This is a genomic window from Corynebacterium sp. HMSC08D02 (genome assembly GCF_001807505.1).
GTDB classification, from domain to species: domain Bacteria; phylum Actinomycetota; class Actinomycetes; order Mycobacteriales; family Mycobacteriaceae; genus Corynebacterium; species Corynebacterium pseudogenitalium.
In genome coordinates this window covers 1-57,671 of record NZ_KV789235.1, presented here as the reverse complement: position 1 = coordinate 57,671, position 57,671 = coordinate 1, and the positions used below count along the sequence as shown (strand labels likewise).

The 57,671-nt window shown below is 55.7% G+C and carries 57 protein-coding genes and 1 tRNA gene (1 of these 58 running past the window's edge); 6 read left to right on the top strand and 52 right to left on the bottom strand.

What is annotated here, in order from left to right; all coding sequences use genetic code 11:
• From fmt to pyrR, 14 genes are all read right to left on the bottom strand, one after another.
• Positions 1-569 carry the 5' portion of a methionyl-tRNA formyltransferase gene (fmt, locus tag HMPREF3170_RS00570; protein WP_070477064.1) on the bottom strand. Its footprint begins 364 nt before the window's first position, so 569 of the gene's 933 nt are visible here — the first part of the coding sequence; it begins with the start codon at positions 567-569; the stop codon falls past the left edge of the window.
• Positions 569-1,069 carry a peptide deformylase gene (gene def, locus HMPREF3170_RS00565; RefSeq protein ID WP_070477062.1) on the bottom strand — a complete coding sequence of 167 codons (501 nt, stop codon included), beginning with the start codon at positions 1,067-1,069 and terminating at the stop codon, positions 569-571. Before def ends, fmt begins: the two co-directional genes overlap by 1 nt.
• Positions 1,070-1,111: 42 nt before the next feature.
• Positions 1,112-3,121, bottom strand: a complete 2,010-nt coding sequence (locus HMPREF3170_RS00560; protein WP_070477060.1) for a primosomal protein N' — start codon at positions 3,119-3,121, stop codon at positions 1,112-1,114.
• An 11-nt stretch (positions 3,122-3,132) separates the two neighbouring features.
• Positions 3,133-4,359 (bottom strand): methionine adenosyltransferase, encoded by a 1,227-nt coding sequence (metK, locus tag HMPREF3170_RS00555; RefSeq protein ID WP_070477058.1) that lies wholly within the window; start codon positions 4,357-4,359, stop codon positions 3,133-3,135.
• 122 nt (positions 4,360-4,481) lie between these two features.
• Positions 4,482-5,699, bottom strand: coding sequence for a bifunctional phosphopantothenoylcysteine decarboxylase/phosphopantothenate--cysteine ligase CoaBC (gene coaBC / locus HMPREF3170_RS00550; RefSeq protein ID WP_083290776.1), 1,218 nt, complete (start codon positions 5,697-5,699; stop codon positions 4,482-4,484).
• A gap of 85 nt (positions 5,700-5,784) precedes the next feature.
• Positions 5,785-6,087 (bottom strand): DNA-directed RNA polymerase subunit omega, encoded by a 303-nt coding sequence (rpoZ, locus tag HMPREF3170_RS00545; RefSeq protein WP_240492815.1) that lies wholly within the window; start codon positions 6,085-6,087, stop codon positions 5,785-5,787.
• A 36-nt stretch (positions 6,088-6,123) separates the two neighbouring features.
• A complete protein-coding gene (gene gmk, locus HMPREF3170_RS00540) occupies positions 6,124-6,717 on the bottom strand; it encodes a guanylate kinase (protein ID WP_070362405.1) in 594 nt (197 codons plus the stop codon).
• A gap of 4 nt (positions 6,718-6,721) precedes the next feature.
• Positions 6,722-7,045, bottom strand: a complete 324-nt coding sequence (gene mihF / locus HMPREF3170_RS00535; protein ID WP_070363511.1) for an integration host factor, actinobacterial type — start codon at positions 7,043-7,045, stop codon at positions 6,722-6,724.
• Positions 7,046-7,262: 217 nt separating this feature from the next.
• Positions 7,263-8,063: an orotidine-5'-phosphate decarboxylase gene (gene pyrF, locus HMPREF3170_RS00530; RefSeq protein WP_070477054.1), complete on the bottom strand. Its 801-nt coding sequence runs from the start codon at positions 8,061-8,063 to the stop codon at positions 7,263-7,265.
• Positions 8,064-8,065: 2 nt separating this feature from the next.
• Complete coding sequence (gene carB, locus HMPREF3170_RS00525; RefSeq protein WP_070477053.1) at positions 8,066-11,416, bottom strand: carbamoyl-phosphate synthase large subunit; 3,351 nt, start codon at positions 11,414-11,416, stop codon at positions 8,066-8,068.
• Between the two features lie 24 nt (positions 11,417-11,440).
• The gene (carA, locus tag HMPREF3170_RS00520; protein ID WP_070477051.1) at positions 11,441-12,586 is read right to left on the bottom strand and encodes a glutamine-hydrolyzing carbamoyl-phosphate synthase small subunit; all 1,146 of its coding nucleotides are present in this window, start codon (positions 12,584-12,586) and stop codon (positions 11,441-11,443) included.
• Positions 12,587-12,600: 14 nt separating this feature from the next.
• Positions 12,601-13,881 (bottom strand): dihydroorotase, encoded by a 1,281-nt coding sequence (locus HMPREF3170_RS00515; protein WP_070362401.1) that lies wholly within the window; start codon positions 13,879-13,881, stop codon positions 12,601-12,603.
• A 2-nt stretch (positions 13,882-13,883) separates the two neighbouring features.
• The gene (locus tag HMPREF3170_RS00510; protein ID WP_070362400.1) at positions 13,884-14,804 is read right to left on the bottom strand and encodes an aspartate carbamoyltransferase catalytic subunit; all 921 of its coding nucleotides are present in this window, start codon (positions 14,802-14,804) and stop codon (positions 13,884-13,886) included.
• Positions 14,801-15,370 (bottom strand): bifunctional pyr operon transcriptional regulator/uracil phosphoribosyltransferase PyrR, encoded by a 570-nt coding sequence (pyrR, locus tag HMPREF3170_RS00505; RefSeq protein ID WP_070362399.1) that lies wholly within the window; start codon positions 15,368-15,370, stop codon positions 14,801-14,803. Before pyrR ends, HMPREF3170_RS00510 begins: the two co-directional genes overlap by 4 nt.
• 229 nt (positions 15,371-15,599) lie before the next feature.
• Between pyrR and HMPREF3170_RS00500 the strand changes: the two genes are divergently transcribed.
• Complete coding sequence (locus tag HMPREF3170_RS00500; protein WP_070362398.1) at positions 15,600-16,070, top strand: type III secretion system chaperone family protein; 471 nt, start codon at positions 15,600-15,602, stop codon at positions 16,068-16,070.
• Positions 16,060-16,509: a YbjN domain-containing protein gene (locus HMPREF3170_RS00495; RefSeq protein ID WP_070477049.1), complete on the top strand. Its 450-nt coding sequence runs from the start codon at positions 16,060-16,062 to the stop codon at positions 16,507-16,509. The genes HMPREF3170_RS00500 and HMPREF3170_RS00495 overlap by 11 nt, the downstream gene beginning before the upstream one ends.
• A 58-nt stretch (positions 16,510-16,567) precedes the next feature.
• Here HMPREF3170_RS00495 and nusB read toward each other — a convergent pair whose 3' ends face one another.
• From nusB to aspS, 14 genes are all read right to left on the bottom strand, one after another.
• The gene (gene nusB / locus HMPREF3170_RS00490) at positions 16,568-17,071 is read right to left on the bottom strand and encodes a transcription antitermination factor NusB (protein WP_070362396.1); all 504 of its coding nucleotides are present in this window, start codon (positions 17,069-17,071) and stop codon (positions 16,568-16,570) included.
• Positions 17,071-17,634 (bottom strand): elongation factor P, encoded by a 564-nt coding sequence (gene efp, locus HMPREF3170_RS00485; protein WP_070362395.1) that lies wholly within the window; start codon positions 17,632-17,634, stop codon positions 17,071-17,073. Before efp ends, nusB begins: the two co-directional genes overlap by 1 nt.
• Before the next feature lie 53 nt (positions 17,635-17,687).
• Positions 17,688-18,779 carry an aminopeptidase P family protein gene (locus tag HMPREF3170_RS00480; protein ID WP_070477047.1) on the bottom strand — a complete coding sequence of 364 codons (1,092 nt, stop codon included), beginning with the start codon at positions 18,777-18,779 and terminating at the stop codon, positions 17,688-17,690.
• Positions 18,770-19,222: a type II 3-dehydroquinate dehydratase gene (gene aroQ, locus HMPREF3170_RS00475; RefSeq protein WP_070477045.1), complete on the bottom strand. Its 453-nt coding sequence runs from the start codon at positions 19,220-19,222 to the stop codon at positions 18,770-18,772. The genes HMPREF3170_RS00480 and aroQ overlap by 10 nt, the downstream gene beginning before the upstream one ends.
• A gap of 4 nt (positions 19,223-19,226) precedes the next feature.
• Complete coding sequence (gene aroB / locus HMPREF3170_RS00470; protein ID WP_070477044.1) at positions 19,227-20,282, bottom strand: 3-dehydroquinate synthase; 1,056 nt, start codon at positions 20,280-20,282, stop codon at positions 19,227-19,229.
• A gap of 30 nt (positions 20,283-20,312) precedes the next feature.
• On the bottom strand, positions 20,313-20,816 hold the full coding sequence (locus HMPREF3170_RS00465; RefSeq protein WP_070363510.1) for a shikimate kinase: 504 nt from the start codon (positions 20,814-20,816) through the stop codon (positions 20,313-20,315).
• Between the two features lie 83 nt (positions 20,817-20,899).
• The gene (gene aroC, locus HMPREF3170_RS00460; protein WP_070477042.1) at positions 20,900-22,111 is read right to left on the bottom strand and encodes a chorismate synthase; all 1,212 of its coding nucleotides are present in this window, start codon (positions 22,109-22,111) and stop codon (positions 20,900-20,902) included.
• 22 nt (positions 22,112-22,133) lie between these two features.
• On the bottom strand, positions 22,134-22,556 hold the full coding sequence (locus HMPREF3170_RS11200) for a prepilin peptidase (RefSeq protein ID WP_083290772.1): 423 nt from the start codon (positions 22,554-22,556) through the stop codon (positions 22,134-22,136).
• Positions 22,557-22,559: 3 nt separating this feature from the next.
• A complete protein-coding gene (locus HMPREF3170_RS00455; protein ID WP_070477039.1) occupies positions 22,560-23,381 on the bottom strand; it encodes a shikimate dehydrogenase in 822 nt (273 codons plus the stop codon).
• Complete coding sequence (gene mltG / locus HMPREF3170_RS00450) at positions 23,381-24,547, bottom strand: endolytic transglycosylase MltG (protein WP_070477037.1); 1,167 nt, start codon at positions 24,545-24,547, stop codon at positions 23,381-23,383. Before mltG ends, HMPREF3170_RS00455 begins: the two co-directional genes overlap by 1 nt.
• Positions 24,544-25,038, bottom strand: coding sequence for a Holliday junction resolvase RuvX (gene ruvX / locus HMPREF3170_RS00445; RefSeq protein WP_070362388.1), 495 nt, complete (start codon positions 25,036-25,038; stop codon positions 24,544-24,546). The genes mltG and ruvX overlap by 4 nt, the downstream gene beginning before the upstream one ends.
• A 110-nt stretch (positions 25,039-25,148) precedes the next feature.
• On the bottom strand, positions 25,149-27,815 hold the full coding sequence (gene alaS / locus HMPREF3170_RS00440) for an alanine--tRNA ligase (RefSeq protein WP_070477035.1): 2,667 nt from the start codon (positions 27,813-27,815) through the stop codon (positions 25,149-25,151).
• 48 nt (positions 27,816-27,863) lie between these two features.
• Positions 27,864-29,234, bottom strand: a complete 1,371-nt coding sequence (locus HMPREF3170_RS00435; RefSeq protein ID WP_070477033.1) for a replication-associated recombination protein A — start codon at positions 29,232-29,234, stop codon at positions 27,864-27,866.
• Between the two features lie 145 nt (positions 29,235-29,379).
• On the bottom strand, positions 29,380-31,155 hold the full coding sequence (aspS, locus tag HMPREF3170_RS00430; protein ID WP_070477189.1) for an aspartate--tRNA ligase: 1,776 nt from the start codon (positions 31,153-31,155) through the stop codon (positions 29,380-29,382).
• A 114-nt stretch (positions 31,156-31,269) separates the two neighbouring features.
• Between aspS and HMPREF3170_RS00425 the strand changes: the two genes are divergently transcribed.
• A complete protein-coding gene (locus tag HMPREF3170_RS00425; protein ID WP_255365768.1) occupies positions 31,270-32,172 on the top strand; it encodes a KPN_02809 family neutral zinc metallopeptidase in 903 nt (300 codons plus the stop codon).
• A gap of 28 nt (positions 32,173-32,200) precedes the next feature.
• Positions 32,201-33,595: an L-serine ammonia-lyase gene (locus tag HMPREF3170_RS00420; RefSeq protein WP_070362384.1), complete on the top strand. Its 1,395-nt coding sequence runs from the start codon at positions 32,201-32,203 to the stop codon at positions 33,593-33,595.
• Between the two features lie 6 nt (positions 33,596-33,601).
• On the opposite strand, the gene hisS is transcribed toward HMPREF3170_RS00420, so the two are convergent.
• The 3 genes from hisS to tpx are packed head-to-tail and all read right to left on the bottom strand — an operon-like array spanning position 33,602 to position 36,104.
• On the bottom strand, positions 33,602-34,891 hold the full coding sequence (gene hisS, locus HMPREF3170_RS00415; RefSeq protein ID WP_070477031.1) for a histidine--tRNA ligase: 1,290 nt from the start codon (positions 34,889-34,891) through the stop codon (positions 33,602-33,604).
• Between the two features lie 43 nt (positions 34,892-34,934).
• Positions 34,935-35,573, bottom strand: a complete 639-nt coding sequence (locus tag HMPREF3170_RS00410) for an MBL fold metallo-hydrolase (RefSeq protein ID WP_070477029.1) — start codon at positions 35,571-35,573, stop codon at positions 34,935-34,937.
• Positions 35,574-35,606: 33 nt separating this feature from the next.
• The gene (gene tpx / locus HMPREF3170_RS00405; protein ID WP_070477027.1) at positions 35,607-36,104 is read right to left on the bottom strand and encodes a thiol peroxidase; all 498 of its coding nucleotides are present in this window, start codon (positions 36,102-36,104) and stop codon (positions 35,607-35,609) included.
• Positions 36,105-36,224: 120 nt separating this feature from the next.
• On the opposite strand from tpx, the gene HMPREF3170_RS00400 reads away from it, so the two are divergent.
• Entirely contained in the window at positions 36,225-37,157 is a 933-nt protein-coding gene (locus HMPREF3170_RS00400) for a peptidylprolyl isomerase (protein WP_070477025.1), read from the top strand.
• A 124-nt stretch (positions 37,158-37,281) separates the two neighbouring features.
• Positions 37,282-37,614: a hypothetical protein gene (locus tag HMPREF3170_RS00395; RefSeq protein WP_070477023.1), complete on the top strand. Its 333-nt coding sequence runs from the start codon at positions 37,282-37,284 to the stop codon at positions 37,612-37,614.
• An 81-nt stretch (positions 37,615-37,695) separates the two neighbouring features.
• Here the strand turns inward: HMPREF3170_RS00395 and HMPREF3170_RS00390 are convergent, their stop codons facing one another.
• From HMPREF3170_RS00390 to HMPREF3170_RS11810, 21 genes are all read right to left on the bottom strand, one after another.
• Complete coding sequence (locus HMPREF3170_RS00390; protein ID WP_083290771.1) at positions 37,696-39,975, bottom strand: RelA/SpoT family protein; 2,280 nt, start codon at positions 39,973-39,975, stop codon at positions 37,696-37,698.
• Positions 39,976-39,994: 19 nt separating this feature from the next.
• Positions 39,995-40,543, bottom strand: coding sequence for an adenine phosphoribosyltransferase (locus HMPREF3170_RS00385; protein WP_070477021.1), 549 nt, complete (start codon positions 40,541-40,543; stop codon positions 39,995-39,997).
• Between the two features lie 28 nt (positions 40,544-40,571).
• On the bottom strand, positions 40,572-41,930 hold the full coding sequence (locus tag HMPREF3170_RS00380; protein ID WP_246814879.1) for an ABC transporter substrate-binding protein: 1,359 nt from the start codon (positions 41,928-41,930) through the stop codon (positions 40,572-40,574).
• Between the two features lie 242 nt (positions 41,931-42,172).
• Positions 42,173-43,345: a protein translocase subunit SecF gene (secF, locus tag HMPREF3170_RS00375; protein ID WP_070477018.1), complete on the bottom strand. Its 1,173-nt coding sequence runs from the start codon at positions 43,343-43,345 to the stop codon at positions 42,173-42,175.
• A 2-nt stretch (positions 43,346-43,347) separates the two neighbouring features.
• Entirely contained in the window at positions 43,348-45,174 is a 1,827-nt protein-coding gene (gene secD / locus HMPREF3170_RS00370; RefSeq protein ID WP_083290770.1) for a protein translocase subunit SecD, read from the bottom strand.
• Between the two features lie 160 nt (positions 45,175-45,334).
• A complete protein-coding gene (gene yajC, locus HMPREF3170_RS00365) occupies positions 45,335-45,643 on the bottom strand; it encodes a preprotein translocase subunit YajC (RefSeq protein WP_070477017.1) in 309 nt (102 codons plus the stop codon).
• A gap of 24 nt (positions 45,644-45,667) precedes the next feature.
• Positions 45,668-46,747, bottom strand: coding sequence for a Holliday junction branch migration DNA helicase RuvB (gene ruvB, locus HMPREF3170_RS00360; RefSeq protein WP_070477188.1), 1,080 nt, complete (start codon positions 46,745-46,747; stop codon positions 45,668-45,670).
• Between the two features lie 9 nt (positions 46,748-46,756).
• Positions 46,757-47,368 (bottom strand): Holliday junction branch migration protein RuvA, encoded by a 612-nt coding sequence (gene ruvA / locus HMPREF3170_RS00355; RefSeq protein WP_070477015.1) that lies wholly within the window; start codon positions 47,366-47,368, stop codon positions 46,757-46,759.
• A 3-nt stretch (positions 47,369-47,371) separates the two neighbouring features.
• On the bottom strand, positions 47,372-47,902 hold the full coding sequence (gene ruvC / locus HMPREF3170_RS00350; protein ID WP_070362374.1) for a crossover junction endodeoxyribonuclease RuvC: 531 nt from the start codon (positions 47,900-47,902) through the stop codon (positions 47,372-47,374).
• 106 nt (positions 47,903-48,008) lie between these two features.
• Complete coding sequence (locus tag HMPREF3170_RS00345) at positions 48,009-48,761, bottom strand: YebC/PmpR family DNA-binding transcriptional regulator (RefSeq protein WP_070362373.1); 753 nt, start codon at positions 48,759-48,761, stop codon at positions 48,009-48,011.
• A 103-nt stretch (positions 48,762-48,864) separates the two neighbouring features.
• Positions 48,865-49,317: a hypothetical protein gene (locus HMPREF3170_RS00340; protein ID WP_070477014.1), complete on the bottom strand. Its 453-nt coding sequence runs from the start codon at positions 49,315-49,317 to the stop codon at positions 48,865-48,867.
• Positions 49,314-50,411, bottom strand: a complete 1,098-nt coding sequence (locus HMPREF3170_RS00335; protein ID WP_070477012.1) for a glycosyltransferase family 4 protein — start codon at positions 50,409-50,411, stop codon at positions 49,314-49,316. The genes HMPREF3170_RS00340 and HMPREF3170_RS00335 overlap by 4 nt, the downstream gene beginning before the upstream one ends.
• Entirely contained in the window at positions 50,408-51,310 is a 903-nt protein-coding gene (locus tag HMPREF3170_RS00330) for a phosphatidylinositol mannoside acyltransferase (protein ID WP_070477186.1), read from the bottom strand. The genes HMPREF3170_RS00335 and HMPREF3170_RS00330 overlap by 4 nt, the downstream gene beginning before the upstream one ends.
• Before the next feature lie 13 nt (positions 51,311-51,323).
• A complete protein-coding gene (gene pgsA / locus HMPREF3170_RS00325) occupies positions 51,324-51,977 on the bottom strand; it encodes a phosphatidylinositol phosphate synthase (protein WP_070362369.1) in 654 nt (217 codons plus the stop codon).
• 4 nt (positions 51,978-51,981) lie between these two features.
• Positions 51,982-52,533 (bottom strand): ATP adenylyltransferase, encoded by a 552-nt coding sequence (locus HMPREF3170_RS00320; RefSeq protein ID WP_070362368.1) that lies wholly within the window; start codon positions 52,531-52,533, stop codon positions 51,982-51,984.
• 20 nt (positions 52,534-52,553) lie between these two features.
• Positions 52,554-54,623 carry a threonine--tRNA ligase gene (gene thrS, locus HMPREF3170_RS00315; protein WP_070362367.1) on the bottom strand — a complete coding sequence of 690 codons (2,070 nt, stop codon included), beginning with the start codon at positions 54,621-54,623 and terminating at the stop codon, positions 52,554-52,556.
• A 128-nt stretch (positions 54,624-54,751) separates the two neighbouring features.
• Positions 54,752-55,966: a Dyp-type peroxidase gene (locus HMPREF3170_RS00310; RefSeq protein WP_070477010.1), complete on the bottom strand. Its 1,215-nt coding sequence runs from the start codon at positions 55,964-55,966 to the stop codon at positions 54,752-54,754.
• A 15-nt stretch (positions 55,967-55,981) separates the two neighbouring features.
• Positions 55,982-56,611 carry a copper chaperone PCu(A)C gene (locus HMPREF3170_RS00305; RefSeq protein ID WP_070477008.1) on the bottom strand — a complete coding sequence of 210 codons (630 nt, stop codon included), beginning with the start codon at positions 56,609-56,611 and terminating at the stop codon, positions 55,982-55,984.
• 42 nt (positions 56,612-56,653) lie between these two features.
• Entirely contained in the window at positions 56,654-57,226 is a 573-nt protein-coding gene (locus HMPREF3170_RS00300; RefSeq protein WP_070477006.1) for a copper resistance CopC family protein, read from the bottom strand.
• Between the two features lie 132 nt (positions 57,227-57,358).
• Positions 57,359-57,430: transfer RNA gene (locus HMPREF3170_RS00295), tRNA-Val, on the bottom strand.
• Positions 57,431-57,491: 61 nt separating this feature from the next.
• Positions 57,492-57,671: hypothetical protein (locus tag HMPREF3170_RS11810; protein ID WP_210385486.1), on the bottom strand; the 180-nt coding region annotated here is incomplete at its 5' end.

Sequence of the window (57,671 nt, the reverse complement as noted above, 5' to 3'; positions counted from 1 at the left end):
ACTATGCTGCCACTGGCGAGACCATCCATCGTGGCAACAAGCAAGTCAGCACCCTCGTACGCAAGCCTGGTCAAGAGATCGTCCGCGGTATCGGTAGGCAAAATCGCTTCCTCAAACGTAGCCAGAACTGGACCTGTATCGAGTCCCTCATCGATGCGGAATGTCGTGGCACCGGTCGTCGTCAATCCCGACAAGATTGCAGCCTGGACTGGAGCTGCTCCCCGGAGCTCAGGCAGAAGCGAGAAGTGGAGGTTCACCCACCCGTGCTGAGGCAAGTCGAGCAGCTCAGGTGGAACAAGGTTGCCGTACGCTACTACGGGAATCGCATCTGGAGCAATCGCACGTAGACGTTCGACGATTTCTGCATTACCACGCAATGTCTTCGGCTCAAGTACTTCAATGCCATGCTCAAGCGCAACTTTCTTAACGGGCGACGGGTGAAGCGTCCGCCCCCTCCCCTTCGGCGCGTCAGGGCGCGTGAGCACCGCAACTACTTCATGCTCTGAATGAAGCAACGCCTCCAGCGCCACGACTGCAGGTTCTGGCGTCCCAGCAAACACAATACGCATTACCGTTCCTTCCACCACGTTGATGTTCGAACTTGTGACATAGCTTGTTTCTTTTCTTCCGCAGACAGACGCTCCAAGAACACAACGCCGTCAAGGTGGTCAGTCTCGTGCTGAATGCACCGCGCGAGGAGTCCTGTTCCCAGGATCGACAACGGATGTCCCTCTGCGTCGACACCGTTGCAGACTACGGAGCGATATCGCTCCACATCGGCCCTAACACCGGGAATGGACAGACACCCTTCAGTACCCAGCTGACTATCCCCAGAAAGCGGCGACCACGACGGGTTCACAATGTGTCCCCGAAGCCCCTGGCAATCGAAGACGAACACCCTCTGGCTGTGGCCAATCTGATTTGCAGCCAAGCCAACACCACCTGCGTTATCCATTGTGTCGAACATGTCATTGACCAGCGTGCGAATCCGAGCGCCAAACTCAGTAACCTCTTGAGCTACTTCATTGAGCACAGGATCCCCGAGCAATCGAAGCCTGCGAACTGTCATGGATCGATAGTCTACCCACCTCTCGGCTCCACGGGCGCAACACTATCCAATATGCAGAGGGTCAACCTGCACCCGCAGCGGTAAATCCTGCTTGCGCGTCGCTCTACTGATCACTCCAGCCCGTAAAGCACGACCTAGCTCATTCCGTTCTTGCACTGCGCACCTCACCAGCATGCGCTGCGCAGGGCCGAACTGCTGCTCGTCCCAAGTGCCAGGTAATGAGACCCCGCTCGGTAAGTCGACAGGCCCCAATAACTCAGCAGCTAAAGGAAGCGTCGTATGTGCGAAAAAATCTTCCAAAGCGACACGTGGTGCGTCCACCACTGCTACGTGAGCAGCTGGCGGAAACGAAACCTCTCTTCGATGTCCAAGCTCAAGCGCCGCATAGCCGGACGGATCCCAGCGCAGGAAGAACTGCACAACCGCAATTCCCGGATCAGCGGTCACGACGACCTCCCCGCCGCGTTCATGGGGCTCAACCAGCGCTGCAGCCGCTATCCATCTCGAATATGTCTCTTCAGCTGCTCGCAAGTCTGGACGTTGCAGCAGCGCCCACGCATCCATCAGCACCGCTGCTCCGTACCCGCCTTCCACTACGGGTTCCGCGCCGGGCGTGGCTACAACAAGCTGTGCCTGAGGCTCAACCTCAGCGAGTACCTTCTCGCCCGAGGAGTTCCGCACACGAACATGAGGAAATGCTCGGCCAAGCTCCTCTGCCGTCCGGTCTGTGCCCAATACCACTGCGCGCAGCTTTCGCGAACCACATGCAACACAACGATAAGACGGATCTATGCGGCCACACCACCGGCAGGTTGGTGCGGAGGCATCCCCACTTTGTGGCAACTCGAGCGGTCCATTGCACGCACGACACCGCGACGGAGTGCGGCAATCACCGCAAGCCAGCGCACGAATGTATCCAGCACGAGGCACCTGAAACAGCACCGGGCGATTACGCTCAAGAGCCCGCTTTGCTGCTTGGAACGCCGCAGAAGGAAGCCTTGCTTGCCTTGCACGTGGGTCACGTTCTAGTGCGATGTCGGAATCCCCCGCTGCATAGATCCGCGGCATCCGCTCTCGAATCGTGCCTTTCGACGCCTCCAACCCATGCATCCAACCCGATTCGACCAGCATTTGGGTTTCTGCAGTTCTTGCGACACCACCGATGATTAAAGGGACGTGCTCAAGCGCGGAGCGCGTCGTCAAGACCTCGCGAGCATGCACATACGGCTCACGCGGGTCAACAAGATTGTCGTTGCCATCATCCATGAGCACAAGCAGTCGAAGATCCTGTACCGGCGCAAACGCGGCAGAGCGAGTCCCCACCACGATTCGGGCCTGCCCATGCAATGCCGAAAGATATCGTGAATACCTTGCCTGCGGACCCTGTGCAGAAGTGAGCGTGCTTATCTGCCGAGGCCCGACCACCTTCTTCAACTGTGCTTCGAGGCTATCTACATCTCGCTGGTCCGGTACGACGATGAGTGCTCCGCCACCGTCAAGCGCGACTTTTGCAGCCAAAGCAGCAACAGGACCTGCCCACGGAGCACCTGGTGCAACCTGCCACGCTGCTCGCACTAGCTTTCTGGCAAGCACAGCATCGACGAATGATTCACCGTATTGATATGTACTCCATCCCGAAAGATCTGGCTCGGTGGCCTCACCAAGCTCCGCCCAAGGTGTAGAAGTGTCTGTCTCTTCAGCTTTCTTATGCCGAGGAGGGATCGCTGAGCGATAGATATCAGACCTGACGCCGGCATAGCGCTCAGCGAGTGCGTCGACAAGCTGGCGTAACTGGATTGGAGCGACAACCTCCGATGAAATCACGCGCTCGAGGAACCGCAAGTTACCTACATGCTCAGGGGCCTCCGTCCGGCCAAGAATCAACCCATCAACAAGTCGACCAGCGAACCGCACCCGCACCCGCGTTCCCGGCTGCGCATCTTCTGACTGCTCTTCAGCTACGTAGTAGTCAAAGGTGCGGTCTAGATGTGCCAACCCAAGCTGCGGTAGCACCTTAGCGACAGGAAGGAAGGTTGCGGGCTGCTTCGACATTCAGCCGTGCCTTATACCCCTGCTGCAGCGCGCAGGTCATCTACCTTGTCCAAACGCTCCCACGGCAAGTCGACATCCGTGCGCCCAAAGTGACCGTACGCAGCCGTTTGGGCATAAATTGGGCGAAGCAAGTCAAGTTCTTTGATAATTGCGGCCGGACGAAGATCAAAGACCTTCTCCACAGCCTGCTGAATTGACTCGTTCGTCTGTCCTTCAGCTGCGGTGCCAAACGTCTCAACGTAGAGGCCAACCGGGGTTGCTCGCCCAATCGCGTACGCTACCTGCACCTCGACGCGGTCTGCTAAACCAGCTGCACAAATATTCTTGGCAACCCAACGAGTTGCGTACGCAGCAGAGCGGTCAACCTTTGATGGATCCTTGCCGGAAAACGCACCACCGCCGTGCCGGGCCATGCCACCATATGTGTCTACGATGATCTTTCGCCCAGTCAACCCGGCGTCTCCCATCGGGCCCCCAAGCACAAACGAACCCGAGGGATTAATCAGCAGCTTGGTGTCATCCGTGTAGAACTTCTCTAACCCAGCGTCAGCGATTACCCACTCGAGCACATGGGTACGGAGCGCGTTCTCGAGTTCCTCTCCGACGAAGTCCGGGTCGTGTTGCGTGGAAATAACCACGGTATCCAGTGCCACTGGGGTGTCGCCGTCGTAAGCGAACGTCACCTGAGTCTTACCGTCCGGGCGCAAGCCCACAACGGTGCCCATCTTTCTCACCTCGGTCAAGCGTCGCGCAAGTCGGTGCGCAAGCGCAATTGGTAGCGGCATGTACTCTTCGGTTTCATTCGTAGCGTAACCAAACATCAGCCCCTGATCACCAGCACCTGTTTGGTTGAGCGCTTCGATGGTGTCGTTCTCGCGCGACTCCTGAGAAAAACTAACGCCGTCCGAAATTTCAGCAGACTGATCGCCGATGGCGATGTTCACTCCACATGTACGGCCATCAAAGCCCACCTCCGACGAAGAAAACCCGATTCCGACCAACTTGTCGCGGACAATCTTGGCGATGTTTGAGTAAGCCTCGGTTTGTACCTCACCCACCACGTGCACCTGACCGGTCGTCACTAAGGTTTCTACAGCGACACGCGAGGACGGATCCTGCTTGAGCATGTCGTCCAAAATCGCGTCCGAAATTGCGTCGCAGATTTTGTCGGGGTGACCTTCAGTCACCGATTCACTGGTGAATAAACGGTAGTACGTACCAGTATCACGTGTAGACAAAGCGGTCTTCCTTTTGCTCTTTCGTTCCTACAGAGAATGGCCAGCGAAGACGTACCATCGCCAACCGTTGATGCAATGCACCTTAGAGTAGACCACTCGGTCTAATAATTCAAACGTCGTTTCTACATGTGGAGTGACTCAACCTTATCCAGCAGGTGCACTGCAACTTCCAGCTTTGTACCATGCGGAATCGCCTGTTCCCGACCCGAACTATCAAGGAACCACCCCTGATTGTGTGCCTGCCCGAAGACAGCTCCCTGCGCCACCGAATTCACCATCAGACCGTCCACTCCCTTGCGCTGCAGCTTGCGCCGGGCGTTCTCAAGTTCGTTATCGGTCTCCGCAGCGAACCCAATAATCGTCGCAGAGGTAAGCCCCTTTTTCCTCATCTCACCAAGTCCCTGCAAAATATCGGGGTTTGCAACCAGGTCCACCTGAGAAAGCTCTTGACTGTTGCCATCTTTCTTCAGTTTCTTCTGCGCCGCATGCCGTGGCCTCATATCAGCTACAGCAGCAGCCATAACGATGATGTCGGCTTGTGGAGCAAGGCTGCGCATCGCCTCATTCATCTGGAGAGCAGTAGTGACACGATGTATCTCAGCACCAGCGGGGATGCTCAAGTGGTCAATGGCACCGGCGACGATATCAACGTGGGCACCTCTTTGTGCCGCAATCTCTGCCAGAGCAAAACCTTGCTTGCCGGAGGAATGATTCCCCAAGAATCGGACAGGATCAAGTGGCTCCCGAGTGCCTCCGGCACTGATCAACACTCTTTTACCCTTGAGCGTTTGCTCAATTGGCCTGGTAGCAGCCACGGTCTCTGTCAGCTTGACAATCTGCGAGGGGTCGAGAAGCCGACCTGCCCCACTGTCCTTGCCCGTCAGCCGCCCATGCGCTGGCTCCAGTACGGTGTACCCCCGAGAGCGAAGGACCGACACGTTGTGTTGCGTAGCGCGATTGTTCCACATCTCAGTATGCATTGCCGGAGCGAGCACGACGGGACACGTTGCCATGAGCAGTGTGGAAGTTAAGAGATCATCAGCGCGCCCACCAGCCACGCGCGCCAGAAAGTCTGCAGTAGCTGGAGCCACCACAATGACGTCCGCATCCTGCCCGATTCGTACGTGCTGCACCTCATCAACGCGCGAAAAAACATCAGTGTCTACCGGAGCGCCAGACAGCGCCTCAAAAGTGGCCGCACCTACAAACTTCAAGGCGTTTTCTGTCGGAATAACCCGTACGTCAACCCCTTGCTCGCGAAATCCGCGAACAATCTGACAGGCTTTGTACGCTGCGATACCGCCCGAAACGCCAACGACTACCTTGCTCACTTCGTTCATAGCAAAAGAGTGTACGCAAAACCCCGCAGCCGCTTCCATTAGGGAGCCACTGCGGGGCAAGTGTGTGATATGAGGGTGCGGGGAGTTACATGCCCTCTTCGTGCTCGAGCAAACTCGAGTTGATCTCACGAAGCGCGATCGAAAGCGGCTTCTCACCCGGCTCTGGCGTCACCAATGGCCCGATGAACTCAAAAACGCCCTCGTCTGAGTTCTGGTAGTAGCTGTTGATTTGGCGGGCGCGCTTGGCCGCAAAGATTACCAAGGCGTACTTCGACGAAACCTTCGTCAGTAGCTCATCAATCGGGGGTGCGGTAATACCATCAGGGGTGTCGTATGCTTTTTCTTCCGCGTCGCCCGCAGAGCCATCTTGCAACAGATCGCTGTTGATCGTGCTCAATTCAACCTACTTCTCGTTGTACTTCAATTAATTGTCAGTGTCTCGGCCGTCAGACCCCACAAGAAGGTCCACTATAGCAGCGACAGCGTCATCGATGTTGTCATTGACCACGACGTTGTCGAATTCGTCCTGTGCCGCAATCTCGTTGCGGGCAGTTTCCAGACGACGCTCGATCACCTCTTGCGTCTCCGTGCCCCTGCCAGTGAGTCGCTCTACAAGAATCTCCCACGACGGCGGGGCCAAGAACACGGTGGCCGCCTCGGGCATCAAGCCTTTGATGTTTCGAGCTCCAACCAAGTCGACTTCGACGAGGACTGGCCGACCAGCCTCCAACGCCTCGCGCACTGGAGAAGCTGGAGTACCGGAGCGCTGGAGCCCTCCATGGATATCTGCCCACTCAAGCATCTCGCCCGAATCAATCTTCTGTTGGAACTCATCGGGCGTAACAAAGAAGTAATCCTTGCCGTCCTGTTCGCCCGGCCGAGGTGCGCGCGTTGTCATTGAGACAGAGAAGTACAGTTCAGGAACTTCTGTGCGCAAGCGCTGCACAACGGTTGACTTCCCTACCGCTGACGGGCCGGCCAGAACTACGAGATTACCGCGTGAAGTGGGAGTCGACACTGGATTAGTCCTCGGAGAAACCAAAGCGCTCAAGCAGGGCACGGCGCTGACGGTCACCCAGACCGCGCAGACGACGCGTCTGTGCAATCTCAAGCTCTTCCATGATCTCGCGAGCCTTCACCTTGCCAACCTTTGGCAGAGCCTCCAGGAGCGCAGAGACCTTGGTCTTACCGATGATTTCATCGGTAGCTGCCTTCTCCAAAACCTCAGCGAGGTTCGTGTCGCCGCGCTTCAGCGAAGCCTTCAGCTCTGCACGCTGCTTACGCGCTTCTGCTGCCTTCTCAAGTGCTGCCTTGCGCTGCTCATCGGTCAACTGTGGAAGTGCCACGGTTTCCTCCATGTAGATAGTAGTTCTATTGCTCCAGTGCTTTGGCACCGGACCGCGATTTACCAGCCCCGATAGTACCGGACTAAGCAAGCGGCTCCGAGCCAGTGTAGCACTAGGAAGTTTTCTTCATGATGTATTGCATGGCGTTTAGCCACGTCAACGCATCGACGCAACTAAACTACCAGCAATTATGCAATCTGGTAAATACGAGCTGTCCCTATTGCCAATTCGCCTGGTCAACAGCACGTTTTCGCAGTTCATCTGGGTCCGGACCAGCAGTAAGAATCCCACGTGACATATTGGGATAAAACTGCCCAACTCTCTTCCCCGCGATCTCACGAACGTCGTTAAAGCTAGCCCCTTGTGCGCCAACGCCTGGCATAAGAACTGGCCCAGTAAACCTCGAAAGATCAAGCGCGTATGAGAGCGTCGCCCCCACCACAATCCCCACATCTGAACGATGCGTGCTATTCAGCGCCTCACAGGCATCAACCATCTGCTGCGCGATTGTTACACCGTCTATCTGTTGAGATTGGAACTCCTGCGCCTCCGGGTTCGAGTTAGCAGCCATAACAAATACTCCTTTCCCATACTCGAAGGCAGTGTTGATTGCAGGGGCAAGGGAACCAACGCCAAGAAACGGAGTCAGCGTGAGGGCATCCACTTCTAGGGGCGATCCCGGTCGAAGCCAAGCGTCGGCATACCCTTGCATTGTCGAACCGATATCCCCTCGCTTCGCATCTGCTATCACAAGCGTTCGTGACTCCCGGAAGCGTTGAATGAGTCGCTCTAGGACGCGGAAGCCTGCGGATCCAAATCGTTCATAGAACGCGACCTGTGGCTTGACCACAGCTGCATGGCCGGCAAACGCCTCTACACAGGCATCGGAAAACGCGGCAAGGCCATCTACGGTATCTGGGAGACCCCACTGCTCAAGGATCTGTGCATGCGGGTCGATGCCCACACACAGCTGCCCGTGTTCACGGGCAGCACTGTGTAAGTCGAGCGCAAAGGACACGGCTACTTATCTCCGTTCTCAGTCCGAGTTTCGGACTCAAGTTCCTGAAGGCTCATGACAGCGATTTCATTGTCACGAAGCGCTTCGATGCCTTGGACTGCGGCGGTAACGCCCTGAACTGTCGTCATGAGTGGTACACCGTGTGCAACGGCTGCGGCGCGGATATCGTATCCGTCGTGGCGTGCACCTGAAGATCCTGCGGGCGTGTTCAGAATCAGGTCAATCTCACCATCGTTAATGCAGTCGACGATCGATTTGCCTTCCGCCCCGTTTCGGACGTCTGAGGCCTTCAATACGATCTCGCAAGGGATCCCATTCCTTCGCAGCATTTGGGCTGTGCCGCCTGTAGCCAGAATCTTGAATCCCATTGTGGAAAGGCGCTGAATTGGGAAAATCAGGGTTCTCTTGTCACGGTTGGCGACAGAAACGAATACTGTGCCTTCCGTCGGAAGTGCGCCAAAGGCTGCTGCCTCAGCCTTCGCGTAGGCAACTCCGAACGACGGCGCTAAGCCCATCACTTCGCCAGTCGACTTCATCTCTGGACCAAGGATGGTGTCGAGCATCGCTCCGTCCGGCCGACGGAAGCGGTTGAACGGCAACACGGCCTCTTTCACTGCGATTGGGTGATCAAGTGGCAGCGAGCCACCGTCGTAGTCACTCGGGATCATCTCTTCGGCCTTCAGCTCTGCGATGGTCGCACCCATCATCACACGAGCAGCCGCCTTGGCTAGGTGTACGCCGGTCGCCTTCGACACGAAAGGAACGGTTCGCGACGCACGCGGGTTGGCTTCAATGACGTAGAGAATGTCGTCTTTCAACGCGAACTGTACGTTCATCAGACCAGTAACACCGATACCGTGCGCCAACGCCTCTGCAGAACGACGCACCTTTTCAATATCCTCTGGCCCAATGGTCATCGGAGGCAGCGCACAGGCCGAATCGCCGGAGTGGATGCCGGCTTCCTCGATGTGTTCCATGACGCCACCGAGGTAGACGTCCTTACCATCCGACAGCACGTCGACGTCGATCTCAATCGCGGAATCCAGGAAGCGGTCAACAAGCACAGGATGATCCGGCGAGAGTTCGGTCGCGCGATTGATGTAGTCTTCAAGGCTTTGCTCGTCGTAGACAATCTCCATGCCTCGACCGCCCAGCACGTAGGAAGGACGAACAAGGACGGGGTATCCAATCTCATTTGCTACTCGACGTGCCTCTTCGAAGGAAACGGCGGTACCGTACGCTGGCGCAGGCAGTTTGGCAGCGTCGAGCACCTTGCCAAACTCGCCCCGGTCTTCCGCGGAATCGATGGCTTCGGGGCTAGTTCCGACTACCGGCACCCCGGCGTCGGCGAGTCGCTGCGCGAGCCCGAGTGGCGTCTGACCACCCAACTGCACGATAACCCCTGCAACCGTGCCAGACAGAGACTCAGCGCGATAGATCTCCATGACATCTTCGAATGTCAGAGGCTCGAAGTAGAGCCTGTCAGCCGTGTCGTAGTCAGTGGAAACGGTCTCCGGGTTGCAGTTGATCATCACTGTCTCGTAGCCAACCCGCGAGAGCTCCAGCGCGGCGTGGACGCACGAGTAGTCAAACTCGATGCCTTGACCGATGCGATTCGGGCCTGAGCCCAGGATCAGCACCTTCTCCTTATCGGAGGAGGCGACCTCAGACTCTGCCTCCGGATCCCATTCGTACGCGGAGTAATGATACGGCGTCTGCGCTTCGAACTCACCCGCGCAAGTATCAACGGTCTTGTATACAGGGTGGACACCAAGAGACCACCGGAGTGATCGTACGCCATCTTCGCCGGCTAGCTCAGGGCGAAGCGCGGCAATCTGTGCATCAGAGAGCCCGAAAACTTTCGCTTCGCGGAGCAGCTCAGCGTCGAGAACGGGGGCGTCGATAAGCGCCTGGCGGAACTCAACGAGCGCTGCCAACTCAGCGAGGAACCACGGGTCAATCCCACTGGCTTCGTAGACCTGCTCGATGCTCGCGCCCAAGCGCAGCGCGAGTTCAACATCGTACATGCGCTTATCGGTCGGGATGCGCAGATCCTGGAGGACAGCATCCACATCATTCTCACGGCCTTCAGCAAAGTAGCTATCCGGCTTCGTCCAGAAACCGTTCGGCTTCTCTTCCATTGACCGCATGACCTTATTCAAGCCTTGGATGTAGTTGCGCCCAATGCCCATTGCTTCGCCAACAGCCTTCATCGAGGTGCCCAACGTCTCGTCTGATCCAGGGAACTTCTCGAACGTAAAGCGAGGCATCTTGACGATGACGTAGTCGAGCGTCGGCTCAAACGCGGCTGGGGTCACCCCGGTGATGTCGTTTTGAATCTCATCCAGCGTGTAGCCAATAGCCAGCTTGGAGGCGATCTTTGCAATCGGGAAGCCCGTCGCCTTCGACGCAAGAGCCGAAGAGCGAGAGACACGTGGGTTCATCTCAATTGTGATGATGCGCCCGTCAGTTGGGTTCACCGCGAACTGAATATTGCAGCCACCCGTATCGACGCCCACTTCGCGGATAATGGCGATACCCTGATCACGCATGGTCTGAAACTCCCTATCCGTCAGCGTCATAGCCGGCGCGACGGTGACAGAGTCACCCGTGTGGACACCAAGCGCATCAACGTTCTCGATTGAGGCGACCACTATGACGTTGTCATTGCGGTCGCGGACAAGCTCAAGCTCGAACTCTTTCCAGCCGAGAATAGACTCCTCGATCAGCACATTTGCCTCCGGGGAGGCGTCAAGTCCTCCACCTGCGATGCGGTCAAGGTCCTCCATGGTGAACGCGAGACCAGAGCCAAGACCGCCCATGGTGAAGGAAGGACGGACAACGACCGGAAGCCCAAGCTCCTGGACAGTCTCGTGGACTTCACCCATCGAGTAGCACACGCGTGAGCGGGCAGATTCACCGCCGATCTTCTCGACGATGTCCTTGAACTTCTGCCGATCCTCACCGCGCTCAATTGCATCGATGTTTGCGCCAATAAGCTCCACGTTATGCTTTGCCAGGATACCCTGGCGCTCAAGTTGGATCGCTGCGTTCAAGGCAGTTTGACCGCCGAGCGTTGGCAGAATCGCATCGACTGGATGCCCCTGCTCTGCTTCACGGGCCAAGATCATGTCGATGTAGCTTGGGTCAATCGGCTCAACATAGGTGTGATCCGCAAACTCCGGGTCCGTCATGATCGTTGCCGGGTTCGAGTTAATGAGCGTGACTCGTAGCCCTTCTTCCTTCAGGACGCGACAAGCCTGCGTCCCCGAGTAGTCAAACTCGCACGCCTGGCCAATAACGATTGGCCCGGAGCCAATAACCATCACATGGTTGATATCTTCGCGCTTCATTGTGTGAATCTCCTCTAATGCTGGTTACTGGTTGTTCGGGCTCTTCGAGTCCATCAACGAGATGAACTGGTCAAACAGCGGGTTCGCATCGTGCGGTCCGGCGGCTGATTCGGGGTGATACTGCACGGAGTACGCCATGTTGTTGTCCAATGCCACGCCTTCGACGGTGCCATCGTTCAGGCAGACATGTGTGATGGACGCCGGGCCGAAATCTGTCTCGAATGTGTCGCCTTCCTTGCCGCGGAGGGCAAAACCGTGATTTTGGCTCGTGATATCAATCTTTCCCGTGCGCAGGTTCTTCACCGGAACGTTGACTCCCCGGTGGCCGTAGCGCAGCTTGTATGTCTCGAGGCCAAGCGCACGACCTAAGATTTGGTTACCGAAGCAGATCCCGAAGAACGGAATCTCAGCAGCGATAATATCGCGAACAATCGCCACCATTTCATCTGCGGTGGATGGGTCTCCTGGACCGTTCGAGACGAACACACCATCCGGTCGGTACTGTTCAATATCCTTTAGCTGAGTATTTGCCGGCACCACGACGGTCTCAATGCCCCGTTGTGCAAACTGCATAGGCGTAGCAGTCTTAATACCCATATCGTAGGCGACGACGGTGTAACGCTTCTCGCCTTCAGCGGGGATAGTGTACGGCTGCTTCGTCGAGACCTCTTCGCTGAGGTCTGCCCCAGCCATCGCAGGCTGCTCGTTCACCAGCTTCACTAGCTCATCGACTGGACGCTCGGTGTCTTCACTGACGAAAATTCCTGCCGCAATAGAGCCGTGATTGCGGAGATGACGCACCAGAGTACGAGTGTCCACCCCGTAGATGCCCGGGATACCTTCGTTTTCCATCTGTTCTGCAAGGCTGCGCTTTGCGCGCCAGCTCGAGTGCACGGTGGAAAGATCGCGGATCACAAGGCCAGCAGCCCAGATCTTGTTGTCGTGGGACTCATTGTCTTCGTCGTTCCAACCGGTGTTGCCGATCTGTGGGGCTGTAAGGGTCACGATCTGCTTGTGGTAGGACGGGTCAGTCATCGTTTCCTGGTAGCCCGTCATCGCGGTGCTAAACACTGCCTCTCCGAAGACCTGCTTCTTCGCCCCAAATGAGAAGCCTCGAAAAACCTTTCCGTCGCCAAGCACGAGAAGCGCTGGGATACGTTCATTAACCATATTGTTTAGTTCCTTTACTCGTTATCAGCTTGGTACGTAATAGCTCCACGCAGCATCGTCATTTTGACCTGCGCATTGAACTGCATTCCCTCGTATGGTGTGTTCGAGGCTTTCGACGCCAACTCTTCCGGCTCTACCGTCCACGGCGAATTCGGGTCGACCAAGGTGAGGTTTGCTGGTTCGCCAGCAGTAATCGGTCTCCCCTGGTCCTCCAGCCTCAAAATCTCAGCTGGTCTCTCACTCATTACCTTTGCGACGAACCGCCAGTCTGCCAACCCCGCTTCAACGAAGACACGCGCGATGATTGCCAGCGATGTCTCGAGCCCCAGCATGCCTGGCTTCGCGTGTTCAAACTCCACACACTTTTCTTCCGAACCGTGCGGGGCATGGTCCGTCGCAACTACGTCAATAATCCCGTTCAGCAAAGCGTCACGAAGCGCAATTGTGTCTCTGTGCTCACGCAGCGGCGGGTTTACCCGGAAGTTTCCGTTAAACGTTTCCAGCTTCTCATCTGTCAACAGCAGATGGTGCGGTGTAACCTCCGCCGTAATCTTTGAGGAATGCTGCTTCGCCAGGCGCAAGAGCTGAACAGTTCCTTCCGTCGAAGCGTGGCAGACGTGGAGACGTCCGCCGTAATCGCGCGACATGATCATGTCCCTGGCGACAATCGATTCTTCAGCTACGCGCGGCCATCCACGAAGGCCCAGCTTCGCAGCCATTGGCCCTTCGTGAGCGCTGGCGTCTTCAGTCAGACGGTGATCCTCGGCGTGTTGTGCGAGCAGCACATCATATGCTTTCGCATATTCAATTGCGCGCCGCATGATTTGTGGATCGTTTACGCATTTTCCGTCGTCCGAGAACATACGAACATGGGACTTCGACATCAATCCCATCTCGGTGAGCTGCTTGCCCTCAAGCCCTTGCGTGATAGATCCAACCGGGTACACGTCGCACTTACCGTAGCTTTGCCCCTTGTTCCACACCGCTTCAGCAAGGAATGGCTGGTCAATCACCGGCCGCGTATTAGCCATCGTAAACACGGCTGTAAAACCGCCCTTCGCAGCTGCGTCGGAACCTGTGGCGATGGTTTCCGTATCTTCCCTGCCCGGCTCACGGAGGTGGACGTGCATGTCCACCAGGCCAGGCAGCAGCACCCAACCCTGACCATCTAGTACTTCGTCAGCCTTCGAGGTATCGACGTCTTCCCCTACCGAAGCAATCTGCCCATCTTTGATCAGGACGTTTACGGTGGATTCGCCGTATGGCCGAACGTTTGTCAATGCAATTACTGACATTTCTAGCTATCCTCTCCAGCCAACAAAGCGAACAGCACAGCCATTCGCGTATAAACACCATTTGAGACCTGCTGCAGTACAGCAGTATTTTCGCGGTCTGCAACATCAAAGTTGATTTCCATACCGCGCAGCATTGGGCCCGGGTGCATGATGATGGCGCCGGGTTTCATTTGCTGTGCTCGCTGTTTGCTGAGTCCGAACAGCGTGGCGTACTCGCGGTGCGATGGGAAAAACCCGCCATGCATACGCTCTGCCTGAACGCGCAGCATCATTACAACGTCCGCGTCTGGAATCTCGGCATCAAAGTCGTAACTGATACGGCATGGCCAGTACTCCGCCCCAACTGGCAACAGGGTTGGTGGTGCAACGAGTACGACATCCGCGCCAAGCTTCGACAGCAGTTGCACGTTGGAGCGTGCGACCCTTGAATGCAAAATATCGCCGACAATGATGATTTTCTTGCCGGCGATTTCACCAATCTTCTGACGCATTGTTACCGCATCAAGGAGCGCCTGCGTCGGGTGCTGGTTCTGGCCATCGCCCGCATTGACAACAGATACATTAGGAACCCAGTCAGCAATGAGTTTCGCTGCTCCAGACGATGGGTGGCGAACGACAATGGCGTCAGCGCCGACTGCAGCGATCGTCGAGGCCGTATCCTTCAGCGACTCGCCCTTCTTCACGGAAGAAGAGGACGCAGAAATATTGATGACGTCAGCGCTCATCCACTTACCTGCAGTCTCGAATGAGGAGCGCGTGCGCGTTGAATTCTCGTAAAAAAGCGTGAAGATCGTACGTCCACGCAGCGTTGGGAGCTTTTTAATCTCGCGACCCTCGAGGGTTTCTCGGAACCGATCTGCCTCATCCATGATGAGGTGAATGTCGTTAACGCTGAGATCGTCGATCGAAATCAGGTGCTTCATTCGGTGGTGACCTCCTTGGTCAGCGTCACCGCATCGATGTCATCAATTGGGGTCAGAGACACCGTGACATCTTCAGCAATGGCGGTTGGAATGTTCTTGCCAACGTAGTCGGCGCGAATTGGTAGTTGGCGGTGTCCACGATCAACTAGGACTGCAAGCTGAATAGTGCGTGGTCGACCAAGATCTCGCAACGAATCGAGTGCCGCGCGGATGGTCCGACCGGAAAACAAAACATCATCTACGAGGATTATCGTTGCGTTATTGATCTCAACCGGAATGTTCGTCGGCATTAGCGCCCTATGAGGCTTGTCTCGGAGATCGTCTCGGTACAGCGTAATATCCAGGCTGCCTACGGGGACGGTGATCCCGGTAAAAGACTGAATCGCATCCGCGATCCGCTCTGCTAGTGGCACTCCCCCCGAAGGAATACCCAATAGGACTGGAGTGTCTGAAGACTCCGAATCAAGCGCATTCTTTTCAATGATCTGGTGCGCGATGCGTGCAATTGTTCGCTCAACGTCACGCTCATTTAATAGCGCAGACGTCACGCGTTGCTTGTCACTCATCGAACCTCCTTCCCCGCCTCGCTGTGCGGAATTTAAAGGATGTCGAAATTGGTATTTGTCTATGCTGAGACTGGTCAGAATCTTAGCACCTTCACAAAGGCGTCTCGCTATATCGGTCAATAATTCTCTTCACTAGATTGCTCGCTTCCCCTATACAGGTGTACCCGCCAAGTTTTCTCAGGATTCCGCATAGGTAGTTGGCCGACGAATGATTGGTAGGGTTGGAACAATGACGACGCAACAAATCCCTGACCAGCCCAGTCCGGTTTCGCTTGCAGATGTTGCAGCCATTTTTGAAAATGAGGACCTTGAGTACCGCATTGAAGAAAATATTTTGCGAAGCGGATTCGTCAACTGCGCGACTGTGTGCGCTTTGGATGATAGTTATCTGATTTTCGAATCCATTTGGCGCGGTGCTGTGCCACAAGAAATGGCTTCACACTTGCTCTTGGCAATGAACGAACATAACCAAACCCATTTTGCGCCAACCTTGCGTTTCTTCGAAAACGAAACAGGAAGCGATGCACCATCGCTGGCGGTGAGCGCAATCCGTACGACAGACGTCACAAACGGGTTAACACCAGATCAATTGGGCGCATTTATCGTCACATCGATCGAATCAACACTGCAGGCTTTTGATTTTCTGGAAACGTCATTTCCCACGTTAGTGAACTGGAAGGACCCCCACGTTGAGCACTAGTACTTCTACGCCCCAGGTAACGATCGAACGCATCATTGAACAAATGCGGGGTCACGGCATCGAACTGTCCGATGATCCGACAGGGCGCGTCGCGCATGCAAACCTGAATGATTTCCATGTCTTGTTTGTACTCCTGGACACCGTGTTGATCGTCCGCGCCGATGCCGAAACAGACGTTCCTTCCGACTCCACAGATCCCTCACTCTATCTCGCCGCGAACCAGACGAACTCTTCGCTGCTCGGTTGCCGCGCGGTTGTGGCAAACAGAGGGGAGACACTAGTTGTCCGTTCTGAAAGCGAGATACACGTTGCCGCGGGCATGACCGATGAACAACTTTCGAGTGCTCTCCGCCGTAGTGTCGACCAGGTGCTCTATGCACAAAATATGATGAAAGTGCTATCAGAAACGATCGCTGAAGCCGTTCAACGCGGAAACTAAAAAGTGGGAGGCAACGCGTTGATTCGTTGCCTCCCACTTTTTTACAGCGGAAAACTCGTTAAGCTTCCTCGCCCTCCTGACCGTCAGCAGGTTCTTCTGCGTGAGTCTGAGACATTGGAGCATTTTCAGATTGCGATTGAATTACTCCGTCGAGCACCGCGTGGATATACGGCGCCGCTTTCGCGCCTGAGTACTGCGTAGCTAATTCAGCCGCATTCGAGATCGTGATTGGGGCATCAACCTCTGCGTTGAACAGGATCTCCCAGATACCTACGCGCAAGATCTGCCGATCCACTGCGGGGATTCGATCCAACTCCCAATCGCTGCTGAGAAACTTCTCGATTGCGTCGTCAATATCATCGAGCTGAAGGGCCACGCCCTCCACGATGGTCCGGGTATACGGAGCCACCGGGGCAATTTGATTCAGCGGGTTCTGAGACAGCGTCTCTCGGTCTTCGACAATAGCAACCGGGTCGATGTCTCTAGCTTCGGCTTCAAAGAGGATATCGACGGCTCTACGACGCGCACGGTATCGTGCGCCATGGCGTTTGAAATTCTCCATTAGTTGTTCACACGCGAAAGGTATTCACCAGTACGCGTATCAACCTTCACTACATTACCGGTCTCAAGAAACAGTGGGACCTGAATTTCGGCGCCGGTCTCCAGGGTTGCAGGCTTGGTGCCACCGGTGGAGCGATCGCCCTGCAGACCCGGCTCGGTGTGCTCGACCTTGAGATCAACCGAGATCGGTAGTTCTGCAAACAGTGCGTCGCCCTCGTAGAACGAGACCTGGACATGCATGTTTTCCAGCAGGAACTTTGCGGCATCACCGAACTTCTCTTCTGGAAGCTCGAACTGCTCAAAGGTCTTATCGTCCATGACCACGTAGTTGGTCCCGTCGTTGTACAGGTAGGTCATGTCACGACGGTCAACCGTTGCCGTGTCAACCTTAACGCCAGCGTTCCAGGTCTTGTCCACGGTTTTGCCGGAGACAACATCCTTCAACTTAGTACGAACGAAAGCTGGGCCTTTACCGGGCTTCACATGCTGGAACTCAACAATCTGCTGGAGTTTCCCATCTACCAACAGAACCAAACCGTTTTTAAAATCAGCAGTAGTTGCCACTTGAAGCCTTCCTTCTTTCTAACAATAGATGTGCTCTCGCAATCACAATTATGCTACAGCACGATGAGTTCCTTGGGGAACTGGGTGATAATACGTGGTGCACCGCTGGTGATAATCAGGGTGTCCTCAATTCGGACACCTCCCTTCCCAGGAACGTAAATACCCGGTTCGATGGTCAAGGTCATCGATGGTTCTAGCTCTCCAGTGCCAGTCAGCGCCGCGTATGGTCCCTCGTGCACATCCAACCCGATACCGTGACCCGTCGAGTGCACGAAGTATTCGCCGTAGCCCGCGTCTTCAATGATGCTTCTACATGCTTTGTCTACGTCGACTAACTTCGCACCTGCAACAGCCGCCTCGACACCTGCTTGCTGGGATTCACGAGTAACCTCGTAGATTTCGCGGAGAAACGCAGAAGGTTCCCCCACCGCAAACGTTCTTGTCATGTCGGAGTTGAATCCTGCACGGTACATTCCGAAATCAATCGTGACAAAGTCACCGTCTTCGATCACGCGGTCAGAGGCACCATGGTGTGGCTTAGCCGAATTCAAACCCGACGCGACAATCGTGTCAAAGCTCGGGCGATCAGCGCCAAGCAATCGCATCCGGTATTCCAAGTTGGCAGCGACTTGGCGCTCTGACTGTCCTGCTGCGAGCTCACCGGCGTCAACTAGTTCGCGAAGCGCTGTCGATGCCAGCTCCGCGGCCTCAGCCAAGCGTTGAAGCTCCAGTTCATCTTTCACTAACCGAATTCCCTCGATTTGTTGCGTGACAGGCACCAAGGTCACGCCTTCAGGACAAGCCTGCTTCAGAGCTTCAAGCTGCGATGCACTGACATAGTCTGCTTCGTACCCAACGCGGTGTCCCTCTACAACTGCGCTCAGCAGTTCGGTGGCGACTTTTCGAGTGATCGTCGCCTCGATATCAGGAACTTCTTCTGCGACCTGCGTCGCATATCGCCCGTCTGTTGTGATACGGGCTGAGCGGTCTTTGGAGATCAATAGCGCACCATTGGAACCAGAGAACCCAGACAAGTAACGGACATGCGTCAAATGGGTTACTAACATGTCGTCGATCCGGTGACCAGCTAAAAGAGACGCCAGCTTACGGCGCCGGTTTTCAAATCGAGTATCTGCTAAACCCATTGAGACTCCTTCAAGTCGTTGATAAATACTTGCATTGCAAGCTCGTAACCTTCCAGACCAAGACCGGCAATTACGCCACGCGCTACCGGCGACAAATACGAATGATGTCGGAAAGCCTCACGCGAGAAAATATTCGAAATGTGCACCTCCACAAACCCCGGACCGTCTCCCAACTCAACAACAGCATCGCGCAGCGCCACTGATGTATGCGTAAAACCGCCCGGATTAATGATGACAGGCCATTTACTGTCAGCCGCCTCGTGCACCCAATCGATCAAGTCGCCCTCGTGGTTGGACTGACGAACCTCAACATCCACGCCTGCCGCTGTAGCCTTGCTCTGCAGCCGCTGTGTGAGTGTCTCCAAGGTTTCGGCGCCATAGATTTCGGGCTGCCGCTTGCCGAGTCTATCCAAGTTTGGTCCGTTGAGAACAAGGATCATCATCGCGCTAGTCCCCCATCATGGCTTCGTAAGCAGCACGCATCTCTTCTTTGGTGGCATCTTCGATTCGTGTACAAGAACCGATACCATCGAGTACCACGAACCGAATGTGCCCGTTCTTATTCTTCTTATCGCGGGTCATTCCCTCATAGAGCTCATCGAACACGCCATGTTCGTAGCGCGTTGGCAACCCAGCCGCTTCAAGGATCGTACGGTGTAGCGAAACAACCGATTCGTCGATAAGTCCCCGCTGCAGCGCAAGGTACGCAACGAACATCATTCCCACAGCAACAGCATTTCCGTGCCGCCAACGATACTGCTCGCGTCGCTCGATTGCATGACCAAGCGTGTGCCCATAGTTCAAGATTTCACGGAGCCCCGACTCTTTGAGGTCCTTGGAGACAACGCCTGCTTTGACAGCGACAGAGCGCTCGATGAGCTCAGGCCAGTGACGAGAGGCACCCTCCTGGAATAGATCCAAAATCTTTGGGTCAGCGATAAAACCCGTCTTGATCAACTCCGCGGAGCCAGACACGATCTCTTCTTCTGGAAGGGTGTACACGCGTTCCAAGTCGATGAAGACGCCCTTCGGCTCATGAAATGCACCGACCAGGTTCTTACCTTCCGCTGTGTTCATCCCAGTCTTCCCGCCTACTGCGGCGTCCACCATTGCTAGCAATGTAGTTGGGACATGCACGACGTCAATGCCACGCATCCAAGTAGCAGCGATAAATCCACCCATATCAGTTGCTGCACCGCCGCCCACAGTGACCACGGCGTCCTGCCTCGAGAAACCGGCACGCCCAAGAACATCCCAAAGTTCACTTGCAACCGCAATGCTCTTGCCGTCCTCCGCATCAGGGACGGCCGCCAGGTGGGGTTCAATGTTATTGTTTTCTAAGTCTTGCGCGATACTTCGTGCAACGGCAGCTAGCGGAGGCTGATGCACGATCAGAGCCTTTCTCGCCCCGAGCGCCTGCACGTGATTACCGACCATCATAGTTGTGTCGTGGTCGATGAAGACCTGATACGGCTGGGGCCCACAAACATCCACTACTGCCATGACTTGCCTCTCTTCTCTCTAGGAATCGTTCTATTCGCTATCGATGACGCCTAACACTTCAGCAACGATGCGCTGTGGCGGACGATCGTCAGTGCGGACGCGGTAGTCAGCAACCTCGCGGTAGAAAGGCTCACGTTCAGTAAGCAACGCCTGGTAACGCGCTTCAGGGTCTTCTGCTGCCAGCACTGGACGAGTCCCGTCTCCTGCAGTCCGTCGAGTGCCCTCTTTCACCCCGACGTCAACCCACACGACAAGGTGGTTTTCTAACAGGGCTCTCGTCTCAGGCCGAACCACAGCGCCACCGCCTAGGCTCACAACGCCCTTGCACCCTAATACCTGCTTCACAACCTCATGCTCAAGATCACGAAACGCATCCTCCCCCAACGATGCATAGACTTCACCGCACGGTTTACACTCAGCTTGTTCGATTATCGAATCAGAATCCACGAACTGAAGGTTCAATGCCCTCCCTAATCGACGCCCAATCGTCGTCTTCCCAGCGCCTGGAGGGCCAACAAGCACGACTTTTGGAATACCGGACTCGCACGACCCTAGAACCTCATCTACGGCTGGTCGGGAACCTGTATCTGCGTTCACAGTCATCCTTTCTTTGCGGACTACTCCCCATCAAAACGGAAGCGCTGCGCAACGTATTGCTGATACGACGCAATGTTACGCCTCAACTCGTCGAGACTGTCCCCACCGAACTTTTTCAATGTCGCTTCCGCAAGCACAAGTGCCACCATCGCCTCTGCGACCACGCCTCCCGCTGGGACAGCACAGATATCGGATCGCTGATGAATACCCGTGGCCTCCGCGCCGGTAGCCATATCGATAGATTGCAACGCGCGAGGCACCGTAGAAATCGGCTTGAAAGCAGCTCGCACACGAAGCTGCTCACCGTTGGTCATACCACCCTCAAGACCACCGGCTCGGTTAGACAGCCGCTGAACCCGGCCATCTTTCAACGTAATCTCGTCGTGCGCTTGCGACCCTCTGCGCGTAGCAGTCTCAAAACCATCTCCGATTTCGACGCCCTTCACGGATTGAATGCTCATCAAGGCGCCCGCAAGCTGAGCGTCGAGGCGTGCTTCCCCAGAGATGTGGGAGCCCAGGCCGATAGGGAGGCCGTCGACAATTACCTCGACGACTCCACCCAAGGTGTCCCCTGATTTCTTTGCGGATTCGATACACGCAACCATCGAGGCTTCTGCTTCCTTGCTCGCGGCACGTACCGGGGAGGCGTCGATAGCATCAATGTCAGCAAACGAAGGCAACACGTCACGATCAGGCACTGAGTCCCCAATTGAAACCACGTGCGAAAACACCTCAACGCCCAGGGCCTCACGCAAAAGCGCACGCGCAACCGCTCCTGCGGCGACTCGCGCAGCCGTCTCACGTGCTGACGAACGCTCAAGCACAGGTCGTGCCGAATCGAATCCGTATTTGATCATGCCTGGAAGATCCGCATGCCCTGGTCGCGGACGAGTCAACTTTGCACCACGCCCAGACGACATGGCCTTCTGCACATCTTCATTCGAAGTATCCAACGGATGCGGAGACATAATCGTCGTCCACTTTGGCCACTCTGTATTGCCGATCTGAATCGCGATCGGACTACCAATCGTGGTGCCGTGCACAACTCCAGCGAGCAGCTCCAGCTTGTCTTGCTCAAACTTCATCCGCGCGCCGCGTCCATACCCGAGACGGCGACGAGCGAGCTGATGTGCGATCTCCTGCTCAGTAATTGGCACGCCAGCAGGCATATCCTCAACAAGTGCTATCAGGGCTTGGCCGTGGGATTCTCCGGCAGTGGTCCAGCGAAACATGATGGCTATTCTGTCACACTTCTCATGAGAAGATGCAGTTTCCAGCATAGATTCCAATTACTGCCCAACTCGCCAACACCATCGACGGGCCATGTGGAACACGGCGAGACCTCACGAGTAACGCGAAACATACCGTGCAGAAGCTGCTTATAAACAACGCCACAATAACACCGATGAATCCCCCAGCCGCTGCTGAAGCAACTCCCAGTGGAAGCGCGAGTTTGATGTCACCGCCACCAATGCCCTGTCCAAACAGCAAATAGGTAGCAGGCCAAAGCATACCCACAGATAAGAAGGGCTCGAACGCGACGGCAATGACAGCTACAACGCACAGTGGCAACGTGAGCCAATTAGGCAACCTCGTGTATTTCAGGTCGTACCAGCATGTCAGTATCGACCAGGCCAACCCCAGAGCGACCGCGCCCCAAACAGCTCCCCCCGCCATCTTCTAGTGACTTTGCTGCTCTAACGCGGTCCAATGCTCCACGAGCGCCGTTTCCATTTCGTCACGCGGCGCATTGCGTCCCGTGAACTGTTCGAACTGTGAGAACGCCTGCCCCGCTAGCATCGTCAGCCCCCCGACTGCTTTGTAACCGTTCGCGGCAGATTGGGATACCAGCGGAGTCGGCCACGGATCATATATGACATCCAGCAACGGGGCGTGAGCCAGCTGCTGAACATAGGGCCGCAGCGTATCTGCGGGGACAGTCGAAACAACCACGTCAGCAGCAGCCGTAACTTTGAAAAGATCACTGTCAAAAGATACGAAGTTGCACCTAATGCCTTCCGTCAGTCCTCGAAGCTCGCCGCTCCTATCTGAACGATTGATAACAGTAATTTCCTCAACCCCTCGTTCCCGAAGGGCCCAAATCACAGCCCGAGAAGTACCGCCGGCGCCGATCACAACCGCTCGTTGGATATCTGCTCCGCCAAGCAAACGGCGAAGCGCGTACAGCACTCCTTCGCAGTCAGTGTTATCCGCCCGCCACCCCTGGTGCGTGCGGACCAGGGTGTTCGCGGACCCGATCGCAATTGCCCGATCGGTTGCCCGATCCGCAACCTTTAACGCGGCAAACTTGCCGGGCATCGTAACTGAAAACCCTTGGAAACTCTCGTCCGCCTCAAGCACGACCCTGGGAAGGTCTGCTTCGACGCACTCAATCCTTGTGTAACGCCAATCATCGAGCCCCAGAGCCTTATACCCAGCGTGGTGCAAGACCGGTGAGAGTGAATGCTTAATCGGGGAACCGAGGACGGCTGCTTGGTACATTACTGCTCCCGATTTCCTTCGCGCTGAGAATCGAGAATGCCAGAGTCATACGCGCGCTGCGTATCCTCCAAATGCTTATCAAAAGTGCGGTTAAAGACTGTCGTGCCATCCTTATCGATGGTCACAAAGAACAGCCAATCACCTTCTGCAGGCCGCTCCATCGCCTCAATTGCTTCCATCGATGGTGATGCAATCGGCGTTTGCGGTAGTCCATCCATCGCGTACGTGTTCCAAGGAGTGACCCGCTCACGGTCCTCACGTGACGTCGCAACCTCAACAGAGGGCAACCCATAGTTGACGGTCGAATCAAACTCGAGACGCATAGGCTCTTTGAGACGGTTCAGGATAACTCGAGCCACCTTATCGAACTCTCCGGCGGGAGCCTCACGCTCAACCAGAGATGCAGCTACGACGAGTTCGTACGGAGTCAATCCAACTGACTTTGCCCTCGTGACTATGTCTGTCGCTTCATACTGCTTTGCAGATCGCGTAATCAAATCAGTGAGCACGGCCTCGGCAGACGCCCCTGGATCCACGATGTACTCACCCGGAGCAATAAGTCCTTCAAGACGTTTCGCGTCTCCCGCTCGAGCGTTCACTACCTCGAGTGCCCACTCTGGAACGCCGAGGCTCGCCGGATCCGCATCGGCCGCAACGTGGTGCAGCTCTTCAACAGTAACGCAACCAGGTTTAACTTCCTCACCACAAGAAACTTGCTGAATCATGGACAAGATACCAAGACGCCGTTGCCCACCAACTACGTTGACATCCATGAGCGTTGCACCCCCATAAACCTGTAGTGGCGTCACGCGCTTGGATGGGTCAAGCAGCGCAGCCACGGCGCTGTCCGCACTCATCTCACCTTCCAAGCGGTAAAATCCAGGCTGAATGTTGTCCGAGTCCGCATTATTCGCAGCTGCAGTCTGGAACGCTCCGTTCGAAGCAACAATGCCACGTTCTTCAAGCTCAGGACCCAGCGACGAAATGTTCGAGCCCTCGGGGATCTCGACGACTTGTTCCTCACCATTACCGGTACCGTTAAAATCGGCGTTCGTGCCGTTACGCATCACCGCGATCCAGGCAATCAATCCAATGATCAGCAAGATCGACGTTACGAGCACCGCCGTGCCCCGTGTACGTCGTTTCGAGGTTGTTGGGGTCGTCACGATTGATTCTCCTTGAAGTAATTCGTTCGGCCGTCCAGCCAGGATTGCAAAATCTCAACCGCCGCAGCTTGATCAATCACACTACGACCAGCGCGCTCGTTCACGCCGCTCGCACGCAAGGCGTGAGCTGCAGCAACAGTTGTTAGACGTTCATCAGCCATTCTTACGGGAAGCCCAGATCGTCGCCTAATCCGGAACGCGATCTCTTTCGCGTGTTTGACGCTACGTGAGCCGTGACCTTTTAAATCGCGTGGCAGACCAACAACAACTTCAACGATCTTGTACTCGTCGATGATGTCGATGATTCTATCGATATCTGCTCCGTCGCGATCTTTAAATCCTGTAACACGGGCAACAGTCTCAAGTGGAGTCGCTAGCTTTGCATCACGGTCTGACGATGCGACACCGATACGAACTGTACCGACGTCAATTCCGAGGCGACGTCCCGGCCCGGGATCTTGAACCCCGGGGCGATCGGGCTGCACCGTCATACCATCACTCCAACCGTTTACTCTGTGCCTTCCCTTAAAACCTACTGGTTTTTTGGGACAACGGATATCCAAATACGGCGTGTCGCACTATTGATCCGTGCTTACGGGGCTTAGGCACCAAGTACGTCGCGGATTGCCTTGAAGCCGGCATCGATACCATCAGCGGAAGAGCCGGAGCCCTGAGCAAGGTTCGGCTTGCCGCCACCGCGCCCGTTGACGTATTCACCGAAGGACTTCACAAGTTCGCCAGCCTTGATCCCGCTCTCTACCGCCGCACTGGTAGCTGCAAACACGAACGGCACCTTGCCGCCGTTATCAGAGGCCAGCGCAATGACCGCGGCCTCACCTTCCAGCTTGCCGCGTAGGTCGTTCGCCAAGGTGCGAACATCGCCAGCTTCGATACCGTCGGGCAGCTTCGCAGCAATCACCTTGTACGCACCGATGGTCTCTGCGCGGTCCAAGAACTCGCCAGTCTTCGACAGCAACTGCTGACGGTGCAAATTCTCAATCTCTTTTTCAGCAGCTCGGAGCCGCTCTGTGAGCTGCGCAATGCGCTCCGGCAGCTGGCCTGTTGGAGTCTTGAGCTCGGCAGCGAGCCCCGAGGCCAGTGCAGCTTCTTTCGAAAAGTACTGGAAGGAGTCCATGCCGGAGTACGCCTCGATACGGCGTGCGCCAGAGCCAACAGAAGACTCGCCGAGCACAGCAACAGGTCCAATCTGTGACGAGTGCTCAACGTGTGTACCACCGCACAGCTCAATAGAGAACGGCCCGCCGATCTCTACCACCCGCACCTGGTCACCGTAGTTCTCGCCGAATAGCGCCATCGCGCCCATTTCCTTCGCCTTTGATAGCGAAGTTTCGATGGTGTTAACCGCGAAGTCTGCGTCCACCGCCTGGTTCGTAATGGTTGCAATCTCCTGGAGCTGAGCATCAGTCAGCTGTTCGGTGTAGTTGAAGTCGAAACGCAGGTAGCCAGGCTTGTTCATCGAACCAGCCTGGACAGCGGTTGGGCCGAGCACCTGACGTAGCGCAGCGTGAATGAGGTGGGTAGCGGTATGCGCCTGTCGCGCCCCATGACGCCACTTCTCATCAACTTCAGCTTGTACCTGATCGCCGAGGCCAATGCCGCCATGTTCCACGGTTGCCTTGTGCACCCACAGTTTCTTGCCGATCTTCTGCACGTCATGAACTTGCAACATCGTATCGCCGACGCGAATCAGACCGCGGTCGGCCATCTGGCCGCCGGCTTCGGCGTACATCGGAGTGACGTCGAGAATAACCTCGACCTCATCGCCTTCCGCAGCCTCGTTCACCTTGTCACCGTCGCGGACGAGACCGAGAACTCGGGCATCATGCTCAAGTTCTGAATAGCCCACAAACTCGGTCGGGTGGTTGTCCACCCACTCCCGATAGAGCGATTCATCAACGTTACGGTGCTTCTTCGCTTTATTGTCAGCCTTCGCCCGAGCTCGCTGCTCCTGCATGGCGGAGTTAAATGCGTCCATATCGACGTCAAGTCCGGCCTCATGCGCCATCTCCAACGTCAAGTCAATTGGGAAACCGTACGTGTCGTGGAGTTCGAATGCCTGCTGACCAGGCAGAGTCTTCGCTCCGGATGCACGCAGTTGCTCGACGGTTTCGTCGAATCGGTGTGTACCGGATTCGAGGGTCTTCAAGAAGGCACGTTCTTCAGCCAAAGCAACCCGCAGGATACGTTCCCGGTTCTTCGCGATCTCCGGGAACGACGGCGTCATTGTATCCATAATGGTGTTCATGAAGACCTCAAGCACGTTCCCAGTTGCGCCTAGAAGACGTGCAGAGCGAACAATTCGGCGCAGCAAGCGGCGCAGAATGTAACCGCGCCCCTCGTTCGACGGCGTAACACCATCGAGAATGATCATCATGCCTGTACGCGAGTGGTCCGCAATCACGCGGAACCTTACATCATCTTCGTGCACTCCTGCGTCGTACTTAGTGCCGGTAAGCTCAACTGCCGCGTCAATAACGGGGCGGAGCAGATCTGTTTCATACACATTGTCGACGCCCTGCAGCAGGCAGGCAACGCGTTCGATGCCTAGCCCGGTATCGATGTTCTTCTTTGGCAGCTCTCCGACGAGCTCAAAGTTGCCCTTCTTGTCGCCCTCACCGCGAATCGACTCCATGAAGACCAAGTTCCAGATCTCCATGTAGCGGTTATCGTCAGCGATTGGCCCGCCCTCTTTACCGTATTCAGGGCCACGGTCATAGTAGATCTCCGAGCACGGACCACATGGCCCAGGAATACCCATGGACCAGAAGTTGTCCTCCATGCCCATTCGCTGGATATGCGACGGATCTACCCCGATCTTGTTTTCCCAAATCGAAGCAGCCTCGTCGTCATCCAGATACACCGTCACCCACAGCCGCTCTGGGTCGAGGCCGTAACCGCCATCCTCTACGCTGCCCGTCAGCAGCTCCCATGCGTGAGTAATCGCGCCTTCCTTGAAATACTGGCCGAAGGAGAAGTTGCCGGCCATCTGGAAAAACGTATTGTGGCGAGTCGTGATACCTACTTCTTCAATATCAAGCGTTCTCACGCACTTTTGAATCGAAGTCGCTTTCCCATGTTCAAAGGGAGGGTTCTGTTGGCCAAGAAAATACGGCTTGAACGGAACCATGCCCGCATTCACGAACAGCAGTGTCGGATCGTCCAAGATAAGCGATGCGCTCGGAACTGGTGTATGTCCTGCACGAACGAAGTGCTGCGTAAAGCGCTCACGAATCTCATGGGTTTGCACGGAGTAGTTTCCTTTCAAGTTCGAATCAATCTCGAACTACTCTACCCCTCAACCACGTACTAACCTACGCAGCCTACCCAAGAACCCGGAAATTCTTCGCTCGTCACCGTGGCCCGTTGGTGTGTAGTAGACCGCATCCTCTAAGCCGTCGGGAATGTACTGTTGTTGTACTACCCCCTTCGGGTCATCATGCGGGTAGACATAACCGACTGCATTGCCCATCGCTTTCGCGCCCTCATAATGCCCGTCCCGTAAATGCGCTGGAACCGGGCCGATCTTTCCCGCGCGCACGTCCTCCTGGGCGCGCGTAATCGCCTGAATCACTGCTGGCGATTTTGGCGCGGTAGCCAAATGAATCGTCGCTTGTGCAAGTGTCAGTCGACCCTCAGGCATCCCGATCAGCTGTACCGCCTGCGCTGCGGCAACTGCAGTTTGCAACGCTGATGGATCGGCCATACCAATGTCCTCCGAAGCATGAATGACCAGCCTGCGCGCTATAAAGCGAGGATCCTCACCAGCTTCAATCATCCGTGCCAAATAGTGCAACGCTGCGTCGACATCTGAGCCTCGAATCGACTTGATGAATGCGGAAACTACGTCGTAGTGCTGGTCGCCGTCCCGGTCGTAACGCACCACCGCACGGTTCACGCTTTCCCTCACGACATCAAGAGTGATTGTCTCCCCCGGTTCGACTGATGCTGCAGCTGCCTCCAAGTACGTCAAACTGCGGCGTGCATCTCCACCCGCCAAGGCTATGAGTTGCGCTCGCGCGTCGTCGGCAAGCTTCACGGAACCCGCGAGCCCACGTTCGTCTTGTATCGCTCGATCTATCACCACACCGAGGTCTTCAGCCGACAAGGATTCAAGTTTCAGAAGCAACGAGCGTGAAAGCAGCGGGGCTACCACGCTAAACGACGGATTCTCTGTCGTAGCCGCTACAAGCAACACCGTGCGATTCTCGACGGCCGCTAACAGCGCATCCTGTTGAGTCTTAGAAAACCGATGAACCTCGTCAATAAACAGGACCGTACTCTCACCCGAGATCAAATCTCTACGCGCTGCATCGATGACCGCGCGGATCTCCTTCACCCCTGAAGACAGTGCAGAAAGACCAACGAAGTTTTGCCCCATTGTTTTGGCGATCAACGAAGCGATGGTTGTTTTACCAGTACCGGGTGGACCGTAAAGTATCACTGAGGCTGCACCCGATCCTTCTACAAGTCGACGTAGAGGTTTGCCCTCGGAAAGAAGATGCTGCTGCCCAGCAACTTCATCCAAACTCTGAGGGCGCATTCGGGCAGCGAGGGGTGCACCGTGACCTGCTGCAAAAAAGTCTGAGCCACGTTGTGCGCTACCATCATTGGCAGTCTGCTGGCCACTAGTCGGTAAGGAGTTACCGAATAGATCACCCTGCGACATGTTTACTCTCCTCAAAAACTACCGCTCAGTCCCGGCAGGCCGACCACCTGTGAGAAAAGCCGGAGCCCCAACAACCTACACGGTTGCCGACGCTCCGGCACGCGTTTGTCTCATTGCGCCGGCTCATCCGTGCGCAATGTCGACGCTACTTCTTCGGTTTAAAATCAACGCCAGTCTCTTTACGCTGCTCGTCTGGAATAGGCGCAGGCGCATCCGTCAGTGGGTCTACGCCGCCGCCGGACTTCGGGAAGGCAATGACGTCACGAATGGAGTCAAACCCGCCAAGCAAGGACACAATGCGGTCCCAGCCGAATGCGATGCCGCCGTGCGGTGGCGCACCGTAAGCAAATGCCTCAAGCAGGAAGCCAAACTTCTCCTTGGCTTCTTCCTCGGTGATGCCCATGACTTCGAAGACACGCTGCTGGACGTCTCGCTCGTGAATACGGATGGATCCGCCACCGATTTCGTTGCCGTTGCAGACAATGTCGTATGCGTATGCCAGAGCTTCGCCTGGGTTCTTCTCGAAGTCTGCCTTGAATTCTGGCTTCGGCGAGGTAAACGCGTGGTGCACAGCGGTCCACTTCGAGTGGCCAAGCGCAACGTCTCCGGAGGCTGTCGCGTCAGCGGACGGTTCGAACATAGGAGCATCAACCACCCAAGTAAACGCCCAATCGCCTTCCTTAATCAGGCCAAGCTTGCGAGCGATTTCCCCTCGCGCTGCGCCGAGCAATGCACGTGCACTCTTCGCGTCACCTGCTGCGAAGAAGATGCAGTCGCCAGGCTTCGCACCAACGTGTGCTGCAATGCCGGCCTTCTCTTCCTCGGTGATGTTCTTCGCAACAGGACCACCGAGCTCGCCGTCCTCCTGCACCAAGATGTACGCCAGGCCCTTCGCGCCGCGCTGCTTTGCCCATTCCTGCCAGGCATCAAGCTGACGGCGGGGCTGCGAAGCGCCACCATCCATGACAACGGCACCGACGTAGTCGTTCTGGAAGACGCGGAAGGTCGTGTCCTTGAAAAACTCAGTGCAGTCCACCAGCTGAATATCGAAACGAAGGTCAGGCTTGTCCGAGCCGTACTTCTCCATCGCGTCTTTGTATGTCATGCGCGGGATCGGAGTAGAGACCTCGTAGCCGATCAGCTTCCACAACTCAACAACGATCTGCTCCGCGAGAGCGATGATGTCGTCCTGGTCGATAAAGCTGGCCTCGATATCGAGCTGTGTGAACTCCGGCTGGCGGTCCGCACGGAAGTCTTCGTCGCGGTAGCAGCGCGCGATCTGGTAGTAGCGTTCCATGCCGCTGACCATCAAAAGCTGTTTGAACAGCTGTGGCGACTGCGGCAATGCATACCAGGTACCAGGGCGCAAACGCGCCGGCACCAGGAAATCACGCGCACCTTCAGGGGTAGAACGGGTCAACGTTGGCGTTTCAATTTCCGTGAAATCATTCGCATCCAACACTTTACGTGCTGCGCGATTCGCCGCTGCGCGGAGGCGAAGTGCTGCGGCCTGTCGCTCACGACGAAGGTCAAGGTAGCGGTACTTCAAGCGAGTCTCTTCGCCTACCTCGTTCGAAGAGGCGTCCTCAATCTGGAACGGCAGCGCAGCAGCCTTGTTGAGCACCTTCAGCTCAGAAACGTTGACCTCGATCTCACCCGACGCAAGGTTCGGGTTAGCCGAGCCCTCTGGGCGTGGTTCAACAACACCAGTTACCTGAATGCAGTACTCGCTACGCAAATCGTGCGCAGCTTCAGCGACTTCCGAATCCCTAAAAACCACCTGCGCGTAGCCAGAGCGGTCACGCAAGTCGATAAAAATAACGCCACCGTGGTCGCGCCTACGGCCTACCCAACCTGCCAGCGTGACGGTTTGTCCTTCAAGGTCTTTGCGGAGCTCGCCCGCGAGATGAGTGCGCAGCACAGTCTGTTCCACGTCCTTCCACGTGAGGTACAACATTAACTGTTGAAAGTGTACCCCCTTTGTCTCGCATGCGAAGGGACGGGTCCGAAGACCGTACCAATTCCCCATAAACGCCTGCGTCTATGGCATGCTTGTCCCATGACGTTTAACAGCAACTATCAGCGCGGAAGTGGCTACGCAAAGACTGGTTCAGGTGGGCGGCGTGGCGTCCCAATCGCCGCAGGCGGTGGTATTGGTGGACTTGTACTCATAGTTCTCTTTATTGCACTGGGCGGAAATCCGGCTGATCTCATCGAGCAATCTCCATCCGGCACAGAGCCGGATTCGAGCTACTCCTTGGAGCATTGCAACGAGGACAACGCTGCTAACAAATACGACGACTGCCGGGTCGAGGCAGCCGGCGTATCCGTCAACGGTGTTTGGAAAACGCTTTTGCCAGAGCAAGCTGGCCTTGACTACACCGAACCAGGCCTCACCTTGTTCCGGGACGCGACGCAGACTGGCTGCGGCTATGCTTCCTCAGCTACCGGTCCTTTCTATTGCCCCGCCGACCAAACAGCGTACTTTGACACCACGTTTTTTGAGCAGCTCAATGCACTCGGCGGGAACGACGCCCCGTTCACGCAAATGTATGTGACGGCTCACGAGTTTGGACACCACGTGCAGCAGATTGAGGGCACCCTCGGCCTCAGCAACTATAACGATCCTGGTGAGCATTCTGCTGCCGTAGCTATCGAAATGCAGGCCGACTGCTACGCGGGTATCTGGGCGCATTACGCGGACAAGGGTGACAACGCGTTGCTTGAGCCGCTAACTGAAGACGACGTCCTCGCTGCAATTGAGACCGCACAGGCTATCGGGGACGACAACATCCAACGCCGCTCGGGCGGCGACGTCAATCCTGATACCTGGACACATGGTTCTTCTGAGCAGCGAAAGACTGCGTTTATGTCCGGGTACAGGACCGGCAAAATGTCCGCCTGCGACACTCTCAACCGTGGCGTCTACAACAGCTAAATCTTTCTGGTGATGTAACATCGCGCGCATGTCACACAATGCAGTCAGCGTCGTTGATTTGTTCAGCATCGGAATCGGCCCATCGTCTTCTCATACGGTGGGCCCTATGCGTGCCGCGCTTGCATTTATCGAGGATTTGAGTGAAGCGCCCGCCGCAGTCAAGGTTGAGCTGCGAGGCTCCTTGGCGGCAACGGGTGTGGGCCACGGAACCGACCGAGCTGTGCTACTGGGACTTGTCGGTTATACCCCACTTACTACTTCTGCGGACACCCGGCCGCTTCCTGGTGAGCTCATTCCAGAACGAGGGCACATCCAAGGTCCAGAGCGTGAACTCGACTATGAAGTCGCGATGAACCCGGTGCCCGTCGCTAAGCACCCAAACTGCCTGATTTTCGATGCGTGGAACGCCGAGGGCGTGCGCATCGCTTCCCGTAAAGAGTACTACTCCGTTGGCGGTGGTTTTATCCTCGACCGCACGCAGATGGAAGCAAACCGCGACCAGGCGGGCGTCGCCACCGTACGCGATGCGGTTAACGTCCCCTACCCATTTTCCGATGGTGCGTCCCTAATGCGCCAGTGCGAAACTCATCAGCTATCTATCGCAGAACTCATGCGTGCGAACGAAGAAGCGATACACGGCAAGGACGTCCTGGATGCTCACCTCGACGCGGTCTGGGACACCATGCAAGAGTGCGTCGCCCACGGCCTAAAAACGGAAGGTGAGCTTCCAGGTGGACTATCAGTTCGTCGCCGCGCTCCTCGGCTACATCGCTTATTGACGGCCGAATACGAGGCCTCCGCATCTCGCGGCCTTGACGCGATGGAATGGGTCAACTTGTACGCTCTCGCTGTCAATGAGGAAAACGCCGCGCACGGGCGCATCGTGACCGCCCCGACGAATGGTGCGGCGGGGATTATCCCGGCCGTCATGCACTACTGCCGGGATTTTACCGACGACTTCGACCGGGATGCTGCGCATCAGTTCCTGCTGACCGCTGGAGCGATCGGCGCCATCATTAAGACGAACGCCTCTATTTCCGGTGCCGAAGTCGGGTGTCAGGGCGAGGTAGGGTCCGCATCGTCCATGGCCGCAGCCGGTATGTGCGCAATTCTGGGCGGCACTCCGCAGCAGATAGAGAACGCTGCCGAGATTGGCCTCGAGCACAACCTCGGACTCACATGCGATCCAGTGGCTGGCCTTGTGCAGATTCCTTGCATAGAACGAAATGCCATCGGAGCGGTGAAATCAATCAACGCGGCCCGCCTAGCCAAGCTTGGTGATGGAACCAATAAAGTCACGCTCGATGATGTAGTAGAAACGATGGCAGCGACAGGCCACGACATGATGAGCAAGTACAAAGAGACGTCAATGGGAGGCCTCGCTGTACAGCTTGGCCTCCCGGTCAACATCACAGAGTGCTAAATCAGGCTAGCTCACTGCCTGAATAATGGCCGTAGCCTGAAGCGGAACGGCAACTTGTTCGTGGCTCTCCAGATTCTTGACCGCCACTTCCCCGTTCGTCAGCTCCTGGTCCCCGAGCACGAGAGCAAAGCGCGCACCCGCCCGGTCAGCGCCTTTCATTGCGCCTTTCAAACCGCGACCACCGTACGCCATGTCAGCTGAAATTCCTGCGGCACGGAGCTCGTCGATAAGCGAGCTCATCTTGCGGCGAGCCTCCTCACCGATTGCTACGCCGAACACCTCAACGCGACGATCCAGATTCGGGAGCGCCACCTCCTCAGCCTCCAACGCGAGCACTGTCCTATCAACGCCAAGCCCGAATCCGATGCCTGACAGATCTTGGCCACCGATCTGCGCCATCAAGCCATCGTAACGTCCACCTCCGCCAATTCCCGACTGAGCCCCAAGACCATCGTGCACAAACTCGAAAGTAGTCTTTGTGTAGTAGTCAAGGCCTCGCACCATCCGCGGGTTAATCACAAACGGAACCCCCATATCCTTCAGCGTCCCGGTAACAGTCTCGAAGTGCTCGCGAGACGCATCTGAGAGGTGGTCCAGCATCAACGGCGCATCGGCTAGAAGCTCCTGTACCTCCGGACGCTTGTCGTCCAGAACACGAAGCGGATTGATTTCCACGCGGTGCTGCGTCTCCTCGTCTAACGGGAGCTTCTTGAGGAAAGCTTGGAGCTTTTCCCGGTATGCGGGCCTGCAGGTGTGATCGCCAAGGCTTGTCAGCTCGAGGCGAAAGCCTTTCAACCCAACACTCCGGTAGCAACGATCCGCAAGTGCGATAATCTCCGCATCAAGCAAGGGGTCGTCGACGCCAATTGCCTCGACACCAACTTGCTGCAACTGGCGGTACCTGCCAGCTTGCGGACGCTCGTATCTGAAAAACGGACCGGCGTAGTTCAGTTTCACCGGCAGATAACCCCTGTCAAGGTTGTGTTGGATCACTGCACGCATGACGCCTGCAGTCCCCTCTGGACGCAAGGTCACAGAACGCCCGCCACGGTCGGCAAACGTGTACATTTCCTTCGACACAACATCGGTAGATTCACCGACACCACGGGCGAAAAGAGTTGTGTCTTCGAAAACCGGAAGCTCGATGTGTTGGAAACCCGCAACATGCGCCTGTCGCACGAACTCATCGCGGACATAAAGGAACTTCGACGACGCCGGGGGCACGTACTCCTGCACTCCCTTTGGAGCGCTCAGTGCCTTGAACTTTTCTTTTTGGGGTTTCTTCGTATCACTCACGGGGACTGAGTCTAGCTGTTCTCCGTCGCTACCGCAGCCATGGCTACTGATTACGAGCCTCAAGGAGAAACGGGTTCGTGGTTCGTTCGTGCGCCATGGTTGTACCGGGCCCGTGTCCAGGCAACAACGTTGTCTCGTCAGGAATCGCCCAAACCGGTCCACACAAAGAGGTTTTCATTGCCCCTGGATCGGAGTGTGGCAGGTCAGTCCGGCCGACGGACCCCGCGAACAGCACGTCGCCTGAAAACATGACGTCGCCCATCTGATAGAGGACACTGCCGGGAGAATGGCCTGGAGTATGAGTTACATCAACCCTAAAACTGCCGATTTCAAGTGGCCCATCTGCGTCAAACGTGCGGAGGTCCGATACGGCCTCCATCGAAGCGGCGTCGAAAAGCTCGAGTGTTGAGGCAGGAAGACCGCGTCCATGATCAAGCATGAACGCGTCAGCTGCGTGAATAAATACGGGAACCTGGTACCGCGCAACATCTCTCGTATGGTCAATATGGCCGTGGGTAAGAAAGATGGCTACAAGTTGCAGCCCCTCTTCCTTGAGAAACGCAGAAACGACCTGGTGTGTTCCCATGCCGGCATCGACGAGGCAGGCTAGCTTCGCAGAATCATCGATGATGACGTAGCAGTTCGTCTGAAACGGTCCCGACGTAAAACCTAAGATTCGCAATGCCTACCTCGCCGTCTACCTAAATCTCTCCGACTAGGAAAGGGCAGCCTCGGCAGCCGAGTAGTTGGGCTCGTTGGTGATCTCCTCGACCAGCTCGACGTGCACCACGCGATGATCGGCGTCAGTCACGATGACCGCGCGTGCAAGCAATCCCTTGAGTGGCGTTCCGTCAAGCGTGAGGCCGAACGCCGTGCCGAAATCAGAGCGGAATGCAGAGAGGGCCTCTACATTCTCGATGCCCTCTGCCGCGCAGAAACGCTGCTGAGCAAACGGCAAGTCCTTCGAGATACAAAGCACTGCAGTGTTTTCTGCAGATCCCGCGAGCTCATTAAACGCTCGCACAGACTTTGCGCACACGTCAGTGTCTAGCGATGGGAAAACGTTCAGTACCAGGCGCTTCCCCTCGTAATCGGTCAACTTCTTTTCCGAAAGATCGCCTGCGACTAGCACGGCGTCAGGAAGGGTGTCGCCTACCTTCGGAAGAGATCCAGATGTTTGCGACTCATTACCTTGAAAAAATACCTTTGCCATGCCCACGACCCTACATGAACTATCGGTAGCAAGCAGTCGCACAAAACACAGCAAAATACGACGGGTACAGTTACACCTGCTAATATTTCCCAGTCAACTAGTCAGAATAGAGGTACTACGGTGAGCAATAGAGAGCGCGGTCAAGAAGCCCTTAAACATCTGGAGCGTGAATTGAATTCACGCGATCGAAAGCAGAACTCAAAGCCCTGGTCGATCGCGGCGCTTTCCGCAGTTGTAATCGTGGCGCTAGGCGGCGGCATCTACTTCCTGGCGAACCAGGACGGCGACAGCACCAGCGAAGCACAAAGCTCGGCTGAAGAAACCACCGCCCCAAGCGAATTCGACGCCAACAACTACGAGGCAATCGCGACGAAGCGTGCCGAAGCACTCCCCGCCTCAGTCTCGTGTGAATACACCCCCGATACAGCACAGGGTGACAAGAAAGCAGACCTGCCGAAGACCGACAACGTCTCTACGACAGGGACCGTCAACGTCGAGCTCGACACCAGTGCAGGGCCGATTGGTATGGAGCTCGACCGCTCTGTCTCGCCGTGCACTGTGAATGCGATCGAACACCTCGCCTCTGCTGGCTACTTCAACGATACCGTCTGTCACCGGCTCACCGATGGCGACGGCCTTAAAGTACTGCAGTGCGGTGACCCGACCGGCGTAGGCAGCGGTGGCCCTGGCTTCCAGTTCGCAAATGAGTTCCCGACTGACGAAGCGCTCAAGGCGCTCAAGGACGCGCCTGCTCCTGACGGAGTGTCCCCCGAGGAAGCAGAGCAAATGAAGCAGATGGAGCTCCAGCAGAACCCTCAGAAGTACGCGCGCGGCACCATCGCTATGGCGAACGCCGGTTTGGATACCAATGGGTCCCAGTTCTTCCTGAACTACGGTGATTCAGTGCTGCCTCCGCTGTACACCTACTTCGGTCAAATCTCTGAAGAAGGTTTGAACACCCTTGACAAGATTGCTGAAAAGGGCGTCGAAGGCGGCGGCCGAGACGGCGCACCAGCCGAAGAGGTACGCATCAAATCGGCAACCGTAAAGTAACTACACAGTTGCCTCTCAGCTGCACAGGAGCAGTTTTCAGTCTATTCAAAGTCTTGCAAAACGTCTGATAGCCAACTAGAGTTTGCACTCGTACATTTGTCAATCCCGTCAGATTGGAAAATTCATGAACTTCCGTAAAAGTATTCTTGCAGCAGCCGCTGCTGTAGCTGTCGCAACTTCTGGCGTTGCTGCTGCTGAGGCTGCAGAAAGCACCACCCCAACCACCACGGCCAAGCCAGCTTCGAACACCAAGACTGAGAAGGCCCCGACGGTGAAGAACACCACCTCCAAGAAGTCCACCACGAAGCAGGCTCCTAAGGATCAGTCGAGCGACGAGGGCTCCTCCGTCAAGGACATGTCCCCATCTGAAATCCGTGACTGGATCGCAGTGTTCACCGCCGTCATCGGTGCGCTCGGTACCCTGTTCGCATTCCTGGACAAGTACCTGCGCAAGTAGACCGCTGGCTAGGTGCCACACTGGCATCTCCCACTAGCGCACCCAAGTGGGGTAACCCGTGATCGGGTTACCCCACTTTTTCTATACACCGACGCGGTAGACGTCGAATACCCCTTCAACATTCCGGATCAGATTCATCACAGAAGCGAGCTGCTTCGTATCCGAAACCTGGAAGCTGAATCGAATCGTGGCAATACGGTCTTCCTTAGCTTGTGAGGAAAGCGATAGAATCGCCAATTTTTGTTCAGACATTACCCCCGTGAGTTCCGCGAGGAGGCCGTGCCGGTCAAGAGCTTCCACCTGAACGGTCACGATAGAGGTACCCGCAGAGCCGCCAGCGCCGGACCACGAAACCTCGATCAACCGCTCTGGCTCTTGCCTGAGCTTGTTCGCGTTGGTGCAATCTGTGCGGTGCACCGAAACCCCTCCACCGCGGGTTACGAACCCGAAGATATCGTCGCCAGGAACCGGCTGGCAACAGTTAGCAAATTTGGCCATTACATCCGGGCTGCCCTGCACCAAGACTACAGGGCCATCGCCCGAGGGTTCTGGTCGGATGATCTTTGAATGGGGCGTCCGATCCGCCAGAAGATCTGCGGCGTCTTCGACGTCACCAAACTGGTCGACCAGCATTTTTGCAACATGCCGGGACGAAACATTCCCAGCGCCGATAGCCGTGTACAGGGCATCTACATCGGAGTAACGCAGCCTGCGTGCAATATCGCGCATTGACTCAGGCGTAAATAGCCGGTGAAGTGGAAGTCCGCTCCGCTGTACTTCCGCTGCCAGCGCATCGCGTCCGACTTCGAGGTGTTCCTCGCGCCGTTCTTTCGCGAACCACTGACGCACCTTTGTTTTCGCACGCGGTGAAACAATAAAGTCTTGCCAGTCACGAGAAGGCCCGGCATTCGGGTCCTTCGAGGTAAAAATCTCGACGCGGTCACCATTTTGCAGCTGTGACTCCAGAGCAACCAGTTTGCCGTTAACTTTTGCCCCCACGCATCGGTGGCCTACCTCAGTGTGCACCGCGTAGGCAAAGTCCACAGGCGTCGAACCGGCAGGAAGGTTGATAACATCGCCGTGTGGCGTGAAGACGAAAATCTGCTTGCTTGTCAGGTCGTAGCGCAGTGAATCAAGAAACTCATTTGGGTCTGAAGCTTCCTTTTGCCAGTCAAGCAGTTGGCGCATCCACGCCATCTGATCTACTTCAGCCTGATCTCCCTTATGCGATCCTTTCGTCTCTTTGTACCGCCAGTGAGCTGCAACACCGAACTCGGCGTTGTAGTGCATCTCGTGCGTACGTACCTGTACTTCGAGAGCTCGCCCGCTGTTCGTCATCACCGTCGTGTGCAGCGACTGATACACACCGAATCGCGGATTCGAAATATAGTCCTTAAATCGGCCCGGCATTGCAGAATACATAGCATGGACGACGCCGACCGCTGCGTAACAGTCGTGGAGATTATCGACGAGCACGCGAACGCCAACGAGGTCGAAGATTTCGTCGAACTCGTGGCCTCGAACAACCATTTTTTGGTAGATGGACCAATAGTGCTTCGGCCTCCCCATCACCTCTGCGTCGATCCCGTTTTTCTTCAGTTCGGTTTGCAACTCACGAATAATCTCTGCAAGAGCTCTGTCCCGCGAGGGCGCTCGGTCAGCAACTAACCTCACGATCTCTTCGTATTTCTTCGGGTAGAGGATCGCGAACGCGAGATCTTCAAGCTCCCATTTCACTGTCGCCATCCCGAGGCGGTGTGCAAGCGGTGCAATCACATCAAGGGTTTCGCGCGCCTTCTTCGCTTGCTTCTCAGGAGGAAGAAAGCGCATCGTGCGCATGTTGTGGAGCCTATCCGCAACCTTAATCACAAGTACCCGGGGATCCTCCGCCATGGCAACGATCATTTTCCGGATCGTTTCTGCCTCTGCCGACGCCCCAAGCGCAACCTTGTCTAACTTCGTTACGCCATCGACGATTCGTGCCACCTCAGGCCCGAAGTCGGCCGTAAGTTCATCCAGGGTGTAGTCAGTGTCCTCAACGGTGTCATGCAACAGTGCTGCCACCAACGTTGTGGTGTCCATACCAATTTCACCACAGATCGTGGCTACGGCAAGCGGGTGCGTAATATATGGGTCGCCTGATTTCCGGAACACGCCATCGTGTAGCTGCTCAGCCGTCTCATAGGCACGATTCAATAATGCGACGTCGCACTTCGGATGGTGCCGTCGATGAATCGATAACAGCGGGTCCAGGACCGGATTGCTACGGACCCGCACACCGCCAGTGAGCGAACGAGCAAGTATTGCGGACACACTTCGCATCGAGGGTGTATTCCTCTTCGGTGCTTTCTCTTGAGTCACAGTCCGCCTCCAAACTCTCCTATTGGTCGAGCACTACCACGGGAACATCTCCTAAGCGGCTTCTACCGTCCAGTCCTTGTACCTCGAGCATTACTACGTATCCAACAACGCTACCACCTGCGCGTTGGATTAAATCGGTTGCTGCGGAAAGAGTTCCGCCAGTAGCAAGCACATCGTCAACGAGAACAACCTTCTTACCGTCCAGGTCAATTCCCGACGCCGGGATTTCCAAAGCTGCAGTGCTGTACTCGGTTTTGTATTCCTGTGTAATCACCGGCGGAGGGAGCTTCCCCTTCTTACGGATGGCGAGGATGCCTACGCCCATCTCGTATGCAACAGCTGAGCCCAGGAGAAAACCACGGGCATCCAGCCCGCCAACAAGGTCTGCTCCAAGATTCTCAGATACACGCGCCATTTCTTTGATAACAACCCGCAAGGCATGCGCATCTGCAAGCACCGGTGTGAGGTCTTCAAACAACACGCCCTTTTCGGGAAAATCTGGTACTTTACGGATCTTTTCTCGAAGCGCTTCCTTTGCGCTTTCAAACGTGTCCTTCGAATCGCCCATGGGTTTCTCCTTGGATAGCTTCATTTCTTTACTCATCAACGGACCATCGATCCATATTCCAGCCAATTCCCGACAAGCCTGTGTACATAACAACGTTTCCAACTCGCTGATCAATCGCGAACGAGCGAGGCTGTGCTGAAAGTGGCAGAATCGGAATCTCCCGCCAAAGCCAATTCTCTTGACGCCGCAATGCGTCGAGTTCCTGCACCCGATTGTTCGCAGCTGGGTACTCAACTTGAGAATCGATTGGCATCAAAAGCGCATCGATGGTGCCCTCTTTCTCTACGATCTGGCCTTGTTCGTCCATGGCATAGCCCGGCAACTCGGCCAACGTCGCTAGATTCTCCGACTGGTCGAGAACTTCAATACCCGCCGGTTCGCACTGTGCTCGGATCGTCTGAATCATTGCGGAGATCCGTGCCGACCGCATCGACGTCGAGATCCGTAGAACACTGCCACTTGCAGCACGTGCCTTTTCGACGTCATACTCAGTTGCCGTCTCACCGACACTTTCAATTTTCGACGCCAGCGGGTCACTATGCGCAACTACTTGCACTGGAGCAGCTGCAACCTCTAGGCCCGACATCTTCGAGGAAGTTTGTGCGACTTCAGACGGATTCACACAGTGAGCAAGCGCCCTGCGCCGTTCTGGTTCTGCCCAGGGGCCTGACTTGGCCATGACCAACGCGTCAGTCAGTTCCCCCACAACGCTGGTCACATCAACTGGTTCTCTCTCTGCGTTTACGTCGTACCAGTCTGGTGCTGGTTCTTCGAGGTTGCCGATTTTCAATCCGCCGGAGGCAACTAGTTCACCGGAATCTGCATTCCCCGGCCAGACCACGATCTTCTGCAGCGCTGGAGCATCACCGTAATAGGAATCATTAGCGACGAGGACTACTTCGCCTTCTTTACCAACACTCTCAATCTTGTACGGTCCGAAAGATACTTGAAGTTCAGGATCGTACTGCTTCAGGTCAAAACCGTGACGCCAAATATCTGCAATGCTTCGAAGGCTCATTGGGTCACGCACAGTAAGCACATCAACGAGCTCTTCCGCCGGCATTCCGACACGCGCTGCAACTGCGTGTGACGGCAAAACTGTTCCGGGTTCAAAAAGGTCGCGCCAACGGGCGCCACGGTTCTCCTTCATTGTGAGAGTGAAAGTTTTTGATCCGGGTTGACATGCCAATGTATCAGCGTCGTCGAAAAGAGGCATCCATGAACCGAAGAGCTCTGGTAGCTTCCCAGCTGTGAACGTCAACAGGTAGTCATTACACGTTACTGGGGTATTGTCGGAGAACACTGCAGCATCGGAGATGGTGTAAATCACCTGACGCCTGTCGCCGGGCAGCACTTGTGTCTCTACTAAGTCGGTATTAGGGATCATTTGCCCGTTGGGGCCCGGAACATAAACTCCGGGGTACAAACGACCAGATAGTTCTTGCGCCAACGTCGAGTGCCCCTCAGCGCTACCCGCGTTCACTGTGACCAGTGGTGCTTGTACCTGATAGCCAAACTCTTCGCTATTAGAGTTCGACGCTGGACCACCGTCGGAACACGCCGTTGCTAAAAACACGACAGAACATGCAGCAACGGCGCGTGAAAATACGCTACTCATACTTGGTTTACCTAGCGTGTCGACGGCCGCCAAGTGCTCATTGCCGGCGATTCGTCTCCATCGCTGCCTTCCACAGCACTACGAACCGGTGTATCAACGGTGCGCTTTGGCTTTACAGTGGCTTCATCGTCGTGGTCGACGATCTCACCGGCGCGGTATTTCTCTACTTCAACGTTGTGTTCCTTGTAAACGCGCTTGCGCTCCATAAGCGTTACCAGCAGCGGAGTCGCGAGGAATAGCGAGGAGAAGATACCTTCGATGACGCCGATCAGCTGGATCAAGGCGAGATCCCGGAGTGTACCCACACCGAGCATCCAAACTGCAACAATCATCAGCGCGACGATCGGGAGTGCAGAAATGACGGAAGTTGAAATCGAGCGCATGACCGTTTGATTCACTGCCAAGTTCGCTTCTTCAGCATAAGTCGAACGACGCGAGTCCAATACACCGCTAGTGTTCTCCTTCACCTTGTCGAAGACGATCACGGTGTCATAAATGGAGAACGTCAAAACGGTAAGCAGACCGATAATCATCGCTGGGGTAATTTCCAGCCCGAAGAGTGCATAGAACCCTACGATCAATATGCCGTCAATGATCAATGCACCCATCGCCGCGATGGCCATCTCTCGTTGCAGGCGGACAGCCACGTACACGGCTGCAGCGACGAGGAAGACCAGCATCGCCATCAACATCCGCTTCGTGATTGTGTCACCCCACGATTCGGAAACAGTCGAATCACCAATTGCGTCGGCAGACACTTCCCCTTCAGCATTCTTGGTGTGATGCTTCTCAAAGATCGCCTGCCGCGCTTGGTCGATTTGTTCCTGGCTCAGATGCTCAGCATTAATCTCAAGCGTCCGGGCATCACCAGCACCAATAATCTGAGTCAGTTCAGGAGTGACGCCGGTCGCGTCAATAAATGTTTCCTCGACTTCTTCGGCAACGAGATCATCGGCCGGCATCGAGAGTTTGGTACCGCCTTCGAAGTCGATACCAAGGTTGAATCCACGGACCAGCATCGCAAGCAGCGAGATAACTACCAGTGCCATGGTGATCCCGTACCAGAGCTTACGGCGACCGACGAAATCGATCGCCGCATCGCCCGTGTACAGACGCTCCCAACGGCCGGGCTCCTCGACAGTTGGTACGACGGAAGCAACGGTTTCAATTTGCGATGACGACATTGCTACTTCACCTCAATACTTTCCGACGCGGCTTCTGCAGCCACGCCTTGATGAGCTTCCTCGCTCACGTCCTTGTCATGCTGCGCTGCAGCAAACACTTTGGTCATACCGTTGACAGCTGGCTTCGACCAGAACCGGGACCGGGAAGCGAACACCATGAGCGGAGCAGTGACCAAGAACGTCACTAGCAGGTCAAATACGGTCGTAAGGCCCATCGTGAATGCGAAGCCCTTCACATCGCCAACCGCAAGGAAGTAAATAATGACCGCGCCGATCAGGGTCACCATGTTACCGGTAATAATTGTATCTTTCGCTCGATCCCAGCCGGAGGCAGATGCAGAGCGGAAAGTCTTGCCCTTACGAACTTCGTCCTTGATGCGTTCGTAGATGACAACGAAGGAGTCCGCAGTAGTACCAATACCAATGATCAAACCGGCGACGCCGGAGAGGTCCAGCGAGTAGCCGATCCAGCGCCCCAACAGAACTAGCGAGCCGTAAACGAGAAGACCCGCAAAGAAAAGCGTAGCCAGGGAAATAAGACCATAGAGCCGGTAGTAGAAGAACACGAAAATTGCGACCAAAATCAGACCGACAATGCCTGCATAGAAGCCAGCCTGCAAGGATGCCAGACCAAGTGACGGCGGCACTGTCATCGCTGTACCACCAGGTTCGCCATTCTCACCCGCGAAAGAAAGCGGCAACGCACCGTAACGCAGGTTGTTTGCGAGGCTCTCAGCTTCCTCCTGAGTGAAGTTGCCTGTAATAGAGGTTGCGGAACCGACTGGGGTTGCGCCCTGAATGACAGGTGCGGAGATAATTTGTGAGTCCAGTGTGATCGCGATCTGCTGCCCGATCATCTCACTCGTCAGCTGCGCCCAGGTAGACGAGCCATTAAACTCGCCTGCCTGGCTGAAAGCGAAGTTGATCTCCATCTGGCTCGACTGCGGGTTGAATCCACCAGTGATCGAGCGACCAGTGTCGATCTGTTCACCGGTGAGACGCGGGCCGTCCGTATCAGTAACACCTGCGAGCAATGGCACCTCGCCGAGGAGCAGTACCTGGCCAGATGAAGGGTCACAGGCTACAAGTGGTGCTGCTTCGTCATCGGTCCCGGCCAATGGATCAGTAGGTTGCACGGCACACAACGCGCTCAGCATCGACATAGCAACGAATTGCTGGGTAGGGTCTTCAGACTGACGAGTTGCCTTGAGCATCTCAGCCTGGTCAGCCCTGCGCTCCGAGGACTCCACAGGACCATTCGGCTCAGGCAACGGTTTCGCATCAATAGCAGGAATCTCAACGGTTTGCCCCTGTTCGGCAACCTGCTTCTTCACCTGATCGCCAATCGCCTTGGCTTGATCCGCGGTCAAAACCCCATACCGGATCCAATCGTTCGCGGTCTTTGCGAAGACCTCACCAATCGAATCTGCGGAAGGTGCAGGCGGTTGCATTACCGGACGGAACAGCAGCTGCGAAGTCTGCCCAATATTACGTACTTCCGATGTGTCGTCGCCCGCGGCAGTGATCACTAGGGTATTGCCGTCAACGACGACAGTCGCGCCGGAAACACCCATGCCGTTCACACGCTTCTCAAGAATGTTTCGCGCTTCGTCGAGCTGTTCGCGAGTTGGCTCGTCTCCCTGCGGAACGAGGGTCACGCGAGTACCGCCCTGCAGGTCGATACCAAGCTTCGGGGTTGCGGACTTATCGCCCGTGAAAAATACTAATGAGTACACGCCAATGACGATGAGCGCAAAAAGCGCCAGCGCGCGCGCAGGCCACTTCCGCTTTGATCTCAACTCGCCGGAACGCTGAGTGTTCTTGGACACCGAGCTAACTCCTCTATTTCTACGTTATTTCACTGCCACACCCCGCTTTGCCCGAAACTTTGGGTAAAGCGGGGTGTGGTGCACATCGATTTATCGTACGTCATCAACTGTCATATCGGTAAAGACAGCTAGACAGCATTTGCCGTAACGCTGAGATGGACTATTCCGGACGTTGTTCCGAATCGTCTGCTGTAGGTTCCTGAACCGCGGACTCGACTGCCTCTCGCTTCATAATTCCGGCGGTCTCCATCTTGACGACAACACCAGGGGCAATTTCAATTCGAAGCGTAGCGTTATCTGCGTCAACAACGTCTCCATGAAGGCCAGAAACCGTCACAACATGGTCACCGGGCTGAATGGAGGACTGCATCTCCTGTACCTGTTGCTGACGCTTCTTCTGGCTTCGCATCATCAAGATTGACGGAAGCATGAACACCAATAGGACGAGCAAAATAAGGATGATTTCCATAGCTCTATATTGACATACTCCCAATTATGTTGAAACGAGTGCCTGTCCTGGAGCATCCGGTGGCGGATCAATTCCAAGGTGCTGCCAGGCAGCCGCCGTAGCAACGCGGCCACGACCAGTTCGTGCCATCAATCCTGCTCGCACCAGGTAAGGCTCGCATACTTCTTCGACTGTAGACGGTTCCTCCCCTACAGCAATTGCCAGTGTATTGACGCCAACAGGTCCCCCACCGTGGCCACGAATGAGCGAATTCAGGACCGCTCTGTCGAGCCGATCAAGCCCGAGGTCGTCAACGTCAAACACCTCCAGCGCAGCACGCGCCGCTTGAATATCGATTCGTCCGCTGCCATGCACATCTGCCCAATCACGAACACGTCGCAGCAATCTATTCGCAATACGCGGAGTTCCCCGTGAACGTGAAGCGATTTCGACTGCTGCCTCCTTGTCGATCTCAACTTGCAAGATCTTCGCAGCACGTTCGACCACGTGCCTCAAGTCAGTAACCTCGTAAAACTCCATCTGTGCCGTAAAACCGAAACGATCCCGCAACGGACCAGTGAGCATACCAGCGCGAGTCGTTGCACCGACCAGGGTGAACGGTGGAATCTCAAGTGGAATTGACGTCGCCCCGGGCCCCTTTCCAACAATGACGTCAATACGGAAGTCCTCCATTGCCATATACAGCATTTCCTCCGCAGGCCGTGCAATACGGTGAATCTCATCGATAAAGAGGACATCGCCTTCCATAAGATTCGAAAGCATCGCAGCGAGGTCACCAGCACGTTCAAGCGCTGGACCAGAGGTCATCCGCAAGGAAGTTCCGAGTTCCTGCGCGATGATCATCGCCATCGTTGTCTTTCCTAGCCCTGGCGGACCGGAAAGCAAGATGTGGTCCGGTGTGACGCTTCGTTGACTTGCACCCGCGAGTACAAGACTGAGCTGCTCACGCACTTTCGGCTGTCCGATGAACTCATCAAGCGACTTCGGACGAAGAGACCTCTCAATATCGTGTTCATCACTATGCGCATTGACACTGACGGGAGCCCCATCGGGACGTGAAAGATCATCCGGCAACTGGAATACGGTTTTTTCAACATCTGACATGAACCCCACCTACTTTTTCGATAGCGTCTTCAGCGCTTCGCGCAACAGATTCGATGGATCAGTATCCGGTTGTTCCGCAACGAGAGGTTCGACGACAGTCCGTGCACTACGCTCGGTGAATCCAAGCCCAACCAGTGCTTCTACAATCTGCTCACTGATGCCTGAGTCTGAAGCAGCCGGAGCCGTTGCTCCGTGGCTCGCTTCGCTGCCCGTTTCAAACAAGCCGACAACCTTATCTTTCAGCTCCAACACGATTCGTTCTGCCATCTTCTTACCGACGCCAGGAATTGTTTGAATCTTCTTCGCATCACCGCTGGAAATCAATTCGGCCAGTTCCCCAGGCCCAAAGACTGCCAGTGCTGCCATCGCCAGCTTTGGCCCTAGCCCACTCACGGTTTGAAGCTTGTGAAACATAGACCGCGAGTCCTCATCCGCGAACCCATACAAGGTCATACCGTCATCGCGGACCACCAGACTGGTGACTACATCCGCATGCTCACCACGAGTTAGGCGACTGAGCGTTGGTGGCGTCGCTAAAAAGCGATACCCAACGCCCCCGCAGCCAATAACAGCATGATCGAGGCCAATCGAAAGGACGTCACCGTGGAGGGAATCAATCATGAACTAGTTCTTTCTCAGTTTTTCAATAGCGGAAGCTCGGGCAAGCAACGGGGCTCGCCAGCAATGGCAAACAGCGATGGCCAACGCGTCTGCAGCATCTGCTGGCTTTGGTGGCTCGCTCAGACCAAGAATACGTGTAATCATCGTAGTCATCTGTTTCTTATCAGCACGCCCATTACCAGAAACCGACTTTTTTACCTCTGAGGGCGTATACATGTGCACTGGTATATCGCGCTCTGCAGCGGCGAGGACCATTACCCCGACGGCGTGGGCAGTATGCATCACGGTGGAAACGTTACTGCGTTCGAAAATTCGCTCCATCGCAACCACGTCGGGCTTATACTCATCCATCCAGTCGCTTACCGACTTCGAGATCCGCAATAAACGCTCCGATAGTTCCACATCGGAAGGAGTGCGCGCTACACCGACGGCAATCGGTATGACCTGACGCCCTCTCCCCGCTTGAACTACCGAAAGGCCGCATCGGGTCAAACCAGGATCTATGCCCATTACCCTCAGACCTTGGAGGTTCACCGCGCTTCCTTCCGCCGAATATTGTACTGGCACATATGTTCTACCATAGTCTGAAAAAGAACCACCACTCGCCGCAACGAATGGTGGTTGAAAAACAGACTACGCCTTACAAGTCGAGCTCGGCTGCGATCTCGTCAGGAATAGACATGTTCGAGTACACATTCTGTACATCATCAGAGTCTTCGAGGGCATCAATCAGCTTCAGATTCTTTTCAGCAGCAGATGCATCCAGTTCAACTTCCACGTCAGCACGGAAGTCCTGCTCAGAGCCCTCAACCTCGATACCGGCCTCCACTAACGCCTCGCGGACTGCGGCAAGGTCGGTCGGCTGACAGGTAACTTCAAACTCTTCGCCAAGATCGTTAACTTCTTCTGCACCAGCGTCAAGTACCGCCATCAACACATCGTCCTCGGTGAGCTCCCCTTTCGCCACCGTGACGACACCGACGCGATTGAACATGTAGCCCACAGAGCCGGTTTCACCAAGATTACCGCCGTTCCTGGTCATTGCCGTACGAACCTCAGTCGCTGCTCGATTACGGTTATCCGTCAGGCACTCGATCAACAGAGCGACACCGTTCGGGCCGTACCCCTCGTACATCACCGACTCCCAGTCAGAGCCGCCGGCTTCCTCGCCCGATCCACGCTTACGCGCACGTTCGATGTTGTCGTTCGGGACCGACGCCTTCTTCGCCTTCTTGATCATGTCATCAAGCGTCGGGTTGCCTGCTGGATCGCCGCCACCAGTGCGAGCTGCAACCTCGATATCTTTGATCAGTTTCGCCCAGAGCTTGGAACGCTTTGCGTCGTTCGCGGCCTTCTTATGTTTAGTAGTAGCCCACTTTGAGTGGCCAGACATCCGGTATCCCTTCGCTTAAAACGGTTGACTATTGGTAATTGAACGTCAACCTACTATACGCCCGAACAGGTTGAGCTGCAGAACCGCGAGCAAGGTTCAGCCGCTAAAGGGAAAGCGAAGCGAAGGCTGGCAGGGCTGCGGTCCCACCCAATCGAAGAAGCCTTACGGCGGGCCGTAGCCGTAGCGAACGAACATCGCTGACAGCGTCGTTATAAAACCGCAGTGCAATTGCCACACGTGTATCTGCAGCGTCAATATCAGCGGGAAGCATCGACCCTTGTCTCTCGATGTGTTTCCGCATTTCTTGTTCGGACTGAAGTCGTTCCTCTACGTCAACTGGAGTCAAACGCAATGATTCGATGATCCGGCACTCCTCGCGCATTTCCGGATACAGTGCGGCAATGACAGCACAGCGTTGGTCGAGCGCAGCTTGAAGTGCGTCGCGTGAACGGTCGAGACGGATATGGAGGCGGTGTAGCCGTTGCGCAGTGAAATATGCCCAGGCAAACAGCAGCGTGATTACCGCTGCGAACACCACTAGGGCGATAGTTGTCATGCGAGTGTCACCTTCTCACCAACACTTACTGCTTCGTATACAGCCATAATCTGAGCAGTCACTGTCGACCAGTCATACTGCGCGGCTCGCAGTTGCCCTCTTCTGCCCATCTCCAGGCGCAAAGCAGCGTCGTCAATCAAAGCCTGTAACGCCTTTGTCAACTCGGCAACATCACCTACAGGAAAAAGAATCCCGGCAGGGTCAGGTGATTCTGCATCACATACCAGCGAAAAGGCCTCTAGATCACTGGCCACAACAGCGCAGCCCGCAGCCATCGCTTCCACGAGAATGATGCCAAACGATTCGCCCCCAGTGTTCGGAGCGACAAATATATCCGACGCCCCCAGCAATCTCGCCTTTTCCTCCTCGCTTACGCGACCGACGAAGTTCACTCCTGGAATCTGCCGAGGCTCCCCGCTTCCGATCACCGTGAGTTCGACTCGTCCTTCAAGGTGATCGAACGCTTCGAGAAGCAGCGTTAGCCCCTTTCTTGGCTCGTCGATACGCCCCAAGAATGCGATTCGAACAGGCCTGACGGAGCTCAACGGCGCTAGCTTCCGGGCGGCTACGAACTTCCGAGTGTCCACTCCGTTCGGGATAACGATTGGATCGGCCCCGATCTGTTCAACCTGCCACCTCCGAGCAAGCTCGCTTACTGCGATACCCCCGCGGATCTTTTCTAAATATTTCCGCAAGAACGGCAGTGCAAGCTGCAAAATGCGAGACCCAGTTGTAGACGTGTGGTATGTAGCGACGATCGGCCCCGAAGCCAACATAAGCGCTGCGAGCGAATAGCTAGGAGAATTGGGCTCATGGATGTGCAATACATCAAAGTCGCCATCACACAGGAATTCGCGAGTAGTCGTAAAAACTTTAGGGCCGAACGACAGGCGCGCGACAGAGCCGTTATACGGAATAGGTAACGAACGCCCGCCTTTCTTTACAAACTCGGGAAGAGGCGTGTCATCACGCGCAGGCCCGAGCACTTTCACTTCATGCCCTTGACGCAAAAGTGATTCAGCTAAGTCAAGGATGTGCGCTTGAACCCCGCCTGGTTCGTCGAAAGAATACGGGCACACGATACCAATTTTCATCCCTTCGCTACCTTTTTCTTCCGGTCTGCGATCCAAAACGGCTGAAGCACATGCCAGTCTTGTGGGTGCTTTTTGATTCCGCGCTCAAACCAGCCCGCAAGCTTTTCCACTTTACCTTCTACGGAATCTGCAACAATCGGCGGCGATACGCTAGTCACCCACCCATCCATGCTGCCTGAACGCTCAAAGGCATTGTGCACTGCGAGCAGTGTCGCACCGGTTTTCTCCGCTAATACTGCCGGACCGGCGGGCATTGTCGTCTGCTCTCCAAAAAATGCTACCGGCACCCCGTGCCCACCGAGATCACGATCTGCCAACAAGCAGACAATCCCCTGTTTGTACAGAGCTTCCTCGAGGAGCTGCATTGGAGGTCTCGACGCACCACGCGAAGGAATCACCTGGATTCCTAACCCACGTCGAAATTCCAAAAACGCATCGTAGAGCTCTTCGGGCTCTACCCGCTCCGCGACCGTCGAAAAGCTCCCGTATCGGTGAGCAAGCCATGCGCCCGCAAGATCCCAGTTCCCCGAGTGTGGTAATGCGAGTACTACACCCTTGCCTTGTTGAATCGCATACTCCAGATGCTCAATTCCTTGTATCGATGCAGAGAATTGCTTGTGAAACCGTTCGTTCGAGATTACTTTCTGCAGGCAAAAGACCTCGAGCCAATACCGCATGTATGACCGCATCGAGTTCTTCACAAGCGAACGCGTGACGTTCTCAGGTCCAACCACACGCGAGAGATTCTTACGAAGTTGCTCCGGTAACCTCCCATTGCGAGAGTAAATGTCGGCGACGAACATCATCAGACGGTAGGCGATACTGTAGGGCAGCATTGATAGCAGCTTCCACCCCATCCAGTAGCTGCGATATACGCACTCATCTTTGAACGTGTGCATGCGTGCTTCGGTCCTAGCGCGACCCAAACGTTTTAGCTCCTGCTGGCGCGGCAATCTGCCGCTTGGATGCAGGATCCTTCGCTGCAATAACGAGTCGCTGCGCAACCGTATATATCGAGCCGAAAAACAGCAGCCAAAGCCCGCATTCAATGGCGTACGGCACGCCGAAGCCTTCCAACCCCAGCGCGACAAGCGCGATGAGAAGACGCTCAGGTCGCTCAACCAGCCCTCCAACAATCTTGATCCCCCCGGCCTCCGCGCGCGCCTTTACGTAACTAATCACCTGGGAGAGTACTAGTACCGCAAGGCAAACTGCGACATGCGCCGGAGAAGCTTGATCTACGTACACCAGCCAGAACACGATGGCACCGAAGAGCGCTCCGTCAGTAATCCTGTCACAACTTGCGTCAAGCGTAGCTCCGAAAGCAGTCCCTCCCCCGCGGAGACGGGCCATCGTGCCATCCACCATGTCAAAAGCCGCGAAAAGGCCACTCAGAATAGCTGCCAAAACAAGATGGTCAGTTGGAATGAGCACGACGGCTACCAACACAGTGAGCGCTGTTCCACCAAGCGTTGTCCAATTCGGTGTTAGACCAGCTTTAAGCAATGCAGTGGCGACCGGTTCTACGACAACAGCAGCAGGCTTTCGTCCATGAACACTGAGCATCTGCCTACTCCCCTCCAGTCTGTTGAGCCGCCACTTCTTTCCAGCTCTCTGCTAATAGTTGGCGCGTTTCACGCAGCAGCTGCGGAAGCACCTTGGTGCCAGTGATGACTGTCATAAAATTTGAGTCCCCTGCCCACCTCGGGACCACATGCACGTGTAGGTGATCTCCGATAGAGCCTCCGGAGGCCCTGCCTAAATTCATGCCAACGTTTATCGCTTCGGGGTCTGATACCGCCTTGAGAGTTTTCACTGCGAGCGTTACGAACCTCATAAGCTCGGCTGATTCCCCCGCAGTCAGGGCTTCAATCTCCGCCACCTTACGGTACGGCACGACCAAAATATGCCCAGCGTTATACGGATAAAGGTTCAGCACCGCGTAGACGGTCTCCCCTCGAGCCACGATGAGCCCCTCTTCATCGCTCATCGAAGGAATCTGCACGAAAGGATCACTTGACCCCTTCTCATCGCGTGGCGTTGACGCGATGTACTTCGAACGGTACGGCGCCCAAAGACGCTGAAGTCTGTCTGGAGTACCAACTCCAATGTCCTCATACATTTCTGAGCGCCTCTCTACTTCTACTGGTCAGCCTGGCGCTGTTCAACCAGCTCTTTCGTTGGTTGTTCGTTGAACTTTTCGTCCACCCAGTTGGTGATAAGTTCGACAGCCTCGTCGACGCCGACTCCATTAATTTGGGTGCCGTCGAGGAAGCGGAAGCTTACAGCGTTTGCCTCTACATCACGCGCGCCAGCGAGCAGCATGAACGGAACCTTGTGAGTGGTGTGCGTCCGAATCTTCTTCTGCATCCTGTCATCGGAATGGTCGACCTCAGCTCGGATGCCGCGCGCCCGCAGCTGCTGGATGATGCCGTCAAGGTGTCCAGCGAAATCGTCAGCAACGGGGATACCTACAACCTGGTGCGGTGCCAGCCAAGCCGGGAATGCACCGGCGTAGTGCTCAAGCAGCACGCCGAAGAATCGCTCAATTGATCCAAAGAGTGCACGGTGAATCATGACTGGTCGCTTCTTGCTTCCGTCTGAGGATGTGTACTCAAGATCGAAACGCTCAGGCAGGTTGAAGTCGAGCTGAACCGTGGACATCTGCCAGGTACGACCGATGGCGTCGCGAGCCTGTACGGAAATCTTTGGACCGTAGAACGCTGCACCTGCTGGGTCCGGAACAAGCTCGAGCCCAGACTTGGTAGCAACTGATTCTAGGATGCTCGTTGAACGCTCCCAGATATCATCATCACCGATGTACTTCTCGGGATCCTTGGTGGACAACTCCAGGTAGAAATCATCAAGCCCATAGTCTCTGAGCAGAGAAATAATGAACTCCAACACACTCGTCAGCTCGTCTTCAAGCTGTTCCTCGGTGCAGTAGATATGGGCATCGTCCTGAGTAAAACCGCGTGCACGAGTCAGGCCATGCACCACGCCGGACTTCTCGTAGCGGTACACGGTACCAAACTCGAATAGTCGCAGCGGCAATTCACGGTACGAGCGTCCACGTGAATCGAAGATGAGGTTGTGCATAGGGCAGTTCATAGGCTTGACGTAGTAATCGACTGCCTGTTTGGTCACATTGCCTTCGTCGTCGGTCTCGCCGTCGAGCTGCATCGGTGGGTACATGCCGTCGGCGTACCAGTCCAGGTGGCCAGATTTTTCGAAAAGCTCACCCTTCGTCAAGTGTGGGGTGTTGACGAATGAATAGCCTGCCTCGAGGTGACGCTGGCGGGAGTGTTCCTCCATCACCATCCGGATAATTCCTCCATCCGGGTGGAATACTGGCAAACCAGACCCAACTTCCTCCGGGAAGGAGAAAAGATCGAGCTCATTGCCAAGACGACGGTGGTCACGCTTCTCTGCTTCTGCAAGCATCAACATGTGCTCATCGAGCTTTTCTTTCGACTCCCAGGCGGTGCCGTAAATACGCTGCAACCCGGCGTTATTCTGGTTGCCACGCCAGTACGCAGCTGACGAACGTGTCAGTGCGAACGCCGGAATGTACTTAGTAGTTGGCACGTGAGGCCCGCGGCACAGATCGCGCCACTCGACTTCATTCGTCCGTGGATTCACATTGTCGTAGTGGGTGAGCTCTCCGTGACCGACTTCAGTAGCTTCGTCCGAGTCAGGGTCCACGTTTCCCTTGTCCTGCACGAGTTCAAGCTTGTACGGCTCATCAGCTAGGTCCTCTGCTGCCGCTTCAGCCGACGGATAGACTCCACGAACAAACTTCTGGCCCTGCTTGATGATCTTCTTCATGCGGCGCTCGAGCAGCTTCAAGTCTTCTGGTGTGAACGGTTCAGCCGCGTCGAAGTCGTAGTAGAAGCCACCCTCAATGGCTGGCCCAATTCCTAACTTCGTCCCCGGAAACTCAATCTGCACTGCTTGCGCCAACACGTGAGCACACGAGTGGCGAATCACGGACCGACCCAGCTCAGTGTTCGCGGTGACTGGAGTTACTGTGGTGTCTACATCCGGCGTAAATGACAGGTCCTTCAACGACCCGTCTTCAGACTGCACGCAGACAACCGCCTCCGGGCCCTTATTCGGCAGCGACAATTCGCGCATCGCAACCCCGGCAGGAGTGTTCGCCGGGACCGTGAAAGCCTGGGCTGCAAGGTGGGTTTGGTCGTTATTCGTCATGTTCGTGCGCTCCTTTGCGCTTCAATGAGGTACGTCATACCTGGACGCACCCAGCTGGATTCGTACAAGCTCGCCGGAACCTTTAAATATTGAGGTCGGCAAACATGGCAAAAATCATACCGCGTTCACTACGCGAGTAGTGACTCGGCCCAGAAACTCGGAGCACCATCTTGCGCCTGCGTGCCCGGTGGTATCCAGTACACCGCCGAACCAATGTGCGTGATCCATTCATTCAGTCGGTCAGCCTCATCGAGCCTTTTGAGGACCGGAGTGAATTGCGTATCTGGGTTTTCCTGAAATGCAATGAACACTAAGCCAGCGTTGGACAGCTGTTCCTGCCCAGGCTCAGGCGGCAAATTGTAGTTATAAGGGCGCCGTTTAAATTTCTGCTCTGGGTGCCCTTCAGGCGCCATTGACCTGGCAACGTGCGAGTTTCTATCGACCTTTGGCAGGCCATATTCGTCCCGCGCTTCCAGATCTACGGGAGTGAACTCTTCGCCGCCCGAAAGGGGTGCTCCGTTGTCTAGCCTGCGCCCGACGGCCTCTTCACGGGATGTCCGGTCGAGCATTTCCCAGGTGTCAAGGTTCATCGCTATTCGACGAACCACCATCGACGTTCCACCTTCAAACTCTGCAGCGCCTTTTGCCCACACCTGGGCGTCGTATTCCTCATCAGTGTGAGGGTTTACCGTGCCATCAATCTGTCCAAAGAGATTCCGTGGCGTGGTTCCTTCGCGGTGTACAGCAGGGTTATTCATGAACCCTTGCTGCACCCACGCGGTAGCTACATAATCGACGCCAGCTCGCACCATATGACGCATCGCCCATGCGCACATCAGTGGGTCATCTGAGCAAATCTGCAACACCACGTCAGTCTGGCCCCAGTTCCGTGAAAGCTCGTCTCGCGAGAGCGCCGGAATGTCGTGGAGCCACGACGGTTTGCTCTCAGGCGCGGCGATATCAAAAAACTTCTCTCCCAACCCCACGGTAATGGTGAGGTTTGCGGGGTGTTCCGTCATCTCTGGTTCCAGGCTTGCCAACGGGTTTTCGCCGGCTGTCAACGCACGGGCATCCTCAGTCCACAGTCGCATCAATCGAACAATCGCAGGCTTATCGACGCCATCTTTAAAATTGAAACCAATCAGATTTAGTGAGGACTGTTGAGGCGTCGAAATGCCTGCCTGGTGTATGCCGTCAAACGGAACCGTTGCTGTGGCAAGGTCTATCGCAGGCTCTTGCTGAGCATTCACCACAGCGTCGCGGCTTTCCGCGCAAGCTGTGGCTGCCCCGGCGGCAGCAACACTCAGAGTCCCGGCGAGAAAATGACGACGGTTGACAGGCATTCGACTTTCCTTCAATTAGTGGTTGTGGCCTTCACCCATGGACCCATGTTGGTGCCCCTGGAGCTCCCCGTGCTCACCATAGTCTTCGTCACCCGGAAGCATAGAGCGAACGGCTACGTCTGGAATCTGCTCCTCGGTTCCGTCGGCGAACTCAAGCGTTACATCGACCACGTCGCCTGCCGGAATTGCAGGGTCGAAGCCCATGATCATGAAGTGGTCACCGCCAGGCTTGAGCTCATATGTCCCACCGGCGGGGATCTCGATGCCACCTTCTTTCTCGCGCATGACTCCATCTACCACCTCGTGGATCTCGTAGGTGGCGTCGCCAAGTGACGTAGTGAAGCCAACGATGTGAATGTCCTTGTCAGAGGTGTTGTGCAGCGTACCGAAGAACCCGGTCATGGACTTTCCGCCTTCCGCACCGGCTTCTGCTTTCGCACGAATAGCCGCGGACTCAACGCGGATATCACCTTCGCCCTGAAGCTTGTCATTGTCTGGAGCAGCAGTCGTAGTGGACTCCACGGTTGTTGTCTCTGCAGCGGTTGGCTCAGATGTCGACGGGTTTTCCTGCGATGGCGAGCAAGCCGTCAGGGCAAAAGCGGCGACACCAAGTGCCGAAATAGCTGCAGTGCAAATGTTTTTCATATTTCTCCTTAATCGTTGCTAAAAACTTGTGTATGTACTGGCTCAATCTTTGCTCAAGGAGCCGCGACGCAGTAAAAGTGCCGTTACAGCACCGAAAAGAAGCAAGATTAGTCCGCCGACAAAAATCCAGCTAAAGGAACTGGATGAAGAACCGCTCACTTCTGCGGTTGGCACGGAATCTTCCATAGTTTCATCGACAACTTGTGAACCTTCCGGCGCATATGTAAACGTTGTCATCCCTTTAGTGGCGTGCCCATCTGAAGAGACAATCTGAAATCCGATCCGGTACTCTCCTGGCACTTTGTCACCAGATTCGCGAACTTTCTCTGGAAGTTCAAGGGACACAAATCGTCCGTCGAGCACTGGCTCTCCAGTAAAGAGGATCTCGTTGTCCGATACCCGCGACAGCGCGAACGTGTTGAAGCCTTCCTGGGGTTGACCCGAGAACTCCAACGACAGCTCTTTCGGAAACTCGGCTACCACGGACCCGTTTGATGGATCTCCCCCAATAACGGCATCATGTGCCTCCGCTGATCCGGCCGACGCAGAAGCTACACATACGGCACTCAATATAGCCCATGCCGTTCGCTGTACCCTTTGTCCTGCTTTGGGCATACGGACCCCTCCTACAAAATGAACTGACTTTAAACCAGTACAACATTAGTCGTAACGAATGGCGGATTAGTTCCCCAGCATGCCCAGTGCCGGACCATAGAAAGCGAAAATGCCCGCAAGGCGGGCATTCAGTGGTCCTAGCTGGGATCGAACCAGCGACCTTTCCGGTGTGAACGGAACGCTCTTCCACTGAGCCATAGGACCGAACGCGAACTACTTTACACCCCCTCCACTCCTTCAACGAATCCGCAGTACAGCAACACTTTCACCGAGTAACAGCAATTTCCCTGCCAACCCAGCGCCTCACCATCGTACGCACCCGCCAAGACCGGCCCTGTGCTGGCGATTTGGAAAACTTAGAGCCAACAGATAATGTTTGTTCACGCACAACGGAGGTTCCGCTTCCGGAGAGCATGCGGATGTAGCGCAGTTGGTAGCGCATCAC

Coding starts and splice junctions, on each gene's coding strand:
- nusB (WP_070362396.1), bottom strand. CDS start 17,071: ATGGAGAATTTCAAACGCCATGGCGCACGATACCGTGCGCGTCGTAGA.
- HMPREF3170_RS00420 (WP_070362384.1), top strand. CDS start 32,201: ATGTCACACAATGCAGTCAGCGTCGTTGATTTGTTCAGCATCGGAATC.
- HMPREF3170_RS00480 (WP_070477047.1), bottom strand. CDS start 18,779: ATGGGTTTAGCAGATACTCGATTTGAAAACCGGCGCCGTAAGCTGGCG.
- HMPREF3170_RS00320 (WP_070362368.1), bottom strand. CDS start 52,533: ATGTATGAGGACATTGGAGTTGGTACTCCAGACAGACTTCAGCGTCTT.
- pyrR (WP_070362399.1), bottom strand. CDS start 15,370: ATGAGTGACAAGCAACGCGTGACGTCTGCGCTATTAAATGAGCGTGAC.
- aroC (WP_070477042.1), bottom strand. CDS start 22,111: ATGTTTCGCTGGACCACTGCCGGAGAATCCCACGGCCAAGCCCTGATA.
- ruvB (WP_070477188.1), bottom strand. CDS start 46,747: ATGTCAGATGTTGAAAAAACCGTATTCCAGTTGCCGGATGATCTTTCA.
- HMPREF3170_RS00500 (WP_070362398.1), top strand. CDS start 15,600: ATGACGACGCAACAAATCCCTGACCAGCCCAGTCCGGTTTCGCTTGCA.
- HMPREF3170_RS00340 (WP_070477014.1), bottom strand. CDS start 49,317: ATGACAACTATCGCCCTAGTGGTGTTCGCAGCGGTAATCACGCTGCTG.
- ruvA (WP_070477015.1), bottom strand. CDS start 47,368: ATGATTGATTCCCTCCACGGTGACGTCCTTTCGATTGGCCTCGATCAT.
- HMPREF3170_RS00560 (WP_070477060.1), bottom strand. CDS start 3,121: ATGTCGAAGCAGCCCGCAACCTTCCTTCCTGTCGCTAAGGTGCTACCG.
- coaBC (WP_083290776.1), bottom strand. CDS start 5,699: ATGAACGAAGTGAGCAAGGTAGTCGTTGGCGTTTCGGGCGGTATCGCA.
- HMPREF3170_RS00385 (WP_070477021.1), bottom strand. CDS start 40,543: ATGGGCGATTCGAAGGACACGTTTGAAAGCGCAAAGGAAGCGCTTCGA.
- aroQ (WP_070477045.1), bottom strand. CDS start 19,222: ATGATGATCCTTGTTCTCAACGGACCAAACTTGGATAGACTCGGCAAG.
- thrS (WP_070362367.1), bottom strand. CDS start 54,623: ATGACGAATAACGACCAAACCCACCTTGCAGCCCAGGCTTTCACGGTC.
- HMPREF3170_RS11200 (WP_083290772.1), bottom strand. CDS start 22,556: ATGGCGGGGGGAGCTGTTTGGGGCGCGGTCGCTCTGGGGTTGGCCTGG.
- secF (WP_070477018.1), bottom strand. CDS start 43,345: ATGTCGTCATCGCAAATTGAAACCGTTGCTTCCGTCGTACCAACTGTC.
- pgsA (WP_070362369.1), bottom strand. CDS start 51,977: ATGCTCAGTGTTCATGGACGAAAGCCTGCTGCTGTTGTCGTAGAACCG.
- carB (WP_070477053.1), bottom strand. CDS start 11,416: ATGAAGCGCGAAGATATCAACCATGTGATGGTTATTGGCTCCGGGCCA.
- tpx (WP_070477027.1), bottom strand. CDS start 36,104: ATGGCAAAGGTATTTTTTCAAGGTAATGAGTCGCAAACATCTGGATCT.
- HMPREF3170_RS00330 (WP_070477186.1), bottom strand. CDS start 51,310: ATGCACACGTTCAAAGATGAGTGCGTATATCGCAGCTACTGGATGGGG.
- HMPREF3170_RS00380 (WP_246814879.1), bottom strand. CDS start 41,930: ATGATCCCTAATACCGACTTAGTAGAGACACAAGTGCTGCCCGGCGAC.
- HMPREF3170_RS00455 (WP_070477039.1), bottom strand. CDS start 23,381: ATGTACCAAGCAGCCGTCCTCGGTTCCCCGATTAAGCATTCACTCTCA.
- HMPREF3170_RS00310 (WP_070477010.1), bottom strand. CDS start 55,966: ATGCCTGTCAACCGTCGTCATTTTCTCGCCGGGACTCTGAGTGTTGCT.
- HMPREF3170_RS00435 (WP_070477033.1), bottom strand. CDS start 29,234: ATGTCGCAGGGTGATCTATTCGGTAACTCCTTACCGACTAGTGGCCAG.
- HMPREF3170_RS00305 (WP_070477008.1), bottom strand. CDS start 56,611: ATGAAAAACATTTGCACTGCAGCTATTTCGGCACTTGGTGTCGCCGCT.
- HMPREF3170_RS00345 (WP_070362373.1), bottom strand. CDS start 48,761: ATGTCTGGCCACTCAAAGTGGGCTACTACTAAACATAAGAAGGCCGCG.
- HMPREF3170_RS00515 (WP_070362401.1), bottom strand. CDS start 13,881: ATGTCAGTAATTGCATTGACAAACGTTCGGCCATACGGCGAATCCACC.
- HMPREF3170_RS00300 (WP_070477006.1), bottom strand. CDS start 57,226: ATGCCCAAAGCAGGACAAAGGGTACAGCGAACGGCATGGGCTATATTG.
- HMPREF3170_RS00335 (WP_070477012.1), bottom strand. CDS start 50,411: ATGAAAATTGGTATCGTGTGCCCGTATTCTTTCGACGAACCAGGCGGG.
- HMPREF3170_RS00395 (WP_070477023.1), top strand. CDS start 37,282: ATGAACTTCCGTAAAAGTATTCTTGCAGCAGCCGCTGCTGTAGCTGTC.
- aroB (WP_070477044.1), bottom strand. CDS start 20,282: ATGGCAGTAGTGGATGTTTGTGGGCCCCAGCCGTATCAGGTCTTCATC.
- def (WP_070477062.1), bottom strand. CDS start 1,069: ATGACAGTTCGCAGGCTTCGATTGCTCGGGGATCCTGTGCTCAATGAA.
- HMPREF3170_RS00510 (WP_070362400.1), bottom strand. CDS start 14,804: ATGAAGCACCTGATTTCGATCGACGATCTCAGCGTTAACGACATTCAC.
- ruvX (WP_070362388.1), bottom strand. CDS start 25,038: ATGACGGTGCAGCCCGATCGCCCCGGGGTTCAAGATCCCGGGCCGGGA.
- yajC (WP_070477017.1), bottom strand. CDS start 45,643: ATGGAAATCATCCTTATTTTGCTCGTCCTATTGGTGTTCATGCTTCCG.
- carA (WP_070477051.1), bottom strand. CDS start 12,586: ATGGTTAATGAACGTATCCCAGCGCTTCTCGTGCTTGGCGACGGAAAG.